The organism is Geomonas paludis (assembly GCF_014193585.1).
GTDB classification, from domain to species: domain Bacteria; phylum Desulfobacterota; class Desulfuromonadia; order Geobacterales; family Geobacteraceae; genus Geomonas; species Geomonas paludis.
On record NZ_BLXY01000011.1, the window covers coordinates 57,672 to 115,342 of the forward strand.

Below are 57,671 nucleotides of genomic sequence, written 5' to 3' on the forward strand. Positions count from 1 at the left end.
CTGGGAAGGTGACCGAGGCCGATTTCGAGGCTTACCTGCAAAAGGCCAAAGGGGAAGCGGCGATCAAGAGGCGCGACCTTAACAACGACGGGCGCCTGGATTACCACGACGACTACATCTTCACCGCCAACTACCTTGCCGCAGGCAAAAAGGTATCTAAATGATCCGTATAGTGGGTCCCCCGCGAAAACGGAGGGTGACCGATTGTGCCGCTCGAAACGTTTGAGGGGCTGAGGCGGGGAAGGGGGATGCGGCATACCCGTTGTTTTGCATTCTTTGACAACAAACGGGAAGCAGACTATACTCATTAGCCAGTTTGCCTCTCTTCTTTAATCTCATGTCATCAGGCAAGGAGTCCGGCCCGTGGATCTAAGCAACCAGTCGTTCAGAAAGATCATCGATGATTTGCGTGATGGTCTTTACATCGTCGACAACGAAAGGAGGATAGTCTTCTGGAACCACGCCGCGGAAAGGATCTCCGGGTACAGTGCTGACGAGGTGCTCGGCAAGCCGTGCGCCGACAACATCCTCTGTCATGTCGACGACGTCGGCCTCAACCTCTGTTGCAGCGAATGCCCCCTCGCCTCGACCATCGACACCGGTACTCCCCACGATGCCCAGGTGTTTCTGCACCACAAGAACGGGCACCGGGTCCCGGTGCTGGTGCGCGTCATCCCGCTCACCGATGAAACCGGCAAGGTGATAGGCGGCGTGGAGATGTTCTCGGACAACAGCGGTCAGGTTCACAACGACGAACGGCTCCTGGAACTGGAAAAACTTGCTTTGCTGGACGGCCTCACCCAGCTGGCCAATCGCCGTTACCTGGACCGCGAACTCGAGTCCCGCCTCGAGGAACTGCATCGCTACGACATCCCCTTCGGCATCCTCTTCATGGACCTGGACGACTTCAAGAAGATCAACGACCGTTACGGGCACGAGACCGGAGACCGCGTGCTGCAGTTCGTTTCCGGCACCTTGAGCGCCAACTCCCGTCCCTTCGACCTCTACGGCCGCTGGGGAGGGGAAGAATTCGTCGGTATCATCCGCAACGTCAACGCTGCGAACCTGAAACACATGGGGCACCGCCTGCGCCGCCTGGTGGAGAAATCGTTCGTGCTGGTGGAAGAGGAAGCGCTGCGCGTCACCATCTCCATCGGCGCGACCATGGCCGTGAAAAACGACACCGTGCAGACGCTCCTGGCGCGCGCCGATGGACTCATGTACCAGAGCAAGGCCGCCGGCAAGAACCGGCTCACCATCGGTTGACCTGCCGGCGTTCCCCGCCGCACTGACCCTACCTGCGCTGGAATCAGAATCCCCCCCGCACGTTCACCCTCTTTTTGCTCCCCTTACGCCTCCCGTCAACAGCCATTGAAAAAAATGATGGTAGACTCATCTGGCTTGCTTTCCTGCACATTAGCTGTCCAACGCCATGAAAAGGAGGAACAAAAAATGGGTGTGAACATCGCCACGAGATGCACTGTCGCCGTTCTTGCCATGTTGGCGGCCACGGCAATCTGGGCCGGCTGCAGTCACCGCGCCGCCGAGGTGCAACCAGCCCAGCAGGTGGCCGAAGCACCGCTGGACCCTGCCGACGCAGCCATTGATCCGGCGCGTTGGGGCAAGCTGTACCCGGTTCACTACCAGCAGTGGAAGCTCACCAGCGAGCCGACCCCGGCCGGCCTCAGCAAGTACAAGCGCGGCTACGACGTCGGCGAGGAAAGGCGTGACAAGCTGGACGAATACCCCTTCCTGGCGCTTTTGTACAACGGCTGGGGCTTCGGTGCGGAATACAACGAGCCGCGCGGGCACTACTACATGGTGCAGGACCAGCTCGAAGTCGATCCCGGCCGGATCAAGGCCGGCGGCGCCTGCCTCACCTGCAAGACTCCCTATGCCCCCAAGCTCGCCAAGGAGATGGGACCGGCCTACTTCTCCACCCCGTACAAGGAGGTGTTGGCGCGTCTGCCCAAGGCGAACCAGACCCTCGGGGTCGCCTGCATCGACTGCCACGACAACAAGGGGATGGCCCTGCGCATCTCGCGCGGCTTTACCCTGGGCAAGGCGCTGAGAGATATCGGCCTGGACCAGGACAAGCTGACCCGTGAGCAGAAGCGCACCTTCGTCTGCGCCCAGTGCCACGTCACCTACATCATCCCGAAGGACAAGGAGATGCATTCCACGGACGTCTTCTTCCCCTGGGGCGGCAGCAGGGAAGGGCACATCACCATCGAGAACATCATCAAGCAGATCAAGAGTTCGCCCGCGCACGGGGAGTGGGTCCAGGCGGTGACCGGGTTCAAAATGGCCTTCATTCGCCATCCCGAGTACGAGTTCTACTCCAATCAAAGCCCCCATTACCTCGCCGGGGTGACCTGTGCCGACTGTCACATGCCGATGATGACCTCCAACAACGAGGAGTTGACCGACCACAGGATCATGAGCCCGCTCAAGGGGAGCATGTCCGCCTGCGCCGCCTGCCACAGCGAGACGCCTGCGCAGTTGCGGCAGAAAGTGATCGACATCCAGGACCGCTTCATCGACCGCTACCTGAAGACCGGCTATGCCGTCGCCGCCGATGCCAAACTCTTCGAGATGGCCAACAAGGCCACGGCCGCCGGCAAGCAGGTCGACAGGGAACTGTACGGTATGGCCAGGGAGCACTACGAACAGGCATTCTACCGGTTGATCTTCCTCGGCGCGGAGAACTCGACCGGCTTCCACAACCCGGCCGAGGCGATGCGCGTTATCGAGGATGCGTCGAGCCACGCCGCCGGTGCCGACATGCACCTGCGCCAGCTGCTGGCCAAGGCGGGTGAGCGGGTGCCGGAAAAGATCGACCTGGAACTGTCCAAGTACACCACCAACCGCGGCGCCAAGAAGCTGCCGTTCAGGAAGGAGCACGAGATCCTGCCACCGACGTTGGTGAAGTAGCCGGTAAGAGGGGACTGGCTCCGCAAGGTGCCTGTCCCCTTAGTCCCAGGGGGACTGGCTCCGCAAGGCGCCTGTCCCCTTTGTGCTTGTGGAAGTCGGTTCAGCAGAAAAGAGCGTTCCCAAGGGGCGGAGGGGGACTGGCTCCGCCAGGTGCCTGTCCCCTTTGTGCTTGTGGACGTCGGTTCAGCAGACAGGAGCGTTCCGCTAAAGGGACAGGCACCTGACGGAGCCCGTCCCTTCTGCTGCGTACTGCCCGCATTAGCATTTACGGTAACTTGACGGTGCTCAAACTGGCGGGTAGACTTGCCCCGTTTAATGATTTCAGCAGCATCGCTTGATTTCATGTGAGGCCCGGGAGTTCCGGGACACGTTTGAGGGAGGGAAATGTGGAATTGAAAGAATGGACGCCGGCTACACTTCTTGAACTATCCGGTTCGTACTGGAGTACCTGCACACTGCACGCCGGGGTAAAGCTGAACCTCTTCACGCCGCTGGCCTCGACCCCGATGACGGCGCCAGAGCTGGCCGAGACGCTGGCCTGCGACGCGCGCGGGCTCGCCATGCTGCTGGACGCCCTCGCCGCACTCGGCCTGCTCAAAAAAGAAACCCGCCTCTACGCCGCCACCCCGTTTTCCGCACAGTTCCTCAGCCGCACCTCACCGGACTACCTCGGGCATATCATCATGCACCATCATCACCTGGTAGCGGGCTGGGGCCGGCTGGACGAAGCGGTCAAATCAGGACAGCCGGTCCGGGAGCGGGTATCCCACGAGGACGTGGAGAGCTCGCGCGAGAGCTTCCTGATGGGGATGTTCAACCTCGCCATGATGATCGCGCCGAAGATCGTCCCCCAGATCGACCTGCAGGGACGCAGGCGTCTGCTCGATCTCGGCGGCGGCCCGGGCACCTACGCCATCCACTTTTGCCGCCACAACCCGCAACTCGATGCCGTCATCTGCGATCTCCCCACCACCAGGAGTTTCGCCGTAGAGACCGTCGCGCGCTTCGAGTTGTCGGATCGGATCGGTTTCGTTGCCGCCGATTTCGAACAGGACGAACTGCCGGAGGGATTCGACGTGGCCTGGCTGTCGCACGTGCTGCACGGTATCGGGCCCGATGCCTGCCTCGCCGTATTGAAAAATACGGTGAAGGCCTTGGAGTCCGGGGGATTGATCCTGATCCAGGAGTTCATACTGGACGACAGGAAGGACTCGCCGGTGTTCCCGGCACTGTTCTCGCTGAACATGCTGCTCGGGACGCCGGAGGGGCAGGCCTACAGCCAGGGGGAACTGTTCCACATGCTGGAGCAGGCCGGGGCGACCGAGGTGCGCCGGCTCCCGATCGAGCTTCCCAACGGCGCCGGTGTCATAGCCGGGCTCGTACCGTGAACCTGCTTGGGACAGGTATCCTGGTGAAGTGAGTGGGCGGCAATCTTCCGCCCCCGGAGGGGGGGGGCGGGGAGGGGGATTTTCCCCTGGAGAGCATCACTTGGTAAAGGAGGCGATATGGAACAGGAGCAGAATAAGACTTCCGTCCGCAGCACCGCTATGGTGCTGCCGCTTTTCGCGGTTGCCTGCGCCGCCTTTGCCTTTTTGCTGCTCTTTTCCTCCGGTCCCGGCGCGAGACTCAACGCCTGGGACTTCAGGACCGGCTTCGCGATGATCAAGTCGGCAGGCTATATCGGGTTGGGGTGCGCCGTCGTGGCGCTTGCCTCAAGCGTGATCTCCGCCAGGAAAAGACACTACCAGGGCATTTTCGTGTCGCTGCTCGCCTTGATCCTCGCCCTGATTTCGTTCAGCATCCCGCTGTACTGGAAGCTCCAGGCGCAAAGCTACCCGCGCATCCACGACATCAGCACCGATCTCAACAATCCGCCCCGTTTCGTGGCCATCAGCAGCTTGCGCCGCTCCGGCGTGAGGTACGGCGGGATCGACATCGCTACCCAGCAGATGAAGGCGTATCCGGAACTGAAGACCATCGTCATGGCAGTGCCTGCCAACGAGGCCTACAAGATGGCGCTACTGACGGCAAGGGACCTGGGGTGGGATATCGTGGCCGAGCGGCCCGCGGAGGGGACTATCGAGGCTACCGATACGACAAGGTGGTTCGGCTTCAAGGACGACATCGTGATCCGCGTCGTCCCGGCGGGCGATCGGTCGCTACTCGACATCCGCTCCGTATCGCGGGTCGGCATCTCCGATGTCGGCACCAACGCCAAGCGCGTGCGCGCCTTCATGGCCAAAATCGCGCCCGGCCACAAGTAGACGGGCGCACGGCTGGCGCCGGTGTCGGGACCTGTGCAGACAGGTTTTCATCCCCGGGGGAGTGCTCCCGGGGATTTTTATTTATCCTCTTTGACCCGGAGCAGTTTGAGGATGTTCTTCGCGCAAAGGTCCAGGTTGTTGTTGACGAAGTCGAGGGTCTCCATCCGGTTGTCGACCGTCACAAAATGCGTCTGGGGAGAGGAGCTTGGCAAAGCCCCCTTGCTGGAGAGCTGCACCTGCAGGACACAGAAATCCGCCGAGTCCAACCTGGCACCGCCACTGCGATCTTTGGAAGCCATCACGTCCTCCTTTACAGCTAATGACGTTGTTCCCGCCACACTACAAGACTGAAAGCATCCACTCGTATACGGAACATTGGAGTAAATCTTAGTATTTAGATGTAACTTGGATCACAGTTCGTGAACTTTGTGTCTGAGGTTTACCGGCTCGACGCGCCGTCATCAATGGGTTGCCGCGCGATACCGGCACATTGCCAGGATCTTTACGCACGCTGGATCAATGAGATAGAGAGGAAAAGGCAGTGAAGGTGTGCCCGACACCATGGGCCGGGCACACCTGTAACGGATAGGGGAGGGGCGACTAGTACTTCTCGAACCGCTCGTCCTGTTCTTCCAGGTCCAGCACCGCCCCCGAGTAGGTGAGTTTGGGGCCGGTGGCCTTGGCCGCAGGCTTCTTGATGGCTGGTTTGGCCGGAGCCCTGCGCACCGGCGCTGCGGCTTTTTGGCCGCTGTTGCCTGCGGTGAGCTGTGAGATAGCGCCTTGAAGCTGTTCAGCCTGGCTGGCAAGTTCCTCCGCGGTGCTGGCCATTTCCTCGGCGGCCGAAGCGTTCTGCTGGATCACCTGGTCGAGTTGCTGGATGGCCTGGTTGATCTGCACCACACCGGCATCCTGCTCCTTGCAGGCCGCGGTGATCTCCTGCACCAGTTCCGACGTCTTCTGGATGTTGGGAAGCATCTGGGCCAGCATCTCACCGGCCCGGTCCGCCACTTCCACGCTCCCCTGGGACAGGTTGGAGATCTCTGCCGCGGCCTTCTGCGAGCGCTCAGCCAGCTTTCTCACTTCGCTTGCCACGACGGCAAACCCTTTGCCATGCTCTCCTGCCCGAGCCGCCTCGATGGCTGCGTTCAAGGCCAGCAGGTTGGTCTGGCGCGCGATCTCCTCGATGATGGAGATCTTGCCGGCAATCTCCCGCATCGCCTGGACCGTCTTGGTCACCGCCTCTCCGCTTTCCTTGGCGTCGGCGGCCGTTTTCAGAGCGATTTTTTCGGTCTGCAGGGCGTTGTCCGCGTTCTGCCGCACGTTGGCCGACATCTGCTCCATGGACGATGACGCCTCTTCTGCTGCCGAAGCCTGCTCCGTCGCCCCCTGGGACAACTCCTCCGCGCCTTGCGACATCTGTTGGCTGCCGGAAGAAACGTTGTTGGCAGCGTTCATAACCTCGCCCACCACGGCACGCACGGAGCGGATGATGAAAAGAGCTACCGCGATCACGATGGCCACCACGACGATGGTAGAGGTGATTGCCAAGACCAGAGAGGATTTCTTGATGGCGATGGCCTCTTTGCTCCCCTTGTCCGAGAGCGCGAGGTTGTATTTCAGGTGTGCGGCAAAGACGTTGTCGGCCTTGGTACAGATGGAGCGGTTGGTGGTGAAGACCTCCCTTGCCTCGCTGTTCTTGTTGGCACGCGACAGGCCGAGCACCTTGTCCACCATGGCGTACAGTTCCGCCGTGGCGGCACGGTCATCCGCCAGGAACTGTCTGTCCTTGTCGTCAGAAAGAAGTGCCTCGTAATCCTTGAGCGCCTTGTCGACATCGGTTCTTGCGTCCTGGATCACCCGGTCCAATTCTGCCATCTTGGACTCGTCGGTGTTGAGGATGTGAATCAGGGTCTCCGTCTGCACGTCGCGCATCGCGATGGAAGCACGGTTGAGCACGGTGATACTCGGGACACTGTTGACGTTCCCGTAGTTAGCCGCGTTGTAGACCCGCTCGGACTGGAACTCGTTGAAGACCGTGAGTCCGACCATAGCGAACACCGAGACAAACAGCAGCAGGAATAACCTTTTCGAAATAGACATGGCTGCAACTCCTTTTGATCTGTACGCCAATTGACGTAGCGGTTTCTTGTCGCCCATGCCTATTCGGTTTTGTAAGACACTTCTTTAGCGTAAAAAAAATGCGCAGTGGCCGGAACTGCAGCGGGGGGGGATATCAGTCAAATAGCCAGCGCTGCACCAGGCGGGTATAGCGCGGCATGACCAGGTAGACCATGAGGAAAACGATCACCCCGGAAACGACCAGGGTGTCGAAGTAGGGGAGGGGTGGCAGGCCCAGAAGTCGCAGCAGCGGTATCACGGCCAGTGGTACGCACGATGCCAGCGGGAAGATCGCCGACCACGTCACCAGGAACTGCTTCCAGCGGACCGGCACCTTCGCCCTTGCCCCCTGCGGTGTGAACCAGAAATCGAGGCCGCTGCGCACGAAGAAGTCGTCGTCACCGGCGAGCAAAGGACGGACCTTTTCGATCAGTTGGCTGCGCACCTCTGAATTCATCCACCCTTGCAGGTGCTCCACGGTATCGAACCGGATGATTACCGTATAGGTCTCCGAAAGGCCGGGAATGGGGCGCACAATATGCCAGTCGAGATGGCCGGGGGTCGCCCTGCACAAGGGTCCAATCTCCTCCAGCCAGTCGTTGTATCCTTCCTGTTGCCCCTCTTTTACACGGTGGGTGATGACGACCGTGGCGCCTTGATCAACTGGATATGACATAACGGCTCCTTTCTTGTCCACACACTAGAGTCTACAGCAATACATGACAAAGAGGATCTCGGATCAGCTGTTCGACAACACGACTTTTGCCATAAATTTAAGCGTGCTGCTGTTTGTCTTGCCACCCACACTCCCGGATACCACCGGACCATGTCGATGTTGATGCCCATGACTTTCCACACGGTTTCAGATACTTAAGCATCCGGCGGATTACGTATACCGACTCCAGGGTTGCTACTGGCACAGCTTCTGCTCTTCAAGGTCAATGCCTGACGGCAGCTTAAGGGCAACGGCGCCCGCTACGCTTTGGAAACGGAGCTTCGGCTTCGGAAGGAGGCGCTATGGGTGAGCAGAATAAGGTATTCATCGGCGACACGACGTTGCGCGACGGCGAACAGACTGCCGGCGTTGTCTTCAACGCCCGCGAGAAGATTGCGATCGCGAGGCACCTGGACGAGATGGGCGTGCACGAACTGGAATGCGGCATCCCGGCCATGGGCGAGGAGGAGCGCGAATCGATCCGGGCCCTGGTCGATCTGGGACTGTCGGCACGCCTCATCACCTGGAACCGTGCCCTGGTGACCGACATCGAAGCGAGCATCGCCTGCGGCATAGAGGCCGTGGATATCTCGCTGAGCGTCTCGGACATCATGATCGAGCACAAGATCAACAAGAGCAGGGATTGGGTGCAGGAACAGCTCAAGCGCGCACTCGGTTTCGCCAAGGGAAAGGGGCTGTACGTCTGCGTCGGGGGCGAGGATGCCAGCCGCGCCGACGGCGACTTCCTGGTAGAGCTGATGCGTACCGCCCGCGATCACGGCGCAGACCGCTTCCGTTTCTGCGACACGCTCGGCATCCTCGACCCGTTTGCAATGCATGAAAAGGTGGCTCGTCTGAACGCGGCGGTGCCCGAGCTTGAGATCGAGGTACACGCGCACAACGATCTCGGCCTTGCCACAGCGAACGCCCTGGCCGGCGTGAGGGGAGGGGCGCGTTACATCAGCACGACGGTGAACGGCTTGGGAGAGCGCGCCGGCAATGCGGCGCTGGAAGAGGTGGTCATGGCTCTCAAGGTCGCCTGCGGCATCGACGTAGGCATCGACACCAGGCGCTTTCGTGCGGTTTCCAGGCTGGTAGGGCGGGCCTCCAACCGCGAGGTGCCGGCCTGGAAGGCAGTAGTGGGGGAGAAGGTGTTCTCGCACGAGTCCGGACTGCACGCGGACGGGGTCTTGAAGGATCCGCGCAACTACGAGTTGTTCCCGCCCGAAGAGGTCGGCCTCACCAGGCACATCGTGGCAGGCAAGCACTCCGGCACCAACGGCATCGTGGAAAGCTACCGCCAGATCGGCATCCCCATCTCCCGCGACGAGGCACAGGAACTGATGGCCCAGGTAAGGAGCACCGCCCAACGCATCAAGGGGCCGCTAGCAGCAAAGGATCTGCTCAAACTGCACCAGGCCCGCACGGTTTCGCTGGCGGCATGAGCCGCCTGGTGCGGTACGGCTGGCCCCCAGCCGGCGTCGATTGGGTGCACAATAGTTAGGCAACTGCCTCTCCACAAAGCCCGGCAAAGTGAAGAATCAAAATTTGGTAAACGATATAACAGTGTAATGTCGGCAGGTTACAAGTTGGCATGGTAGCTGCTTAGAACAGAAATGAAAACTGAATAGGGATACACCGAGGTATTCCAACCAGAGCAGGAAGGCAAGGGCGCCACCGTAGCAATACGGAGCGCCCTTTTTTTATTGGAATCGGCCTCGAAAAACCAAAAGAGCCCCGCGCCGCCTCCGCATCGGAGGAGACCGGACGAGACCGGCGGGTTCGTCAGAGTGGCTGACGAAGTCGGTCGAGCGGTCCCCGGAACGACGGCGGCGGCAGTGGGGCACACAAAAAGGAGAAGGAACATGAGACAGATCGCGATCTACGGCAAAGGCGGCATCGGCAAATCCACCACCACCCAGAACACAGTGGCAGGTCTGGCATCCCTCGGGAAGAAAGTCATGATCGTAGGCTGCGACCCGAAGGCTGACTCCACCCGCCTTATCCTGCACGCCAAAGCCCAGTCCACCGTCATGGACCTGGTCCGCGAGCTGGGCACGGTTGAGGACCTCGAACTGGAAGACGTACTCAAGGTCGGCTACGGCGACGTCAAATGCGTCGAGTCCGGGGGGCCGGAGCCGGGTGTCGGCTGTGCCGGCCGCGGCGTCATCACCGCCATCAACTTCCTCGAGGAGAACGGCGCCTACACCTCGGATCTCGACTTCGTCTTCTACGACGTCCTCGGCGACGTCGTCTGCGGCGGGTTCGCCATGCCGATCCGCGAGAACAAGGCGGAAGAGATCTACATCGTCTGCTCCGGCGAGATGATGGCCATGTACGCCGCCAACAACATCGCCAAGGGCATCCTGAAGTACGCCTCCTCCGGCAAGGTCCGCCTAGGCGGCCTGATCTGCAACTCGCGTAACACCGACCGCGAGGACGAACTGATCGAGGCGCTCGCCGCCAAGCTCGGCACCCAGATGATCCACTTCGTTCCCCGCGACAACCAGGTACAGCGCGCCGAGCTGAGGAGGATGACCGTCATCGAGTACTCCCCGGAGCACAAGCAGGCCGACGAGTACCGCGAACTGGCCCGCAAGATCTCGGAAAACAAGATGCTGGTGGTGCCGACCCCGCTCACCATGGACGAACTCGAGGAACTGCTGATGGAGTTCGGCATCATGGAAGCCGACGACGAGTCGGTCGTCGGGGTGGCAGAGGCGGCATCGAAGTAAGTATCCTTGTCCATCCTCCCTCTCCCTTTGGGAGAGGGGCGGGGTGAGGGCTAGCTCCCGCAGCCATCTCGCTTCTGCCAACGCCCTCACCCGGCCTTCGGCCACCCTCTCCCGGAGGGCGAGGGGAACCGCAGCAAGGGGAGGGGGGATTCTCAAACAACCGCGAGCCCGGGCAACCGGAGCCGGAGGAATATTATGTCCACTGAATTGAAGACCGTAGAAGGAATCACCAAGGAGTCCACCCAGGCCATGATCGACGAGGTCCTGGAGCTCTATCCCGAGAAGGGTAAGAAAAAGCGCGCGGCACACCTCGCGCCCAACGACCAGGCCTCCGGTTCGGCCTGCGTCAAGTCCAACAAGAAGACCGTCCCCGGCGTGATGAGCGCCCGCGGCTGCGCCTATGCAGGCGCCAAAGGCGTGGTGTGGGGTCCGATCCGCGACATGGTGCACGTATCGCACGGCCCGGTCGGCTGCGGCTGGTACTCCTGGGGGACCCGGCGTAACCTCATGAGCGGCATCACCGGCGTCAACAGCTTCCCGATGCAGTTCACCTCGGATTTCCAGGAGAAGGACGTCGTCTACGGCGGCGACAAGAAGCTCGCCACCCTGCTCCAGGAAGCGAAGGACCTCTTCCCGTTGGCCAAGGGGATCTCGGTTCTCTCGGAATGCCCGGTCGGCCTGATCGGCGACGACATCAACCAGGTCGCCAAGGTGGCCGCCAAGGAACTGGACATCCCGGTCATTCCCTGTAACTGCGAGGGCTTCCGCGGGGTATCCCAGTCGCTGGGACACCACATCTCCAACGACACCATCCGCGACTACATCATCGAGACCCGCGAGTTCCCGGAGCCGATCGGCCCCTACGACATCGCGCTGATCGGCGAATACAACATCGGCGGCGACGCCTGGTCCACCAAGCCCCTCCTCGAGGAGTGCGGCTTCAACGTCAAGGCGGTCTGGACCGGCGATGGCGAGATGGACCGCATCGCGGCCACCCACCAGGTGAAGCTGAACGTGATCCACTGCTACCGCTCCATGAACTACATGTGCAAGGTCATGGAGGAGAAATACGGCATCCCCTGGATCGAGCTCAACTTCTTCGGGCCGACCAAGATCAGGGAGAGCCTGAGGAAACTGGCCGAACTCTTCGATGACAACATCAAGGCAAAGGTCGAGGCGGTCATCGCCAAGTACGATCCGCAGATGCAGGCGATCATCGACGAGTACAAGCCGCGCCTGGACGGCAAGAAGGTGATGCTCTACGTGGGCGGCCTGCGCCCCCGTCATACCATCAACGCCTACGAGGACTTGGGCATGACCTGCGTCGGTTCCGGCTACGAGTTCGCCCACACCGACGACTACGACCGTACCGCATCCGAGATGCCCGACGCCACCGTGGTTTACGACGACGCCTCCGAGATCGAGATGGAGCACTTCGCCCACATTCTGAAGCCCGACCTGATCGGCTCCGGTATCAAGGAGAAGTACCTGTTCCAGAAGATGGCCATCCCGTTCCGCCAGATGCACAGCTGGGACTACTCCGGCCCCTACCACGGCTACAAGGGTTTCCCCATCTTCGCCCGCGACATCGACATGGCGGTCAACAGCCCCACGTGGAAGCTGGTCGAGGCGCCGTTTTAAGCACAAAGTCTTTCGGCCTGACAGCTCCCCCTCCCTTGACGGGCCTGCGCGCCGAAGCGCTACGGGCCGCGAAGGCGGGAGGGGGCAGGGGGGTGGGTGAAGCCGCAAACGACTGACGCTGTGACACCTACCCCCACCCCCTAACCCCCTCCCGCAAGGGGCGGGGGGATGAACTTACTATCTGGCGGTGTGACGGATGAGTCTCCCGCCAAAGGAGATATGCAATGGCAAACAATCTTGGACTTACAGTCAAGCCGGTCACCGAGACACCTGAATCTGAAGTAAAGAGGGTGGCGGCCTGGATCAATACCGAGGAGTACAAGGAGAAGAACTTCGCGCGCCAGGCCCTGGTGATCAACCCGGCCCACGCCTGCCAGCCGCTGGGCGCGGAACTCGCCGCACACGGCTTCGAGGGGAGCCTTCCCTTCGTGCACGGCTCCCAGGGGTGCGCCTCCTACTACCGCTCCACTTTGAACCGTCACTTCCGCGAGCCGGCTCCGGCGGTCTCCGACGCCATGACCGAGGACGGCGCGGTGTTCGGCGGGCAGAACAACCTGCACGAGGGGCTCGAGAACAGCTACAAGCTCTACAAGCCCAAGATGATCTCGGTTTTCACCTCCTGCATGCCGGAGATCATCGGCGACGACCTGACCGCGTTCATCAAAAACGCCCGTCTCAAAGGGTTCGTCCCCGAGGATCTTCCCATCCCGTACGCCAACACCCCGAGTTTCAACGGTTCGCACATCCACGGCTACGACGCCATGCTGCTCGCCATCCTGCAGACCCTGACCAACGGCAAGAAGGTGGAAGGGCGCTGCACCGGCAAGCTGAACCTGCTCCCGGGCTTCGACGCCAACACCGGCAACATCAGGGAGTACAAGAGGATCCTGGAGGCATTCGGCATCCCCTACACGGTGCTGGCCGACATCTCCGACGTGTTCGACTCCCCCAACGACGGCACCTACCGTCCGTACCCCGGCGGGACCAAGCTCGAGGATGCTGCTGATTCGGTCAACGGCAAGGTGACCCTGGCGCTGGGCACTTACTCCACCGCCAAGACCTACGGCTGGCTCAAGGACAACTACTCCGGCAAGCATGCCAGCATCCCGATGCCCTTCGGCATCGCCAAGACCGACGCCTTCCTGCTGAAGCTCTCCGAGCTCACCGGCAAGCCGATCCCGGCTGCGCTGAAAGAGGAGCGCGGGCGCGCAGTCGACCTCATGACCGACGCCCACCAGTACATCCACGGCAAGAAGTTCGCAGTCTACGGCGACCCCGACTACCTGCTCGGCCTGGTTTCCTTCCTGCTCGAGGTGGGCGCCAAGCCGACCCACGTGCTCTGCTCCAAGGGGACCAAGAAACTCGAGAAGGAACTGCAGGCGCTGCTCGACTCGTCCCCCTTCGGCAAGGAAGGGAAGGTCTACATCAACAAGGACCTGTGGCACCTGCGCAGCCTGGTGATGACCGAGCCGGTGGACGCCATCATCGGCGACACCCACGGCAAGTTCGCCGCACGTGATGCCAAGGTACCGCTGTTCCGCTTCGGCTTCCCGATCTTCGACAGGGTGAACCTGCACCGCGAGCCGCTGATCGGCTACCAGGGCGTCATGAACATGATGGCCACCATCTGCAACAAGTTCATCGACGTCACCGACGAAACCTGCGATGAGCGTCACTTCGAGATGATGCGTTAAAACCCAAAAACCGTTAGCCACGGAGGACACGGAGAAATTCTGAGAGAGGCAAAAGGCTTTAGGTTTTAGACAAATTCTTTGGTTTTCTCAGAAGTTCTCAGATTTTCTCCGTGGCTAATGGTTTTAGCCCCAGAAAGGAGGCTCCAATGGCGAAGCCGGATTGGTACGACACGACAGATTGCGACACACACGACGCTGGGGCTCCCAAGTTCTGCAAGAAATCCGAACCGGGCGAGGGGACGGAGCGAAGTTGCGCCTATGACGGCGCACGCGTGGTCCTCATGCCCATCACGGACGTTATCCACCTGGTGCACGGCCCCATCGCCTGCGCCGGGAACTCCTGGGACAACCGCGGGGCACGCTCCTCGGACGCCCAGATCTACCGCCGCGGCTTCACGACGGAAATGCTGCAAAACGACGTGATCTTCGGCGGCGAGAAAAAGCTGTACCGCGCCATTCAGGAACTGGCTGCGCGCTACCCGGAGGCGAAAGCCATCTTCGTCTACGCCACCTGCGTAACCTCCATGACCGGCGACGATATCGAGGCCGTCTGCAACGCCGCCAGGGACAAGGTGAGCATCCCGGTCATCCCGGTGAACACACCGGGCTTCATCGGCGACAAGAACATCGGCAACCGTCTGGCGGGGGAGACCCTCTTCAAATACGTGATCGGAACGGCGGAGCCCGAGTACACGACAGACTACGACATCAACCTTATCGGCGAATACAACATTGCCGGCGACCTCTGGGGGATGCTGCCGCTCTTCGATCGGCTCGGTATCCGCGTGCTCTCCTGCATCAGCGGTGACTCGAAATTCGAGGACCTGCGCTACGCGCACCGCGCCAAGCTCAACGTCATCGTCTGCTCTAAGAGCCTGACCAACCTCGCCAAGAAGATGCAGAAGAACTACGGCATCCCGTACCTCGAGGAATCCTTCTACGGCATGACCGACGTCGCCAAGGCGCTGCGGGACATCGCGCGGGAACTGGACGATCGGGTCAACGGACTTGAGAAGCGGGTGATGCAGGACCGCGTGGAGAAGCTCATTGCCGAAAGCGAGGCTGCCTGCCGTGCCGAGCTTGCTCCCTACCGTGCCCGCCTGGAAGGGAAGAGGGCGGTGCTCTTCACCGGCGGCGTGAAGACATGGTCCATGGTGAACGCGCTTGCCGAGCTTGGTGTCGACATTCTCGCCGCCGGGACACAGAATTCGACGCTCGAGGATTTCTACCGCATGAAGGCGCTGATGCACGAGGACGCCTCCATCATCGCCGACACCAGTACTGCGGGCCTGCTCTCGGTCATGTACGACAAGCTCCCCGACCTGATCGTGGCGGGCGGCAAGACCAAGTACCTGGCCTTGAAGACCAGGACCCCGTTCCTGGATATCAACCACGGCCGCTCTCATCCCTATGCCGGGTACGCCGGTATGGTCACTTTCGCCAAGCAGCTCGACTTGACGGTTAACAACCCGATTTGGCCGGCTCTCAATGGCAAAGCCCCCTGGGAGAAGGATGCCGCTGCGCTGGAAGCGGAGCTGGCCGTGACTGCGGGACACGCGGCCGCGTTGGCCGCCATCGAAATGAAAGGATCGCGGGTCAAGGTGCCGACCAAAAACGCGACGGTGAACCCGCAGAAGAACTCACCCGCGCTCGGTGCCACGCTGGCCTATCTCGGCATCGACGGCATGCTGGGCCTCCTGCACGGTGCGCAGGGATGTTCCACCTTTATCAGGCTGCAGCTCTCCAGGCACTTCAAGGAGTCCATCGCACTCAACTCGACCAGCATGAGCGAAGATGCCGCTATCTTCGGCGGCTGGGAGAACGTGAAAGTGGGCCTGAACCGGGTCATGGAGAAGTTCAAGCCGGCCGTCGTCGGCGTCATGACAACCGGCCTTACCGAAACCATGGGCGACGACGTGAGAAGTGCCATCGTGCAGTTCAGAGAGGCGCACCCCGAACACGATGAAATTCCGGTGATTCACGCTTCGACCCCGGATTACTGCGGCTCCATGCAGGAAGGTTATGCCGGCGCAGTCGAAGCCATCGTCATGACCGTGCCCGAAGGGGGTATCCCTATACCTGGACAGGTAAATATCCTGCCCGGTTGCCAGCTAACTCCTGCGGAGATCGAGGAAATAGCCGAGATTTGTCGCACCTTCGAGCTTGATCCAGTCGTTGTTCCCGACATCTCCAATGCCCTGGACGGCCATATCGACGCCACTGTTTCTGCCCTTTCGACGGGAGGGGTCAGCATCGAGCGGATCAAGTCAGCCGGAAGAAGTGTCGCCACGCTGTACTTCGGCGATTCTCTGGCAGACGCCGCCACGATGCTCAAAGACAAGTTCGGCATCCCCAACTACGGCTTCACCTCGATCACCGGCCTGGTCGAGTCCGATCTTTTGATGTCCACACTCTCTGCGGTCTCAGGCCGGCCCGTTCCCGAGAAATTCCGGCGCTGGAGAAGCCGCCTGATGGACGCCATGGTCGATAGCCATTACCAGTTTGGACAGAAGAAGATCGCACTGGCGCTGGAGGCGGACCACCTGAAGGGGATGACCACATTCCTCGCCAGTCTCGGATGCGACATCCAGGTCGCCATCGCCGCAACCAGGACAAGGGGACTGGACCAGTTGCCGGTGGACAATCTGTTCGTGGGAGACCTGGAGGACCTGGAGCAGACTGCGGCGGGCGCCGACCTGCTGGTGGCCAATTCCAACGGGCGCCAGGCCGCCAAAAAACTCGGAATAGGTGCCCATCTACGGACGGGGATGCCGGTGTTCGACCGGCTCGGGGCGCACCACAAGATGTGGGTGGGCTACCAGGGGACGCTTAACCTGATTTTCGAGCTGGCAAACATCTTCCAGGCCAACGCCAAGGAAGCGCAGAAGCTGGCGCACAATTGAGAACCAGATTAAGACAAAGATTAAGAAAGGGGACTGTTTCTACTTTGTCTTAATCTCAGTCTTAATCTGCATTTCTAAGGAGACACGCTATGAAGATCGCTTTTACTACCAGCACGGGCGAAACAATCGATATGCATTTCGGCCAAGCGGAGTCCTTCCACATTTGGGAGGTGGGACCGGAAGAGGCGCATTACGTCCAGACTGTTTCGGTGGGTGAACACGGCAGTGACGAGGAGGACCGCATCGCCGCCCGGGCCAACTTGCTTTCCGACTGCGCCATCGTCTATACCATGCAGATCGGTGGTCCGGCCGCGGCAAAGCTGGTGGCCAAACGCATCCACCCCATGAAGACCAACGTCGAGGTGGGGCTTAAGGAATCGATCGAGAAGATGCAGGAGGTTCTGAGGGGAAACCCGCCCCCTTGGCTGCGTAAGGCAATGAACAAGGACCAAGTGGGATCCTTTCTCGACGAAGATTAGCTCTGTCCCCTCTCCCTCTGGGAGAGGGTGAGGGTGAGGGCGTTGCCACGAGGGATACCCCTCACCCCCGCCCCTCTCCCAGGGGGAGAGGGGAGACCAGCCCAAAGAGTGCAGGTAAAGCTTTAAACATAATCCGTAATCAACCAGGAAAAGGAGAATCACCATGGCTTACATCACCGGTTTGACCAAGAGCAAGAAAGAGTGGACCCCCGAATTCATCGTCGCCATCGACGACGAGACCTGCATCGGCTGTGGCCGCTGTTACAAGGTCTGTGCTCACGACGTCCTGAGCTTTGAAGAACTCGACGAGGACGATTCGGCGAAGATGTTCATGAAGGTCGAAAATGCCGGCAACTGCATCGGTTGCGGGGCCTGCGGCCGGACCTGCTCCAAGAAGTGCTTCAGCTTTGCGCCGGTAGAGGCGTAACAGGCAGAGTAAGACTAAGATTAAGATTAAGAAAAAACCACTGCGGTTCCTCTATCTTAGTCTTAGTCTTAATCTTAGTCTGTCTTTAGGAGGTTTTATGTTATTCGCCGTAGCATCCAAAGATGGCAAAGAAATCAACCAGCACTTCGGGCACGTCGAGCGCTTCCTCATTTACCAAGTGGAGGAAGACGTGGTCACTTTCCTGGAAGAGCGTCCCGTTGAGAAGTACTGCCGGTTCGACCCGGAACATCCGCTGCGCGCCCACACGCTCAAAGACACGGCAGACGCTCTCAAAGGCTGCCGGGCGGTGGTCTGTTCCATGATAGGCGAGGCTCCGAAAATGGAACTTGAGCGCCTCGGCGTTGAACCCTACGTGGTAGAAGGCGAGATCGAACCCGTCCTTAGAGACCTCGCGCGGGTACTGTAAAAACAGGTCTTGCTGTTTGTCCATCAATCTTAATCTTTGTCTTAATCTCATTCTGTCTCTCAGTTGGTGATTCAATGGAGAATTCATTCAACCACTGCAACCTTCCCCCCTGGGTCATCGCTTCCCGTCATTTCAACGACAACCCGCAGCCCTTGGAAATCCAGGGAGTGCGAGCCGTGAACCGCTTCCTATTCGATAAGCTAGACGGTATCGCTTCCCATGAAGAACGCGCCTCCATCTTCAACGACTACATGTCAGTTAAATTCCAGTTGCACCAGTGGCAGCAGGAGACTGCGACGGCGCGCAAGAGCCTTAAAAACAGCTACCTGCGTTTTCTCAGAGGATGGATGATGGACTCCAACTCGGTGGAGGGCGCGGTGCTGAAAGGATGGGTGGAGAGCAGGATGGGGCTGGCTCCGACCTTTCACAACGTGCGCATCGCCGGGATTCACGACGAGAATTACCTGCCGTACGCCGTGGACCGCACCAAAGGGAGCGCACGCACGTCGGCGATCAATTCGCAACTCGACCTTCTTTATGAGTATTGCCAATACGAGCTCGCCAAGAGGTATCCGGATCGCAAGCACCTCACCTTGTACCGGGGCACATTCGATCGGTCGGAATATGATGTCCTTGAGACGATCTCGAAACGGGAAGAGATCGTTAGGCTTAACAACCTCAATTCCTTCACGACGGACGAGGAGCGTGCCTGGGAGTTCGGTTTCATCGTGTGGCAGGTGCAGGTCCCGCTGGCCAAGGTGTTCTTCTACAGCGAGTTGCTACCCAACTCGATACTGAAGGGTGAGGGGGAATGCCTGGTGGTCGGTGGGGAGTACCGCGTTAAGCGACTCATGTGCACGGTTTAGAGTAGTGACAGCCTTGATCAACCCACCAGGATAGCGTCACAGAACTTTTTCACTGCGTCCAGGAACCTTTTCCATTTGTTCTGGAACATTTTCTTAGCGATAGGAGCTTTCCCATTCGTTCTGGAACTTCTCCTTGGCCTTCTGGAACTTTTCCATCGTGTTCTGTAACCTTTCCGTCAGTTATGGATCCATTCCTACGCGTTCTGGAACTTCCCCTTGGCCTTCCGGAACTTTTCCATGGTGTCCTGGAACTTTTCCGTCAGTTCTGGTTCCATTTCATCCCGCTCTGGAGCTTTTCCGTTGTGTCCTGGAACTTTTTCGTCGAGTTCCGGTGCCATTTCATCAGTTCTGGAGCCATTTCATCGTGTTCTGGAACTTTTTCATCGTGTTCTGGAACTTTTTCATCGTGTTCCGGAACTTTTCCATCGTGTTCCGGAACTTTTTCATCGTGTTCCGGACTACCTCTGCAGCAGCGGGGACAGCTGCAACAATTCTGCGGCGAGATTCAAGATCTCGGTAACCACTTCCTTCGCCAGTTTCTTCCGCCATCTGGCCGGAATTCCCTCTTCTCCATAATATGCACCGGCAATGGCGCCCGCTATGGCACCGGTCGTGTCTGCGTCGCCACCTTGATTGACGGTCTCGATAACACACCCCTCGAAAGAGCGCGACCGGAAGAAGCAGTGAAAGACGGTTTGCATGGTGTCCACCACGTAGCCAGTGGCCAGTCCTTTGTACGGATCAAAAGAAAAGGAGGGATGCATGGAGATGAGCTGGTCCACCTCCCGGCGCAGTTGCAGCATGGATCGCCCGGTAAGTGCCAGGTGCAGCAATCGTCCAAGGTATATGGAGGCTGCATCGGAGTAGGGATGGTTGTGGGTAAGATGGGCCTGCTCCAGGGTGAGACGCTCGAGTAAGAGGTTGTCGCCAACGGTGCAGAGGGCGACGGGGAGCGTCCGCATGGCCGCGCCATTTCCGCCGTCCCACTCGTTGGGAGGAGTCTCCACGATCCCACGCAGCATATAATTCCTGATACCGCGCCGGCAGGTGTCACCGACATCGATGGGCTTGGACTTGAGCCACCCGGCAAGGTTTTCGGCTGCCGCCTGCAGGTTCCATCCTCCTTCCTTTACGATGGCCCGCGCAAGGCAAAGAGACATCTCGGTATCGTCGGTCACCTGCCCGGGTCTCAACCTGAGCCAACCGCCTCCCACCATCTCTTTCAGCACCCCGTACTTGTCCTTTATCTCTCCGCGCGTCATGAACTCCACCGGCGCCCCGAGCGCATCACCAACCGCAAGACCGAGGAAAGCTCCCCGAACCCTGCTGAGAAGTTCACTATGTGCAGAAGAAGTAGTCATAGGCATAACTTTGCAATATCCAATCCGTTGTTCCGGTGCTGGCCGATGCGCGTTGTGAATCCTCTTGCTGCGCCTGTTTCCGCTGTGTCAGGCGCGTAAGCCAGAGGAAAGGTTGCTGCCGGGACCTTAGGCAATGCCCAAAAAATAGTCGAGTATAGGTGGCGGGAGGCAGAAAAGTTCTGAAAGAAGCAGAAAGAGTGGCAACGCTCCAGGGCACGCCGCTTAGGTTCGCAGATACCGATCATCGCAAATACGAATCAGTGGTAAGCCATTATCTTTCAATGTTTTGCTGGGCTGATGTCTCCCGGTCGCAGTCAGCGACTGCCCCCCTGACAAACCGTAGACGGCATCCTGCGGTGCCAGTGGCACGCTAAATGCTCTTTAGAGGCAAAGGTACAACGATGTATCTGACAGTGACGGCAACGATGCCCGGCGGATAGAGATATCCGACCGGGCATTTTTCGTTTTCAGGACAGCCTGAAAGGATCAAGGAGGATGACATGGCGACCTCGTGCGAAAAGATGAAGAAGATTCAGGGGCATCCCTGCTTCGGCGGCAACCACCACAAAAATGGCAGGATGCACCTGGCGGTGGCCCCCAAGTGCAACATCAAGTGCGGCTACTGCACCAGGCGCCACGATTGTGCCAATGAATCGCGGCCTGGCGTGACCAGTCGGCTGTTATCCCCTGAGGAGGCGATCGTCAGGGTGCGTGAGGTGATGGCGAGCCCTGTGACCGGCCCCATCATCAAGGTTATCGGCATCGCCGGTCCCGGCGATCCGCTCTTCAACGACGAGACGTTTGAGACCTTCCAGTTGGTGGACCGCGAATTTCCCGACCTGATCAAGTGCATGAGCACCAACGGGCTTTTGCTGCCGGACAAGATGCCGATCCTCAAGGCGCTGGGGCTGCACAGCCTGACCGTCACCCTGAACACCTTGGACCCGGTCATCGGCGGCAAGATCTACTCGTACGTGCACTACCGGGGCACGACGTACAGCGGCAGCGAGGCGGGCGAGATACTGGTGTGCAACCAGTTGGAAGGGATCCGCCAGGCAGCAGAACTTGGGATGACCATTAAGGTCAACACGGTGCTTATCCCCGGAGTCAACGATGCCCAGATACCGCTCATCTCGCAAAAGGTGAAGGAGTTGGGCGCCTTCGTCATGAACATCATGCCGCTCATTCCGCAGGCGGACTTCGCCCACATCGAGCCGCCTTCGGCGGAACGACTGGACGCGTTGCGCCGCGACAACGAAAAGACGATAGGGCAGTTCAAGCATTGCAAGCAGTGCCGGGCAGATGCGGTGGGGCTCATCGGTGAGAACCTGCAACTGGCAGTCGCAAGGGCAGAGTGATCATGCTGAGCCCGTTTCTTACTTCCGACATCGATCCCTTCCTCACCATGGCGTCGACGGAGGGGTGGCTCTGCGGGAAATGGGAGATGGAGTTCCTGCTGCAGACTTTCCCGCAAGGCTGTCTGGTGAAGCGGTCGGGCAGTGAGACGTTGGGTTACATCACCTCGTTACGCCACGACAAAAGCGGCTGGATCGGGAACCTCCTCGTCGCGCCACAGGCGCGAAGGGGCGGCATCGGCACTGAGTTGATGCAGGGTGCCATACACGCATTACTGGATGCAGGAGTGGAAACGGTCTGGCTCACGGCCTCGGCTAAAGGGGTGGAGTTATACAGGAGGCTGGGTTTTACCGCTATCGACAGTATCAACCGCTGGGTGGGGGAGGGGAGTGGAGGCACCGGCTGGTCTCCTTTCTCGCCTTGGGACCCGGAGATGGTGCGTCACGTGGACTGTGCCGGGTGGGGCGACCGCCGCGAAGCCCTTTTGCACGTAACCAGCGGACGCGGGCACGTCATCTGCGACAATTACTCGTTCGTCTGCATTCAGCCCTGGCCACAAGGGACGCAACTGGGCCCGTGGGGTACGCTCCTGGAAGGTCAGGCGGCACCGCTGCTCGATCTTGCCCTTGCGGCGGCGGGCACACCGGTGTTCCTCGATGTCCCCGCCGGCAACGTGGCGGCAGCGGTTTTGCTCAGTCGCAAAGGTTTCTCGATCAAAGGGAGCAACACACTCATGTACCTTGGCGTCAGGCCTAAATACTCGCCACAGAAGGTGTTTGCACTTGCCAGTATGGGCAGTATGGGCTGATCAATCAGGCGCAAGGTAAAACGGTATTGCAGTAAACCTATAAACGGGTAAGTAGAAAAATGATTGTATCCACAAGGAGGGCGCATGTTAGTCGTCGCCTGCATCAAACAGGTTCCTGACACCACTCAGGTACAGATAGATCCGGTAACCAACACTCTCATCAGGGACGGCATACCGTTCATCATCAATCCCTATGACAGCCATGCATTGGAAGAGAGCCTTCGCCTCAAGGACAGTCATGGTTTCAAAGCCGTGGCCCTTTCCATGGGCCCACCCAATGCGGAGGCAACACTCAGGAAAGCGCTGGCGCTCGGCGTCGATCGCAGCATCCTCCTTTCCGACCGCGTCTTCGGCGGCGCCGACACGCTCTCGACCAGTAATGTGATTGCAGCAGCCATTAAAAAACTGGGCGAACAGGAAGAGGTGGGGATCGTTTTCTGCGGCAAGCAGACCATAGACGGCGACACCGCGCAGGTCGGGCCCGGGATTGCAGTGCGCCTTGGGTACTCCCAGTTGACGCTGGTGGACCGGATTGAAAAGATCGACATTGTGAACAGGACCATCGTGGTGCGCCGCAAGTTGGAGGGGCGCTACGAGGTCGTCGAGGCGCGGCTGCCGGCCATGATCACCGTGGTGCGCGAGTTGAACCGCCCGCGCTACCCGACGGTGCCCATGCGGCTTTCCTCGGCCAAGGCGCAGGTGGAGTGCTGGAGCAACGACCAGTTGCAGTTGGACGTGAACAGCGTCGGGCTGAAAGGGTCACCGACCTGGGTGAGCCGCATCTTCTCTCCCGAGCGCAAGGAAGGTGAGATCATCGGTGACGGCATCAGCGACCCGGTGGGGGCCGCAAGCCTGCTGCTGGACCGGCTGGTTGATGGCGACATGCTGGCGGTGTAGACAATCCAAGTTTGTCCGACCAGTCGGACCAGTCGGACAGAATTCAATTAGAACAGGTGCCCCATGACTGAACCACAGAAACAAAAGAAACCTCGCGGCAAAGCGCGGGTCATTGCCGGCAAGTGCATCGCCTGCGGCGCGCGCTGCCAAAGCGTCTGCCCGGTGAACGGCGTTGAGATGAGCGAGCAGGGCGAGCCGACCATCGAGGCGGCAAAGTGCATCGGCTGCGTAAAGTGCGTCAAAGCCTGTCCGGCGGGCGCGCTGGAAATGTTCTACACGGCAGAAGAACTCGCCATCATCGCCAGCTTCGAGAAGCACGGCGGCGAAGAGGTGGACGAGGAAGAGCTTGAGCGCCGCAGCAGGATCGCAGCGTACAAGGGCGTATGGGTCTTCATCGAGCACAACGACGGCGAAGCTGCCAAAGTCTCCTGGGAACTGACCGGAGTAGGGCGAGAGCTCGCCGACCAGCTCGGGGTGCCTCTTTCGGCGGTCATCATCGGTAGCGGTGTCGAGCATCTCGCCGACCTCGCGTTCAGTTACGGCGCCGACCAGGCGTACCTGGTCAACGCCCCGGTGTTCCGCCAGTATCGAACCGAGCCGTTCCTTGAGGCGATGTGCCACCTGATCGATCAGCACAAACCTGAGGTGGTGCTGATGGGGGCAACGGGGATGGGGCGCGATTTGGCAGGAGCGGTCGCAACGCGCGTCAAGACCGGCCTCACCGCCGACTGCACCGGTCTCGGCATCGACGCCAAGGGGAACCTCATGCAGACGCGGCCGGCCTTTGGCGGCAACATCATGGCCACCATCATGTGTGACCGTTTCCGGCCGCAGATGGCGACCGTGCGCCCGCATGTGATGCCAATGCCGTTTCAGAACAAGGGCAGGACCGGCACTGTCATCCACGAGAGTTGCCCGATTTCTGAATCGTCCATCTTCACCCGCGTGCTGGAAGTCATCACCGAAAAGGGCGCCAAGGACAAGGTGGACGTGGCCGGTGCCGAGTTCATCGTCTCTGGCGGCCGCGGCCTCATGGCGAAGGAGAACTTCGCCATGCTGGAGGAACTGGCGGAGGAATTGGGAGGTGTCGTCGGCGGGTCGCGCAGCGCCGTGGACGCGGGCTGGCTGCCGCAGGACCGCCAGGTCGGACAGACGGGGAAAACGGTGCGCCCCAAGATCTACATCGCCTGCGGCATCTCCGGCGCCATTCAGCACCTGGTGGGCATGCAGGACTCCGACGTCATCGTCGCCATCAATCGCGATCCCGAGGCGCCCATCTTCGAAGTCGCCACCTTCGGCATCGTCGGTGACCTGTTCCAGGTAGTGCCGGCGCTGACCGCGCAGGTGAAGGAGATGAAGCAAAGGCCAGCTGCCTGAAAACCTTAAAGCAGTTACGCGAAGGACACTGAGTATCCGCGGAGAACTCGGGGGATTTTTTGGCATTACCTAGCGTTCTTTGCGCATGCTTCGGGTTCTTTGCGTAACTGCTTTCTGCCAAGACTTTATGGAGCATCTAGGAACGCTTCTTTCAGCTCAGCCAGTTTCCCCAAGCATAAGGGGACAGGCACCTGGCGGGGCCAGTCCCCTCCCGGCATCAAAATGGAGCCTTAAATGGAACTGACACTTTTCACCGCTTTGCTTACCGTTTCGCTTGCCACATTTGCCTTCAGCTGTTACCGAAGATTGTCGCTCGTCACTGTAGGCCGGAGCGAGCACCGCTTCGACCGTCCCGTCGATCGCCTGAAAGAAATGCTGGTGTACGCGGTCGGACAGAAGAGGGTGGTAAGCCGCCCCTTCGGCCTGAATCACGGCATCATCTTCTGGGCGTTCCTGGTGCTGGCCCTGGCTAACCTGGAATTCCTCGTTTCTGGCATCGCCCCGGCGCTTTCCTTCGCGCTGCTCCCGGCGCCGCTCCACGGCGCTCTGCTGTTGCTGTTCGACGCCTGTTCCTTGGCGGCTTTTGCCGCTGTCGTTATCGCAGCAGTGCGGCGAACGGCGTGGCCTCCATTCGACGGAGCCCGCACCTTCGAGGCCTATTTCATCCTCTCCATGATCGCCATACTGATGCTGGCTTACTTCGGGCTCAACGGAGTGCGCATCGCCCAAGGCGTGCTCCCTTCGACTTCCGCCACACCGGTGTCGAATCTTGTCGCGGGCCTGCTGCAGGCGACACCCGCAGCAGCGCATCTGGAAACGGCGGGCAACATCTTCTGGTGGATCCACGCCGTGGTGCTGCTGGGGTTCATGAACTTCCTGCCCTACAGTAAGCATATGCACATACTTACCGCCATACCCAACGTATTCCTGCGCAGCATGGGGAAGTGCAACACACAGGAGCGCGAGACCTTTCTGGAAGGAAACAGCTTCGGTGCGGCCACCTTGGAGCAGCTTTCCTGGAAGGACCTGCTCGATTCATTCTCCTGTACCGAATGCGGCCGCTGCCAGCAATCCTGCCCCGCAGCCAGCACCGGGAAGCAGCTCAATCCGCGCCAGGTCATTCATGCCCTCAAGGAAAACCTGCTTAAAAACGGCGGGGTGATGGCAAAGCTCTCCGGGGACCGCGCGGCGGAGCGGCAGATCTCGTTGATCGGCAGCGGGGAAAACGGGAGTACCAGGGACGCCGCCCTGTGGAGTTGCACCTCGTGCGGCGCCTGCATGGAGGTTTGCCCGGTCTTCATCGAGCATCTTCCCAAGATCGTCAAGATGCGTCGGCACATGGTGCAGATGGAAGCCACATTCCCCGTGGAACTGCTGAACCTCTTCGAGAACATGGAGCAGCGCTCCAACCCCTGGGGCATGGCGCCGTCAGAACGGAGCAAGTGGAGTTCGCAGTTGAACCTGCGCCCTTTCGAGGCGGGGGAGACTGAATACCTGCTTTTCGTCGGCTGTTCCGGCGCCTTCGACGCGCGCAACAAGCAGGTTTCGGTGGCGCTGACCCGCGTGCTGGACGCGGCGGGCGTTTCCTACGGAGTGTTGGGCAAGGAGGAGAAGTGTTGCGGCGACAGCGTGCGGCGCCTGGGCAATGAATACCTGTTCGACCAGATGGCCAAGCAGGCCGTGCAGCAGTTCGTGGCCAAGGGGGTTGCCAAGGTGATCACCCAGTGCCCGCACTGCTTCACGACGCTGAAGAACGACTACCGCCAGTACGGCCTGGAACTGGAGGTGATACATCACAGCGAGTTGATCAACGACCTGCTAAAGACCGGGAGACTCAAGACCGACGGCAGCGGCGATGTCGGGCGGGTGGTGTTTCACGACTCCTGTTACCTGGGGCGGCACAACGACGTCTATGATGCTCCTCGCGAGGCGCTCACGATGGCTACCGGGCGGGAGCCGCTGGAGATGGGGCGCAACCGGGGGAACGCTTTCTGTTGCGGGGGCGGGGGAGGGCGCATGTGGCTCGAGGAGCACGAAGGGACGCCGATCAACCGCAACCGTGTGCAGGAGGCGCTCGCGCAGCAACCGGAGATGATCTGCGTCAGTTGCCCCTTCTGCATGACCATGTTCGAGGACGGTATCAAGGAGTTGACCGGCACCAACGCCCAAGTCAGGGACATTGCGGAAGTAGTGGCACTCTCACTCCAGCCGTCGCTTCTTCCTCCATCCAGTTCATAAGCGAGAAGGCCTGCTCCTCGTTCATGTGGAGGGTGGAATAGAGGTATTCAGCCTCGGTTTCCGGGTGCACCAGCTTGCGGATGTCCGCGTATTGAGGTGAGTTGAGTATGCGCACGATGCAGGGGTGGAGCGTGGCGGCGGGGATGCCGTAAACCTGGCTGGTGAAAAGGCTTATCCTGGTCGGCCTGGGGTAGATGCGGGATTCTTCCCGCACCGTGTCGACGATGGTGCTGCAGGCGTCGGAAACGGCCGAGCGAACCAGCAGGCCGGCGTATTTCTCGGTGATGTGGGCGTCGCAATAAAGGTAAAGCTCGCCACTGAAGGCGGAGACGGTCTTGATGTCCCGGTACTGCACCTGGGTCTGCATCTCGTTGAGCAGCGAACAGATCTTCACGGGCTTGATATCCGGGAACAGCGCGAACATGCTGTTCAACGGACTAAGGGCGGTGAGGACCCGGGAATCCCTGCGGATCTTTTCCGCCATGGCATGCTTCACCTCTTCCAGCTTCCCTTTGGCGGCGGCATCTTCGATGCTCATGTATTCCTGGGAATAGAGAAATAACTGTCCGGACGGGGTTATCAGTGTGCGTATGTCACTGGCCAGGGCGCCTGCTGAGATTGCATCCAGCACCCCATGTTGCAGTTCACCCGGCAGTCCTTTGGCGAGTACGGTCAGGATGCGGGAGGAGGTCAGTGCACCATACCTTTTCGAGTTGCGCCTGACATTGTGAATCAGCTTTGCCTTAACCTCTGCGATCTGCTCGGTCATGCCGGTGCGATGGAAAGTCTCTGCGGCAGCTCTTTGGCTGTGGTCTGAGTGGAATCCCTCGTGCATTGTCAGTAGTACCTCGCGGAAAGCATTAGAACATCTTCACCACGTCTATAATAAACGACAAATGCATCCTGTAAACAGTGTCGTTAAATTTTTTTTACTCCGACCGCAGATCCCTGCCCACCAGCGACTCGGGCCGCCTGAGCGAAACATTAAAGAAGCGCACACTTGACATTAATTTAAACTAATATATTCTGGTTCCCGCTGAAGTCTGAAGATTCTGACGAAGGAGGTCAGCGTGGAATATTCAGGGTTTATGCTGGTGTTGGGAGGGGTGCTGCCTTGTCTCGGGCTTGGGCTGTTCTGTTATCTCTTAAAGCTCCTCCTGGGCTTTAAGGGGGACAACCTGGAACAGGAAGAGCCACAGTACGTGCGCGAGATAAACAGGAAGTTGAATCTCAACAACGTCGAGACAGAGCGGGACCTGTCCTGAAGTTGCCAAGACTGTTGCACCGGGCTGCTTCCTCCTGCTAAACTGCCGCGAAATAACTCCGCCCCCACGGGGCTTTGCGGCGGTGCCATGCCTCGTAGCCATCTCTTCCAATTCGTCTTTCTCTTTTTTGTGTCGGCAACCTCTGCCTTCGGCGGAGCTCTCGAGGAGTGCCACGAGTTCGCACTCTACGGCGTGCCCGGGCAAAGCGGCGACCTGCTCTGCCGCAAGGGCTTCCTGCTGAGCCACGACGCGCAAAGGAAGACGCCGCTTTGGGTCGTCGAAAGGATGACCAGGGAGCGGTTGCAGGCCAAGCTGAAACGTACCAATAACTTCCGTCCCGACCTCGACCTTCCCAAGGGGCAGCGCGCCGAACTCTCCGACTACCGCGGATCCGGTTACGACCGCGGCCACATGGCGCCCGCCGCAGACATGGCATGGGACGAACAGGCGATGTCCGAGAGTTTCTACCTCTCCAACATGGTGCCTCAAGCGGGCGCCGGCATGAACCGCGGCATCTGGGCCGAATTGGAAGAGAAGGTGCGCAGGTGGGTGGAACAGCGGGGGGAAGTTTTCATCTACAGCGGGCCGATCTACCCGAAGGGGGCGGTGAAGACCATCGGGCGCAACCAGGTCGCCGTGCCGTCAGCCCTGTATAAAGTCGTTCTCGATCCGGCCCGGCACGAGGCACTGGCGCTGATCATGCCGAACCAGGCGCTGGAGACCGAGGACATGCCGAAGTACCTGGTACCGGTGCGCGAGGTGGAAAGGCAGACCGGCCTCGATTTCTTTTCAACTTTACCCAAGGAAGAACAGGACAGGATCGAAACGTCGACGCCGCCTGCGCTCTGGCAATAAGTTCAACTATTGCTTCAGGCTTTGTCGGATAAACTCTGCCGCATCCGTCTTGAGCTGTGCCAGTGAGTCAGGCTCCAGGTACATCATGTGGCCGGAGCGATACCGCTTCACCGAGATGTTGCGCCGCAGTTCCGTCCCCAGTCCCAGGTGCGCCACGGTGTAGTCGGTGGCGAAGTGGGGGGTGGCCAGGTCAAAGAGGCCCGAGGCGACCATGACCTTCAGGTAGGGGTTCTTTACCATCGCGTCACGCAGGTTCTCGCTGGTGTCGGCGTAGCTGTTCTTGGCCTCCCAGTCCCAGCGGCCGATGCCGCCTCCCAGCACGAAATACTCCAGGTCGGATTGGTAGCCGAGTTCATCCCTGAGGTACGCGTTGACGGCGCTGGTAAAGGGAGGACGGATGTTGGTCACGGTAGCATCGAAAGCGAGGTGTCTGCCCGGTTCCGGGTTCTCCGCATTGAACCTGCTGTCCATCAATCCGACGATGCGCCCCTCGCGGCGCAACAACTCCCTCGCGAAATCCCGGTTATCGACCCTGAGGTTCCTGTTCTCGATCAGCTCGACGCCGAGCCCGGTGAATCCCGCCATTTTCGCCGCTATTGCCTTGCGCTCCGCCGCACCCAGACGATCCCCCTGATTCAGAGCCCAAAGATACTCCGTTGCAGCCCACTGCTCTGCCTGTGCCAGGGTCCGGCCCAGGTCCGCCTGCAATTCGGGTGCGAGTTTACGGTGATACCAGGCGGTCGCCGTGTAGCTGGGAAGGGAAAGCTGGTAGGGGAGGTCGTTGCCGAAATCGAAGCTTATGGTCTGCATATTGAGGACGCTGGAAACCAGGATCAGACCGTTCAGTGCCACGCCGTGCTCCACCAGCTGCTCGGCCAGACCGGCACAGCGGAAGGTGCCGTAGCTCTCGCCGACCAGGAAGACGGGGACGTCCCAGCGCCCGTTGCGGGTGAGAAAGAGCCTGATGAAACGCCCCAGTGAGTCAATATCTGCCTGCACCGCTGTGAACTTCTTGGCGAGGTCGGGCTTGGCGGCGCGGCTGAAACCGGTGCCGACAGGATCGACGAAGACGAGATCGGCTACATCGAGCCAGCTGGAGGCGTTGTCGACCAGGTGAAAGGGGGGCGCCGGCATGCTGCCGTCCGGCATCATCTGCACGCGCCTGGGGCCCAGCGCGCCCAGGTGCAACCAGACCGACGCTGCACCCGGACCGCCGTTGAACACGAACAGCAGGGGGCGTGGTTTGGCGGTTGCAGGCTGCGGGACGCGGTAGGAGACGTAGAAGATCTCCGCCTCGGTGTCTCCCGCATCGTTTTGCACCGGCAGCGTACCGGCGCAGGCCTGGTACGACAGTTCATTGCCGCCGATGACTGCCTTGTGGGTGGTTACCACGGCTCTTGACGGCGCTGTTGGCTTATTATGCGTTTCCTGCTGCTCGGTGTTTTGCGGTTTACTCTCGGCAACAGCGGCCGGCACGTGGACCAAGGCAACAAGCAAAACCGGAACTATCAGTAGTGACCTCAACACGGATCTCCCTCCTTTGCTGCCAGTTCAAATCAAGACACAGACGATACTATCTCATAAAGAAAAACGATTAGCGACTATCTTCCGCCAGTTGTCCATCCCCCTCTCCCTCCGGGAGAGGGCTGGGGTGAGGGCGCTGCAATAGGCAATGATCCCGCTTCGTGGCCCCTCCCTCACCCGCCCTTCGGGCACCCTCTCCCGGAGGGAGAGGGAACTAGCGGAAGTAATCAGGTACAAAAAAGCACCCTGCCAGGAGCAAGGTGCTTTATTGTACTGTAGGCGTAATCGTATCAATAGGCAACGTAGGGGCCGGTGCCCAGGGGTGAGGTTTCGGTTTCGATGCCGAAGGCGACGCTGCGCCCCATGAAGAAGGGGAGTCCCCAGTCGAACCCGAAGCCGGATTGCCCTCCGATGTCGCTGAAAACGCGGTTGGAGCTGTTCACGAGGGTAATGAAGTTGGAGATCTGGAAGCTGACCGTGGACGACGGCGAGCCGGTGGCGCTCACGTTGGTTGCCTGCAAGGTACGGGTCACCGGCGGGCAGTACCAGTCCGTGTTGGGCGAGGCGCATACCGGGAGCACGCTGGGGTCGGCGTTGGGGAAGAACAGGCCGTTGGAACCGGTGTCGGCAAAGCCGTTGATGGCGATCCCGTTGAAGACGGTGGTGAAATCGCCGGCGGCGTCTGTCTTGAGGACCACCGGCTTCGACAAGGTGTTGTTGGTGCTGGTGCCGATTCCCAGGATCACGGATCCGTCGATGGATGGCACCCCGCCGACGGGAACCGGTGGCAGGCTCACGATGAGTCCGTTGTTGTCCACCGGAAGTGCCGCAACCGGGTTCTGCACCTGGTCTGCCAGCGGGACTGAGGTCCCGACGCAGTTGGTCCCGCTGCAACTGTAGTAGACGCCGTTGTTGGCGGTAATGCTACAGCCCGCGCCGCAATCCTCCTTGAACACGCCCACCCCCAGGATGCCGGCGAAGCCGGAGGAGACCGGGGTAGGATCGGCGTTGGAACAGGGGAGGGGGAGCGACCCGAAGCTGGAGTTTATCACCTGGATCGGCACCGAGACGTACGGCTCATTGCCCAGTTTCACCATCGCGGTGCGGATCGGGCCCCAAAGCGAGCTGCCGTCGGCAAACTGGACGCAACCGGTAAGTGAACCGGCACCGCTGGCAACCGGCGGCAGGGTCAGGTTGGGGATCGCCTGCTGAAAGACCCGCAGACCGTAGCTGCCGGTGTCGAGCAGGATGTCATTTACCGTCTGGCAGGCCGAGAGGTCGGGGTTGCAGATGGTGACGCTGACGCAGGCTTTGTTGAGGTAGCTGCCACTTGAACAGAGGGAGCCGTTGACGGTTAACGGCATGACGTTGGCGGCAGGATTCGACGCCGGTGTCGTGGTGACAACCGTGCTTGCCGTCACCGTGCCAAGGGTTGCCGTCACTGTAGTGGTTCCAACCGACAACGCGGTGACCGTCCCCTTGGTCCCTGCCGCATTGCTTATGGTCGCGACCCCTGCAGTGGAGGAGGTCCAGGAAACCTGGTTGGTAATGTCCCGTGTGCTGTTGTCGGAATAGGTGCCTGTGGCGGTGAACCGCCCGGTCGTACCGACGGTGATCGTGGTATTGACAGGGGTTACCGAGATCGAGGTGAGTGCAGGTCCCTTGCTCCCTCCGCCGCCGCATCCCAGCAACCCTACGAGCACCGCTACCATGGTCAAGACTGCCGATAGCTTAACGGATCTCATCGACGCTCACTCCTTCGGGCAGGAGTTCGGGAAGATAGGCCCGCCCTTGCAGGTTTCGCATGTGCCCCCAGGTTTGCACTACCAGCCGTTCCGTCGTCACCTTGGTACCCCGGCGCCCGGGTTCACGCACGGCACTGGCAAGCGCCTTGCGGTAGTCCTGGTGGTAATTGCCCAGCAGGACCTGCAGGTCCGGGTGCACCAGGCCATTCCACGCTACCGCGAAGACGACGCCCGAAGGTGAGACGTACTCCCGGACCGTGGTGGCCGTGATCCCGGATGCGATGGACTGGACACGGTACCTGGGCCGGACCAAAGACTTCTGGAGCACGCCGGAGAACTTCCTGGTGTCCCTGGCGATGGTATCGGCCGGTTCACCCAGAGTCGCTTCCGCAACCCCGCACCGGAAGGAGATGACCAGCGCCAGACAAAGCGAAATAAGCCAAAGTCGTAGCATCATCGTTGTCCCCTGTGCCGCTCGGAAATTGGTCCTTCCCAGAAACAAGGTGACAGTCTACCAACATTTGTAAATTTGTCTTAGCGAACGCTAATTTTTCGAGGTCGCGCAGAAGGAGGGACTTTGGGGCTGAAAAAAGCTTCGCCGCCAGGAAGTCCAAAGGCGGCGAAGCGATTCCAGTTTCAGATGTCTTAAGGGGGCAAGGGGTTACTTCTTTCCTTTCTTCGAGAGCTCGGCGGCAACCTCTTCGCTGATGTCCTTGGACTTCACCTTTTCGTCCGCAAACAGCACACCTTTTTCCTCGACCACCAGCAGGTAACCGTGGGCCTTGGCGTACTCACCGGCAGCCTTCTTGATCACGCCGCCGATTTCGTTGGTGAGCTTGTCCTGCAGTTGGGTTACCTCGAGCTCGCTGTTACGCGCAAGTTTCTGGTACTCCTCGACCTTCTTCTGGAACTCGGCTGCCTTGGCGGCGCGTTCCTTCTGCGTCATGGTGGGGAGTTTCGCCTCGATGGCAGCTTTTTGTTTCTCAAGCTGCTTGGTCTTGGCGTCGAGCTTGCTGCGCAACTGCTCCGACTTCTTCTTGAGCGACTCGCCGGCTGCCTTTCCTTCCGGAGACTCTGCCGCGACCTTGGCCATGTCGATGTACGCGATCTTTACTGCGCTCGCGTCAGCGTCTTTGACCGGTGCAGTCGGGGTAGCCGGGGCAACAGCAGCGGCAGGGGGCGCTGCCAGGGTTGCGGCGGGGGCTGCCTCAGCGGCAAAACCATTGGCGGCGACGAGAGAGGTGAGTGCGGAGCCGATGAGTAGTGCAACGAACCTGTTCATATGAATCGTCCTTTGTTTGAGTAGTGGTGACTGCGACTGGGAGAGCATAAAGCCTTTGTTGGGCTTTGGCAATTAAAAGAAGTGTGCAATGCAGCGCTGCAGTGGCGACAGGCGCATGAAATCAGCCGTCAAACCTTTGCTATAAAGGCTGTTGACTCGTATACGCCTCACTGCTACCATGCCTCCACTCAAGAGGAGTGAACCATGACCGATATGCTACAGAAGCTGCAGTCAGCGACCACGAACGATCCCGCAGTGGCAGAGCTTTTGCGGGAGGCTGTGCAAGAGATCCGCGAACTGCGCAAGCAAAGGGATGCCCTGGAAGAGATCATGATCGTGCTGTCACGCACCGAGCTTCCCTGGGACGAGGATGGCAACCCGACCGAAGCACTGCCGCACTTCAAGGAGCGCTACCTGAACGCGGTGCACGAGGCGGCCGGGCTGCTGGGGCTCGAACTGCGCAGCACCATCACCAGGACAGAACCGAGAACCTGATCCAGCCCTACACGGAATAACGGAGCGTACATGCCTAGCAACATGATGGAATGGGGATTCGTAGTTGTTTTCTTCCTCCTGCCGGGAACCATCGGCGCCTATGTCGCCTACACCAAGGGGCGCAACCCGCTGCTGTGGTTTTTGCTGAACGCCCTCTTTGCTCCCACCGTGATGATCACGCTCTTTCAGCGCCCCCAGCGCCCGGTGCAGGGGCACTACCGGCAATGCCCGAAATGCAGCGAGTTCAGCAAATGGCGCGAGAATTCATGCCGGTTCTGCGGCACCGCGCTTAGCTGACCCGGGCCATGTTCTTCCGAAAGCAGCCTGATTTTGGCCAACTCCTGCGCGAACTGGGGGGCTTCACCCGCCGGGACGTGACCCAGGGGCTCAAGCTCGCCAAATACAAGAAAGCGGCGCAGACGCTGCTGAAGAAAGACCCTGTCTCAGCCCACGTCCTGCTTGGGCTGGTCGCCTGCCTGGAACACGACATCGCCACGATGCACGCCCAGTATCTTCAGGCCATCGAACTCTCCGACTCCTATCTCTCCCTGATGTACTACGCCTTCACCCTGGAAAAATCCTGTCTTTGGAACGATGCGGCCAAGTACGCCCTGCTCGCGCTTGATCGCGCGCCCCAGGAACCGAAACTGCTCAACGCCGCCATCGGTATCGCGCCGTTAACCGGTAGATTCTCGCTGCTCAAAAAACTGCTGTCCCAGTGGCAGGAGGATCACGAAGGGGTGCGGCACCCGCGTCAGGGCGATTACGAGGCGGTGAACGAGGCATTGGCTCGCCAGGGACTGGCGGAGCAGGACCTGAAGACGGTGCTAAGCGCAATAGGAACCGCCTTTTCCGAGACCGACGCCATGCTGCAGCATTACAGCTACGAAGTGGTGCGCGGCAAGGACTCTTCCTTCATCCACTATCGTTTCGTACTCCCGGACAACCTGGTGGCCACCTACTACGAGGACCGGGTGTCCGAAAGGCTCGCCACCATGGCCTGCCATCCCCGCATCTTCGACGCGTTTTCCTTTTCGGTGGAGAACGGTACCTTGTACGAACTCTACGACAGCATGGAACGGGAACTTGCTTTAAGTGCCGACACCATCAGGGTCCCGGACCCCGACAAGATGAAGCTGATCGAGGAACTGATCAGAGACGTGGAGGTTTAGGATGGTAAGCAACGAGTCGCGCATCCGCTTTCACGCCGCCTTCGAACAGGTGCTGGACGAACTGATCGCCGTGGTGGCCAAGGAAAAGGAAAGGAACCCGCAGACCTACAAGGATTCGCCCCAGGCGAAGCTGTTGGCGCGGGTGTATCGCGCCATCAAGGACGAGATCCCGGCTGACCCACAGCATGCCTCCTACTACCAGGGGGAGGCCGAGGGGCACGCCTACCGGCAGTGGCGTCGAGCCAAGCCGACCAAGGAGCACCGGCTCTTTTTCAAGTGGGACAAGGAAACCAACGCCATCATCTACGCCTGGCTCAACAGCGAGGTGAGCCTGGTGAAGTATAGGAGCCACATGGAGGCGTACCGGGCGTTTAGGGGGAAAAGCAAAGGGTGATGGGAATTATGGGAGGGATGGGAAGGATGGGACTTATGGGAAAACTGTAGGGGGCATCGTTTCCAGAGAACTATGGACCGTAGCGTCCCCGCCCCCGGAGGGGGAGGGGACAGGGAGGGGGCTGCAAGTCAGCAGTTGCTTGGTACGTCCCCCCTCCCAACCTCCCCCCTCCGGGGGGAGGAGTTCACTGCCAAAGCCGCGCAATAACCGGCGGGGACCGGCAGGTCTGCGAGACGCCAGCGGTTGACCTCGGTCGGGTCGGCTCCGTGCCCCAGGAGGGCCGCAGGTTCACCCGGGCGCAAGGACACATCGAAGCCGGTGGAGGGTTGGGAAAAACCGCTGCCGGCCGCCTTCATATAGGCTTCCTTCCTGGTCCAGCAACGGTAGAACGCTTCCAACTGCTGCCGCGGGTCCAGCCCGAACAACTCTTCCCGCTCCCGCACAGAAAAATAGCGCTCCGCCATGGGGCGAAACGCCAGGTCCTGCCGTACCTCTTCCAGATCGACGCCTATCTCCGCGCCGTAACACACCGCTACCAGCAACTGACCGCCGGCATGGGAAACGTTGAAGCGCAGCCCTTCGGCCACCTGTCCAGCGGCGAGATACGGCTTGCCGAACTGGCCTTCCGCAAAGACAAGCCGCCCGGGTTCCTCCACGACAAGACCCGCCAGGATTTCCCGCAACAAACCCCGTCCCACCAGGAACTCTTCACGCTTGCCGCTGTCGAGCAGCCTTGCGCCGCGGCGCAGTTCGGCTTCGCTTAAATAGCCGATCAGCCGCGTTTTCTCCTGCTCCGGGCGCTGCAGCGGTTCGAGCCGGTACTGCGCACGTACCGCCTCCAGTCCGGCGACGGGAATCAAGCCCCTGCCTCGAACGACGCCCGCAGCAGCTGCAACCCTTCTTGCGTCGAGATGCGCGGCGTATAGCCGAGATCCCTGCGCGCGGCGGAGATGTCGAACCAGTGGGAGGTGGCGAGCTCCTTCGCAACGAAGCGGGTCATGGGAGGTTCGCCGGGAAGCCTCAGCGTCTTCCAGGCCAGCTCGCAGGCGATGCCGGCGGCATAGGCCACTCCGGCGGGGATGGTGCGGGTAACCGGCGGGACGCCTGCGGCATCGAGGATAGCGTTGACCATGTCCCAAAGGGGAATCGGCTCGCTGTTGGAGATAAAGTACGCCTTCCCCGCCAGCGGGGCGTCGACTGCGAGGCGGTCCGCCGCGTTCAGGTGCGCCTCGGCGGCGTTTTCCACGTAGACGGTATCGACGAGGCAGGTGCGGCTGCCGATGCGCCTCAAGGCCCCGGCGCGCCCCTTGGCGACGATGCGCGGCACCAGGTGGTTGTCGTTAGGTCCCCAGATCAGGTGCGGCCGCAAGGAGACGGTGGAGAGGGTGCGCGAGTTGGCGGCGAGCACGGCCTTTTCGGCTAGCGCCTTGGTGTGCGGGTAGGGGGCATGGAAATGGGCGGGGTAGGAGAGCGACTCGTCGCCACCCTCCACGTCGGAGCCGTCGAATACCACGCTCGGCGAGCCGGTGTAGACCAGGCGCCTGATGCCGAGGATGCGGCAGGCGGCGATCACGTTCTCGGTGCCGACGACGTTGGCCAGGTAATACTCCTGGAAATCGCCCCAGATGCCGGCCTTGGCTGCCACGTGGAAGACGATGTCGCACCCCTTGGCCGCTTCGACGACGGCGTTCAGGTCGGAAAGGTCGCCGCGACGCTGCTCGACACCGAGCGCGGCAAGCTCCGGGTAGTCGCCACGCGAGAAACTGACCACCTCGTCGCCGCGGGCGCGCAGCTGTCTCACGAGGGCCGAGCCGAGAAAACCGCCCCCTCCGGTGACTAGCGCGCGCATTTCAAACTCTCTGCAGCCCAGACCGCCAGCTTTTCACGGAAGATCTTGGCGTTGTGCCGGATGTCCACCGGGAAGGCGGGATGGAACAGGATGGTCTCGATGGACCTGGTGTGAATATGCTCTTCAGCCAGCGTTTTCAGCTCCTTGCGGATCTGCTCCTGGTCGACCTTGACGTCCTTCTCCAACTCGATGCAGATCACCGGCGTGAGTGCCCCCGGCTCGCCGACGCCCACGAGGGCGCTGCGGAACACGGCGGGATGGGTGTTGAAGACGGCCTCGCAGGGGATGGTGTAGAGCGGACCCGCCTCGGTCTCGACGCGATGGGCCTTGCGGCCGCAGAACCAGACACGTCCTTCTTCGTCCATACCGCCGAGGTCGCCCATGCGGTGGAAAAAGGAGCCCGTTGCCGGGTCGATGATCTTGGAGAGGTGGTCGGATTCCGGGCGGTTGTAGTAACCGCGGGTCACCTGCTCTCCCTGCACCACGATCTCGCCGATCTTGCCGGTCGGGACCCGCAGCATGTCATCCCAGCCGTAGATGGGGTTGTCGGTGATCTGGATGATCTCCAGGCGGATGCCTTCGACCGGACGGCCGACGCAGACCCCGCCGCCGGCGTCGGTAATCTTGCGGGTTTCCTCAAGGATCTCGGTGCTGCCGATGGAGCAGACCGGGAGCGCCTCGGTGGCGCCGTAGGGGGTGAAGACCTGCACGCCGGGGTTCAACAGGCTGGTGAAGCGCTCCAACACGGAGGCCGGAACCGGCGCACCGGCCGAGATGGCGCGACGCAGGGTCGGCAGTTTCACGCCGTGCTCGACGCCGTAGCGGCCCACCCGGTTGATGAGCGCAGGGGAACCGAACATCGTGGTCACACCGTACTCGTTGATCGGCCCCACGATCTTTTTGGGATCTACCGAGCCGGGACGGGTGAAGTCCATCTCTGGAATCACCGCGGTCATGCCGAGCGCCGGGGCGAACAGGGCGAAGAGCGGAAAGGTGGGGAGATCGATCTCGCCCGGTTCGATGCCGTACACCTCTTTGAGCGCCTGCACCTGCGCGGAGAAGTTGCCGTGGCTGTAGATGGCGCCCTTGGGGATGCCGGTGCTGCCGCTGGTGAAGAGAATGGCGGCTACATCGTCCTTTTGTGTCGGGGCGGGCGTGAACGGGGCGTCGTCCTGCTGCTCCGCGATGATCTTGGCCAGCGTGGTCCCTTCCCAGAACAGGCGCGGCCCGACGGTAACGCAGGTGCGGATGGTTTCCTTGCCCCAACCGAAGAGCTTGCGGGCGATGTGCGCCTTGGGAATGCCAATGAACGCGTGCGGCTCCGCCTCGGAGAAGCACTGCTTCAGGTTCTTGATGCCCAGCCCCGGGTCGATGAGCACCGGCACCGCGCCAACCTTGAAGAGGGCGAAGGTGAGGGCGAAGAACTCCGGGCTCGGCGTCACCATGAGCACGGTGCGCACGCCGCTGCGTATGCCGTTGGCGATCAGGCCGCGCGCGATCTTGTCGCTCAGACCGTTCAGTTCGGAGAAGGTGAGGCTGCGCTTCCCCTTGGGGAAGATGATCGCCCTGGTGTCCGGCTGGCGCCGGGCCATCTCCGGCAGGTGCGCGGCAATGTTGACGAATTCGGTTTCGGCCATCGGTCAGGCAGTCTCCCGGGTCTCGGTCTGCTGCATAAATTGCACGATCATCGGCACCACTTCCTCTTTCATGTCCTCGAGGATGTAATGCCCGGCGTCGGGGTAGCTCTTCACCTGCGCATTGGGGAAGCGGCGCTGCCACTCGGCCAGGAAGGTGGTGTCGAACACGAAGTCGAGCTCGCCCCAGAAGATGGCCATGGGGAGTTCGCGGAAGCGATCCAGCCCGTTGGCGATCTCGCTCACCAGGTCGTAGCCGCGGTCGCCGGGGGCAAGCGGAATGTCCTGCACGAAGCGCAGCGTGGCGATCCGGTTCTGCCACGAGTCATAGGGGGCGCGGTAGGCCTGCATCAGTTCCGGCGACATCGGGTTTTTCTTGCAGCCGACGATGGAAGCGCCGACGCTGAAGGCATTGAAACCGCGTACCAGCAGGGTGCCCAGCATGGTATCGCGGCAGATCTTCAGCCCCAGCGGGAAGGTCTTCTCCTTGGGGAGATGGAACGCCGCGGTGTTGAGGACCACGATGCGGCCGATCCGTTCCGGGTGGCGGCTCGCGTACCCCATGCCGATCATTCCGCCCCAGTCGTGCACCACCAGGGTGATCTTCCCCTGCAGATCGAGGGAGTCGATCAGGCGCTCCAGGTCGTCGATGCGGCGCGAGAGGGTATAGTCGTAGCGGTCGTCGCCGGGCTTGTCGGAGAAACCGCAGCCGATGTGATCCGGCACGATGCAGCGGTAGTTGTCGCGCAGCGCCAGCACGAGGTTCCGGTAATAGAAGGACCAGGACGGGTTGCCGTGCACCATGACCACCGGCGCGCCGGTCCCTTCGTCCAGGTAGTGGTAGGCGAGGCCGTCGAGGTCGAGGGTGCGGCCGGTGAAGGGGTAGTATTTTTTCACTTCGTCTCTCACCAGTCCACTCCCAGCATGAGGCAGTTAAGGCCGCTTCCGATGCCCAAGAGGGCGACACGGTCGCCGGCGGAAAGGACTTCCCGCTCGTCGGCCAGTGCGGCGGTCAGCGGCAGCGACACGGTTCCCATGTTGCCCAGGAACTCGTAGCTGGTGAAGTCCTTGTGCAGCGAGATGCCGAGCGTTTTGAGGATGGCGCTCTGGTGCGCGCTCCCCACCTGGTGGCAGATGACGCGATCCACGTCGGTCTCCCGCCAGCCCACCTCCGGCAGGAACTCGTCCCAGGTGCGGCGTCCCAGTTCCACGCCGTAGTTCATGACGCTGACCGCATCGGTGCTCATCGACTGTTCGTACCCACCCCTGCCGTCCGGGATCATGCCCCAGAGGCAGAGCCCGTGGTGTTCGGGGGCCGCCTGGGCGATGCCGCCGCGCAGCCTCCTGCGGCCAGACTTGGAGAAGGAGCCGTCGGTGAGGAGCACCGCGACCGCGCCCGAGCCGCCGGTCAGCGTGGCCAGCGAGCTGGCGAAGTTCTCCATGCTGCGGTCTTCCAGCATCTTGGCGATCATGACGTCGTTGATATCGCGTGCGCTCTCGCAGGAGACCACCAGGCCCGCCCGGATCTGCCCCAGTTCGATGCGGTTGGCGACCTCCAGGATGCCGTTCAAGACGCCCAGGCAGGCGTTGGAGAGGTCGTAGATGGCGGCGTTGCCCGAGACGCCCAGGCCGGCGGCGACGCGGCAGGCCGTGGCCGGCTCGAAGCGCTCGCGGCAGACGCCGGTGTAGAGCAGGGCGCCGATCTCGTTGGGGGAGATGCCTGCCGCTGCCAGTGCCTTTTTACCGGCCGCGATGGCGCCCTTGGAGAGCTGGAAGCCGGGCTCCCACCAGCGCCGTTCGCGGATCCCGGTAAGGGCCTGCAGCTGTCCCGGGGTGAAGTGCAGCGTCTTGTAAAGCGGCTCCAGCCGCGCCTCGAGCTCGTCCGAGGTGACCACCACCGGAGCAAGCTCGTAACCGAAAGATTCGATATATACCTTGGAATACTTCATCTAGCACCTTAAGAAACTGAAGCTGAAAAACTTAAAAGCGGAAAGCATGACCACAGAGGACACGGAGGTCCACAAAGGGCACAGAGAAAACATTATGTACAAGCAGCCTCATCACCCCTTCAACCTTGCGAGGGAGTGTGGTCCAGCCGCCTCATCACCCCCTCGCCCTTTGGGAGAGGGTGCCCGAAGGGCGGGTGAGGGCGACGCCACGGAGTGAGAGGGTTGCCAATTGCAGCGCCCTCACCCCAACCCTCTCCCGGAGGGAGAGGGAGCGCGAACCCGAGATAACGTAGAACGTAGAACGTAGAACGTAGAACGTAGAACGGCCGTTAGGTTTAGCCTCTCTCCACCTGCACGGTGAAGTCGTTCATCTGGTAAATCGCACGTCCGTCCACGTACAAGAATCCTGCGGCGGTAAGGACGCGGTTGGCGTCGTCCACGGCTGTGATCCACGCCATTACCGTGACTTCCTTGTTGGTCGGCACGACCTGGCCACGGTAGAGCCAGCGGTGCTTGCGCTCCAGGGCTACGGCGGAAACAGTGTCTCCTTCGTTCCATCCCCAACGCTCGACGGCGGCAAACTTCATCAACTGCAGGAACGATTCGAGCCCCAGCGATCCCGGCGTCACCGGGTCCTGGTAGAAATGCGCCTTGAAGTACCAATCCTCGCCGACAACGGTCTTGGTCCCCCTGATATAGCCGAGGCCTGCCGGGCCGCCATCGGCGACGTACAGGTCGATCCTGTCGATCATCCGAAGCATCTTGTCCGGGAAGGGACGCTGCTCGGGGTAGGGGAGGGAACGCCCGCGGCCGGCTTCCTCGGCGCTCGGAATGTACGGAGCCGCCTCGCGGATACCAACCTGGTTGGCCAGCGCTTCCTTGGCAAAGAAGCCGAACATGGTTTCGCCTTCGTACAGCACGCCATGACGGTCAGCGACGGAGAAGTCGAACTCCTGTATGATCATCCCGCCGCTGGTGGCGGCCTTGGTGAGGGTCGCGGTGGCGGTCAGGGTGCCGCTTTCCGGCGTAACGGGGCGATGCTGAACGGCAGTGCCGCCGAGGTTCCGGAAGGAGATGTCGGTCGGGCTGGTGAGCGCGGAGCCGACGTAGGCCGCCAGCCAGCCGCAGGGCTGCAGCGCGGCTTCCAGGAGCACGGCGAAAGGCATGCGCGGCTGACGGTCGGCGGCGAAATACCACTCGTCCACCGGGATGTCATACTGCGCCTCGGCCATGGCGCCCGGCACCATCTGCCACGGCTCGCCCTTGATGCCGGTAACCCGGTCCATGAACTGGAACGGCGGACCGGGGAGGCGGGCGATCTTCCTCTCGCTGTCGAAGACCTTGTAACGGTCCCCGAACCCTTCGGAAGGATTGCCGTTGCTGTATGCCAGGATCTGCTGCTTGGTGTAGATGGCCGGCTTCTGATCGTAGGCAGGCGCCTGCACTGCGACCGGGGCAAAGTTGTGCGATTGCGCCACGTTAGGCTGCCACAGCTGAAGCAGCGCTTCACGGGTGGTGCCGGTAAGGCGCGCGGACATATTGGTGATTTCGACGATGGGCTTGCCGTCGGCGTACATCAGTGCATCGACGATGGCGTACGGTTCCGGGCGGTAACCCAGTTCGCGCACGGTGACCTCGTAGGTGACCACCTTTGTCGTCTCCAGGACCTGGCCGCGGCAGCAGAGCTGGCTGGCCACGCCGGGGACCGGCTGCCAGGCGGCACCGTCGGCCTCGGCGACCCAGCCCAGGCGCAGCAGGAAGATGCGCAGCGTGTGCATGCAGCACTCGTACATGAGCGTGCCCGGCATGACGCGGTCATCGACGAAGTGACAGGTGATGAACCAGTCGTCGGGATGGATGTCCGCTTCGGCGCGAATGAAACCGAGGCCGCAGCGCCCGCCATCGGGTACCAGTTCCATGACGCGGTGCACCAGTTCCATCCTGCCGCCGGGTATGGTGAGCGGCCGCTGGATGGGCAGACCGGCAAAGAGCGGCCCGAAGCATCCGGCAAGGTCGCCGCGGCGCAGGGCATCCAACTGCCGCGCATCGTAAGAAGCGGGCTGCATGGGGACCAGGTACTGCCAGTCCGCCGGCAGCTTGCCGGTGCGGGGACGCAGGTCGATGGCGCCGCGCACGATCCCCTTGCCGGCATCGAGCTCCTGTTGGGTGAAGAAGCCGGCGCAGCCATTGCGCATGGAGAGGAGCGGCTGCCCATTCACGGTCGCCTCGAAGTGGAAGCGGAACAGGTAGGTCTCGCCCTGCTTGAAGAAGCGCTCTATGCGGATGTCGTAGTTGATGGTCTCGCCCGGCGCGGGAAGCTCGCGGTGGAAGGTCACCACGGCGTCCAGGAGCCGGTACACGGCGAGTCCCTTGGTGATGAAATCGATGCCGAGGTAGCCGGACAGGAACAGGTCGGCTTGGCCCGCCTCGACCGCGATGCAGGTCGGGATGCGGCCGCCGTCCAGATACCAGGCGCCGGGATGCACGTCGTGTTGGGTGACCACGCGGCCGCTGGTCATCGATTTCGGCTCGCCCTCGAGTGCCACGATGCGGTGCACGAGCTGCAGCGGCACGTCCGGGAGCCTAACCCTGGTAGGGTAGCTATCCGCCTCGGCGAACTCGGGACCAAGCATCTTGGCCACCGACCCGATAGCGAACTCCAGGCACATGTCGTAGTCGTACAGCGCCGGCAGCGCGCCAGGGTAGGGCGCAGGCATGGGAGCCGGTGCCTGAGCTGGAGCTACAGACGGTGCTGCAGTATCGATCGCTGCACATGCCCCACGTCCTCCCCTTTGCGAAGGGGAGACAGAGGGGATTTGCCCCTCAACCGGTATCCCTGCAGCCACCATCTGCTCCTGAATGGATATCTGCAGTGCCAGCGCGTCGGCGATGGAGCGGCTCAGGTCGTTGGCCACGCGGAGGTACGCCTCGTGGGCTTGCTGGTGTGCGTCCCGGGCCCGGGCAAAATCGCCCAGCAAAGGATCACCGACCGGCTCGGCGGCAGCCGCCTGAGCGACAGGAGGTGCAACCGCAGCGACCGGTGCAGCCGTAATGGGTGTGGGCTGTGCCGAAGCCAGAGGTGCGTTAACGGTCGTGGTAGTTGCCGCTGTAGCGGGCGTAAAGCCAGCCGCAGTTGGTGCTTTTTCGATCGTACTTACCGGTTTATTTACGACTGGCATTACCGGCGCAGCGGTTGCAGCCGGAGCCAGTTCTCTCTCTGCAGCCAACGACGCGACGTCGGTAGTGGGTGCTAGGGGGACTGCCACCTGCGGAGCCAGTCCCCTCTCCGGTGCGAAGGGGGAGCCCCCCGTGGAGAAGCGAAGCCCTTTCGGCTCGGATGCCACTGCCGATGCCAACACCGGTACATCGGGCACGTTCAAGAAGAGCGGCTCCAGGTCGACCGGTACGCGCTCGGCGCTGAGCTGGGCCATGAGGCGCAGCAGCCCGGAGTTGGCGTCGGTACCCGGCTGGCAGACCGAGCGGGCCACGTGGGGACGGTTGTTGAGGATACGCCCGATCATCCGGCTGCAGGAAGCGCCGGGGCCCATTTCGATGAAGTAGCGGATCCCTTCCTCGTAGGCGGCTTCGATCACCTTCGGGTAGTCGATACCTTCCACGGCCTGGGCCAGTATCGACTCGGCCGCGCTGCGGCGGTTCACCTGGTAGGCACTTCCGGCGGCGCCACTGTAGAAGGTCACGCCGGCGGGCGGGTTGGTGTTGAAAACGTGCAGGTCGCGGTAGGCGTTGGCCACCTGGCGCGCCACCTCGCAATGCACGGTGGTCACACCCTGCAGCGGGAAGAAGCGGCAGTCGAGCATGGCCACCAGGTGCTTTACCCACTTCACGTCGCCGCCGATGACGCACTCGTCCGGCGTGTTGACGATGAGCAGGTAGACGCGGCTGGTCTTTTTGAGGGCGCGCCGCACTTCGCGCGCGGGGGCGTCGACCACGCCGATGCTCCAGTTGATCTCCTTGCCATCCGGCTCGCCCCAAGCCTCGCGGGCAGCGCGGCATTCGCCGGCGAGATCGCGGGTGAACAGTGTGGACGCCTTCATGCGGGTCAGCATCAGGTCGCGTTCGGTCCAGGTGCGGGTGGCAAAGAGCCCGGCGGACTCGCCCAGGCTGTAGCTGATCACGGCGTTGGGCTTGATCCCGAAACGCTGCACCACGTCGGTGACGGCGCAGCCAGTGGCTACCTGCCCGAAGATGACGGCCAGATGATTCTCGTGGACGCTGTCGATGGGCGCGCCGTTCCAGAACTGCTCCGGCTGGAATTGCTCGCGCAGGTACAGGTTTTCCGCGTCCTGGCGGCGATACACCTCGGGCCAGCGGGCGGAGAGTTCCATCCCCATGCCGGCGAAATGGTTGCCGGAACCGGGGTAGACGAAGCCGATCTTGCCGTTTTTGCCGATGGGGTTGGCGTTGAAGAAGAGACGGTCGCGCTGGGACGGGTGCAGCACCGCCTCGGCATAAGCCGCATCGGAGCGCAGGATCCGCTCTCCCTGCTGGCACAGCGATACCAACTCGTCGGCGCTGCGCGCCACCAGCGACACGGCAAACGGTGCGCCGGAGGCGCTGCTTTCCTTGCAGACGCGCCGGGAAAGGAACGACATTTCCGGTGCCGGCCTCTTTTCGGCCGTTTCCCGCAACTGCCGCACACCTTCAGCCAGTTCCTGCCGGTCGGCACCGGTGATGATGAACAGGAACTCGTCCCAGCCCGCCAGCGGGGCCACCCGTTCGACGGTGGCGCGCTCCGGTACGTTGTCGTAGCCCTGCAGCACCACGTGGCTCACGCTGCCGTCCACGCCGAAGACGCTGACACCGGCGTGGCGCGCACCTTCGCTGCGGTTTCTGAGCCAGTAGCGCGATCCGTTGGGCAGGAAGAGGGCGCCGTTACCGGATAGCTGGCTCACCGGGCGCTCACCGGCCCGGGTACCGGGGATGATCTCCTGGTACAGCGCCAGGCAGCCGCGCACCAGCGAGGCGAGGCCGGAAGCTGCGCCGGTGTGGCCGATGTCGGCCTTGACGCTGGCAACGGGGATCCTCCTCGGCTGGGCTACGGGACCCGGCTCATCGAAGAACTCGGTGAGTGCCGCGGCTTCCATCCGGTCCTCGGCTGCGTTGCCGCTGCCGTGGGCCTCGATGAGTCCGATGCTGGCAGGAGCAACCTCTGCCTCACCGTAAGCACGTTCCAGCGCGTGACGGTAGGCGGGGACGCCGGGGAGCATGACTTCGCCGCTGGCGCTCCCCACGCCGCCGATGACGGCGTAGATCCGGTCCCCGTCGCGCTCGGCGTCTTCAAGACGCTTCAGGATCACGGTAGCGGCGCCCTCGCCGACCACGGTGCCGTCGGCAGACTGGTCAAAGGGGGTGGCGCTGCCAAAGCCGGAGTAGGGGCGATTCAGGTGCTGCCCGATGACGGCCCTGAAGTCACCGGCTAGGTCCACGGCGCCCACGATGGCGCGGTCGATCTCGTTGGACTGCAGTTGGCGCACCGCGGTTTCCAGCGCACGCAGGCCGGAGCTTTCCTCGCTGGACATGGTGAAGCTGGGGCCGCCGCAGCGGAACTCGCGCGCCACGCGACTGGCGACCACGCTCCCCAAGGCACCCATGGTGCGGTTGGCGGTGAGTGCCGGGCCTGCCTGGTTACGCAGTTGTTCGATCCACTGCTCCAGGTCCTCAGGCGAAAGCTGCAGGCCGAGCTGACGCGCCCATGCCTGCGCCTTTTCCGCGATGGTCCAACGGAAGGCGAAATTGGTGCTGTTCAGGTCGAGCGCAATGCCGACGAAGACACCGGCGCGCAGGTTGTCGCCGCGCTCCATGCCCGCATCCTTGATGGCGGCTGCCGCCGACTGCAGCATGAGCAGCTGCTGCGGCAGCATCTCCTCCAGCTCTTTGGGCGGGATCCGGAACTGGTCGGTCGGTTGGGCGAACTCGTCCAGATAGAAGCCGGAGAAGGGGGTGTCCTTCAGCTTTTCCGTGGCAAACCAGGCGCTTTGCTCGGCGCCCCACCAGTCCTTGGGTTGGGACGGTTTGGCAGCGGCATCGCCACCCAGGGCACGGGACTGGAACGATTTCAGATCCTGCCACTTGCCGAAGCGGGCGTCGAGCCCGACCACCGCTATGGCCGGGGACTGGCTCCGCCAGGTGCCTGTCCCCCTTGTTTCAGGTTCAGCAGCTACGCCACTGGGCAGCCATTCCTCGACCAGCAGATGCGCGTTGATGCCGCCAAACCCGAACGCAGAGACGGCGGCACGGCGCGGCACGCCGTCGCCACGGCGCTGCCACGGGGTTGCCCCCTGCAGTACCCGGAACGGGCTCTGCTCCAGTTGGAAGCTCTCCGGAGCCTGCTTGAAGTTCGCGGTTGGCGGCAGGGTTTCCTCGGCCATGGCCAGCAGCACCTTGGTCAGCGCGGCGGAACCGGCGGCGGTCAAGAGGTGGCCGATGTTGGACTTCACCGAGCCGATGACGCATCCCTTTCCGGTGGCGTCGCCCCATAGTTCCCTGAGGCTGCCGACTTCGGTGGCATCACCGACCGGGGTGCCGGTGGCGTGACACTCGATCAGGTCCACGTCCTGCGGCGCCCAGCCGGCCTTCTCGTAGGCGGAGCGCATGGCACGCAACTGGCCGTCGGCCATGGGCGCCAAGAGGCTGCCGCCCACGTCGTTGGAGAGGCCGATCCCCTTGATCACACCGTAGATCCTGTCTCCCTGCGCGAGGGCGTCATCCAGCCGCTTCAGCACGAAGATGCCGGCGCCTTCGCCCACGACCAGCCCGTCGCCGGAGGCGTCGAAAGGCGAGCAGATGCCGCGGCGCGACAGGGCGCGCAACTGGGCGAAGCCCATCTGGGTGTAGAGGGGATCGGGACGGGACAGACCGCCGGTGAGCATGGCGTCGGCGCGGCCGGAAAGGAGCTCGTCGCAGGCGAGCTTTATCGCGTAGAGCGAGGAGGCGCAGGCGGCGTCCAGGGTGCTGCAGCCGCCGCCCAAACCGAGTGCGGCAGCCAGAAGCCCGGCGGGAAGGCCGGCGACGTAGCGGTTGAGTGGGTTGGGAATGGGATCACTGCCGGCGTGCCCCAGAAGCTTCTCTTCGAAGGTCCGCCCCAGGAGGGCACGGGAGAGCTCCGCGGATTTCTCGCTGGGAAGTGCCAGGTTGCCGATGATAACGCCGACGCGGGAGCGATCGATCTTGGCGGTGACCGCACTGTCGAAGGCCCTCTTGCCGGCGTGCAGCAGCAGGTGGCAAGCGGGATCCAGCCCGTCGGCAAGCTTCGGGTCGATGTGCAGCCCGGAAAGCGAGGACAGGGGAGGGAGGCTGTCGATGAAGCAGCCACGCTTGGAGTAGACGTGGTCCGGCTTGCCGGCCTCGGGATGAAAGGCGGCGTCAGCCGCGAGGGCCCAGCGTCCGGCCGGGACCTCGCGCGCCGCGCTCTTGGCGTTACGGATGTTTTCCCAGAATGTTGTCAGTTCCGGCGCGTCGGGAAAGATCCCGCCCAGGCCGACGATTGCCACGGAAGGCGACTGCTGCTGCTTCATGCCTATGCCGCCCCCACAACCGTTACGGTCCTAAGCTTGTTGCGCTGGAAGGCCTGTTTCAGGGACGGGTCGATGACGCACTCGTACCCTTCCAGGCGCGCCACCAGTTTGCCGCTGCTGCGGTCGAGGAACTCCATGTCGGCGCTGGCGCCGTGCTGGCTCTCGGAGGTGACGCGGATGACGACCTGCACGCCCTCGCGCGGGAACGACTCCTGGAACTGGCGGTAGCGCCCGGCGAAGCAGGGGAGGGAACCGGCGCCGAAACGCTCGAAGCTCCAGAGGATCATCATCTGGAAGGCGCTGTCGAGGACCAGCGGGTCGGTGAGCCAGGAACTCCTCAGGGGGCGCCTGATCCACTTGGCAGGCGCCGGGGCGCCCTTGACCGAGGCGGCGATTCCCTTGGCGGAGCAGCCGTCAACCTGTTCGATGCCGTGCAGGTCCGGCCCGTGGAACAGGCGCTCGTTGTTGTAGATCACGCCATCGTGCGGGGCGTACGGAGTGCTCGGGATCTCCTTGATGGAGCGGATCCCCTCCGGGTGCTTGGTGGCCAGCACGATCTCGGCACGGGCGTGCAGGATGGTCTTGCCGTTGACGCCCGGGCTGGACAGTTCAACCGGAACCAGCCAGAACGACTCGCGCTTTTCGGCACGGCCCGCCATCACGTTGAGGGTGAACGGGGTGTTGTCCTCGAAGACCACGCCCTTGCAGATGCGCAGGTCGTTGAAACCGTGGAAGCGGAAACCGGGGTTGCCGTGCAGCGCGCCGTGGGCGAGCCACTCGACGATGACCGCCATGGGGAGCACCGCCTTGCCGTCCAGCACGTGGGAGCGCAGGAAGGGGTATTCCGGCACGGTCAAAGTGAGCGAGAAGGCCTCGGACAGGCTCTGCGGTTTGCCCGCTACGGGCGCGGCGGCGCTCACCTGTTCTGGGAGCTGGGCGATGGCGACGATCTCGACTGGTGCGTCGGCAGCGGAGATTTCACGTGCCAGGAACTCGCCACCATCGGTGAGGCCGATGACGCCGATCCCTTCCGCAGCGAACACCTTCTTCAGTGCCGGGGTGACCATGCCGCCGTCCCACGGACCCCAGTTGATGCTGACGCAGCGGCAGCCGGTGCGGCGGCGCGCCTCGGCCTGGGCAGTCTTATTGAGCACCTCGTTGGCGACCGCGTAGTCGACTTGGCCCACGCGGCCGAAACGGCCGGTGGAGGAGGAGAAAAGGGCCACGAACTTGAGGTCGTCGTTCCGGGTTGCGTGCAGCAGGGCGCGCAGACCATGCACCTTGGTGCTGTAGACCTGTTCGAACTGCTCCGGGGTCTTGTCCACGATGAGGCGGTCGGCCAACACGCCGGCGCCGTGTACGACGCCGCGGATCGGGCCGTGGGCGCGACGGACCTCGCCGAGCAGCAGTTCCATCGCGCTCTGGTCGCGGATATCGACCGAGCGGTAGATGGCCTCGGCGCCGGTGGCGGCGATGGAGGTCAGGGTCTCGCGCAGTTCGCGCCCGGCCACCACGGAGCGGTAGCGCTCCTCGATCTCGCGGGGATGCAGCTTACCGGTGGCGTTCTGCATGATGGCGCGCTTGATCTCGGCCTCATCGCTGACGCCGGTCAACCAGGCAGGCTCCTCCTGCGGCTCGGGGCTGCGCCCCAGGAGCACCAGGAAGGGATGGTATTCCTTGGCAAGCGCCAAGGCGGAAACCGCGGTAACCCCGCGTCCGCCGCCGGTGATGACCACGACGTCACCTTTTTCCAGGACCGGATCGGCCGGGGCCGGTGCAGCGGGGAGTACGACGCTCTGCAGGCCGAAGCGGCCTTCCGGAGTCAGCCCGACCTCGACCGGGCCGCGACGCAGCATCTCGATGGCCACGGCGCCTGCGGCGGCTGCGGGATGAGCGAACTCGCCCAGGTCGATGGCCTTGCAGGCCACTTCAGGCCACTCGAAAGCGGCGGTCTTGGTGAGACCGGCCAAGGCGCCGGAAAGAGGATCCTTCAAGGTCTTGCCGGCGCCGAAACCGAAGGCGCCATCCAGGCGGGAAACGGTGACGCAAACCGCGCCCTCGGAGCGCCCGGACTCACCCAGGGCTGCCGCCGCGTTCTTGAGCAGGCGGAAGGCGTTTTCGAGGAAGAGGTCGTCAGTGCCGGCAACCGGCGCGCAGATGACCAGGCCGGAAAGCTTCCCGGCCGGTGCAATCTGCTGTGCCTGGGCCGCGTTGACCTTGCGCACCGAGCAGCCGTGTTCGAGCAGGATGCCGCACAATTCCGCGGCAAATGCGGAACCGTCGTCGGTTACCCAGATCTCGCCGTCGTTGGCGAGGGTGATGGCATCGTCGTCGCTATCGCCGAGCAGTACCGGAGTCATGGAGCTGCGCTCGATGGGATGCGCAGGGCTTTCCACTGGCGCGGCAGCGGCAGGTACTGCTGCTACATTGGCAGGGGCAGCGACCTCGGCAGCAGCCGGAGCTGCCGAAACTGCGGGAGCAGCAGGTTGTGCCGGGCCCGCGAGGAAATTGGCGATGTCACCCAGGGTACGCAGGGTGCCCAGGTGCTCCGGGCCGATCGCCGGGCAGGCAGGGAGGCGCTCCTGCAGGGCGGAAAGGATCTCGACACGCTTGATGGAGTCGATACCGAGGTCGGAATCCATGCCCATGGTCAGTTCCAGCATCTCGGACGGGTAACCGGTCTTGTCGCTGACAACTTCGAGCAGGGCTTGGCAGACGGCGGCATGATCGACTGCAGCGGCTGCAGGGGAAGCAACCGGTGCAGCGGGTGCTGCCGGGGCGGCAACAGCGGCAGCGGCCGGGGCAACGGCAGAACCGGCGCCGAGGAAACCGGCGATGTCACCCAGAGTGCGCAGGGTGCCCAAGTGCTCGGGGCCGATGGTCGGCGAACCGGGGAGACGCTCCTGCAGCGTGGACAGGATCTCCACGCGCTTGATGGAGTCGATGCCCAGGTCGGAGTCCATGCCCATGGTGAGTTCGAGCATTTCGGTCGGGTAACCGGTTTTCTCGCTCACCACATCCAACAGTGTGGCGGTCACATCGGCGGCAGCGATGGTGGACACCGTGGACATGGTGGACGCGGTGGACGCAATGGAAGGTGCGGCGCCTGCGGCGAGATGCCCGGCGATGTCGCCCAGGGTACGCAGGGTGCCGAGGTGCTCCGGACCGATGGCGGGAGAGCCGGGGAGGCGCTCCTGCAGGGTGGACAGGATCTCGACGCGCTTGATGGAGTCGATGCCGAGGTCGGAGTCCATGCCCATTTCAAGCTCGAGCATTTCCACAGGGTAGCCGGTCTTCTCGCTTACTACTGCCAGTAGTGTCGCGGTCACGTCGGCAGATGCAACGGTGGACGCCGTGGACATGGTGGACGCGGTGGACACGGTGGAAGGTGCAACTCCGGCGGCGAGGTGGCCGGCGATGTCGCCCAGGGTGCGCAGGGTGCCCAGGTGCTCGGGGCCGATGGCCGGGGAGCCCGGCAGGCGCTCCTGCAGCGTGGACAGGATCTCGACGCGCTTGATCGAGTCGATGCCGAGGTCGGAGTCCATGCCCATTTCAAGTTCGAGCATTTCCACAGGGTAACCGGTCTTCTCGCTGACCACGGCGAGCAGCGTTTCAGTCACGTTGGAAGGGGGACAGGCACCTGCGGAGCCAGTCCCCGTGCTGGTGACTGCGCTGGCGGCGGCCGGTGCTGCGGCAGCTACAGACGCGGCGCCTGCGGCGAGGTGACCGGCGATGTCGCCCAGGGTGCGCAGGGTACCGAGGTGCTCGGGCCCGATAACGGGGGAACCCGGCAGACGCTCCTGCAAGGTGGAGAGGATCTCTACGCGCTTGATGGAGTCGATACCGAGGTCGGAGTCCATGCCCATGTCGAGCTCAAGCATTTCAATGGGATAGCCGGTTTTCTCGGAGATGACGGCCAGAAGGGTTTCAGTCACGCGGGAAGGGGGACTGGCACCTGCGGAGCCAGTCCCCGCAGCGGCGGGCGCCACGGGCGCGGCAACGACCGGCGCCGGAGTCGCCTTGGCAACAGCCGGAGCAGCCACGGGGGCGGCGGCCGGAGCCGGGGCTGCTGCGACAGGGGCCACGTAGGCAGGGGCCTGCGGGGCGGCGACGGGTGCGGCCTGTGCAACGGCGGTCGGAGCCGCGTAGGTAACCGGAGCGACCGGTGCCCCCATGATCAGCCGCTGTTGCTGCTCGAGGAGCGTCTGGAAGGTTTTGGCTGCGGCTTCCTGCCCTTCGAGGAAGCGGCGATGCAGCAGCGCGGTATCTTCCTGCATCTTCTGCAGAACTGCCATGCCTTCACGCGCCAGGCGCAGGGATTCGTTCAGGTTCGCGTGGGAGGCGGGCTGGGCAATGGTCTGCGGCTGGTGCGCCGGCGCCGCAGGTGCAGCAGCTTGGTAGCTCGCCTGCTGCGGAGTGACGGCGGCAGCCTGCACCGGGGCGGCAGGAGCAGCCACAGGGGCGACCGGTGCCGCGGCGACTACAGCCGGTTTCGGCTGAACGGGCGGTTTTTTCGGCTTTGCTTTCACGTAGTTGGCGCCACAGAGCGGAATGGTCAACGCGGGCTTTTTGCCGGTCGGTGCCGGGGCGGGAGTGTGTCCCTCGTCCCAGAGCGCCAGGTTGACGCCATAGCCGAGCACGGCGAGCTGCGCCAGGGTCCGGGCCAGGTCGGCGACACCGGCGCGCTTGCCGGAGGAAGCGTCCAGAGCAAAGGCGAGGTGGGGGCGGTTACCGAGGATGGCCTGCACGAGGCCGGTCAGGCGGTTGCCCGGGCCGACTTCGACGAAGTTGGTAATGCCTGCCGCGTACATCGCCTCGATCTCGGCCACGAACTCGACCGGCTTGGCGAGCTGGGCAGCCAGTTGCGCCTTGGCGGCAGCTGCATCGGCCGGGTAGATGGCGGCGGTGGTGTTTGCGTAGGCCGGGATCTTCGCCTGCGGCATGTCGATTTTTTCCAGGGCGGCGAGGAACGGCTTGGCGGCGTCGGCGACCAGCGCGCTATGGAAGGCGGCGGCAACCGGCAGTTCCTTGCAGGTGAGACCGAGCCCCTTGAAGACGGTGACGGCGCGCTTGATCTCGGCGCTGGCGCCGGAAAGAACGGCCTGAGTAGGGGCGTTCTTGTTGGCGATGACCAGGTCGAGCTTCTCGGAGGCGACCACTTCGGCGATTTTCTCCAGCGGCGCGGAGACGGCCAACATGCTCCCCTTGTCGCCGGAGCCGGCGCCCATCAGCTTGCCGCGCAGGCGGGACAGTTCGTGCAGCGCGTTCTCGTCGAGCCTGCCGGCGGCGCACAGTGCGGTCAGTTCGCCGTAGCTGTGACCGGCAACAGCATCGGCGTCTACGCCGAAGTCACGCAGCACGCGCAGCGCACCGAGGCTGGTGGCGCCGATGGCGGGCTGAGCGGCCTGGGTGGCGCGCAGTTCCTCCTCCTGCCTGGCGCGGGTCGCGTCATCATAGGCGGAAGGGGGGTAGATCAGGTCGGAAAGCATCTTGCCGTCGGCGCTGACGAATCCTTCGTTGGCGGCAGCAACGGCGTCCAGCACCTGGGGGAAGCTGCAGGCGAGGTCGTTGAGCATGCCGGTGTACTGCGAGCCCTGGCCGGGGAACAGCATGCCGAGCTTGCCGGGTGCGCCGCCGCAGGCGAAGTAGGCGCCGTCGGGAGTCTGCCAGGCGGATTTCGCGTTCTTGTCCAGCATGGCGCGGGCGTTCTTCACCAGCGAGGCGAGGTTGGTCTTGCTGCGCTCCACGACCAGCGCGAGGCGGCAGGGGGCTTTGGCATCAAAGGAAGTGCGGGAGGCCAGGGCCAAGTCGCGCACGACTCCCCAGGCGGCATCGGTGGGGACCGAATCGAGTTTGGCCGCGACTGCGGCGCCGTCGGCACCCGAGAAGGCCAGGATCTGGGTGTTGCCGTCCCAATCCACGCCCTGTTTCTTCGGCTGGTACTCCTCGAGTACGACGTGGAAGTTGGAGCCGCCGAAACCGAAGGCGCTCACCGCGGCGCGGCGCGGCGCATCGGAACGGGGGAACCAGGGACGTTTGCCGGCCGGGAGGTAGAAGGGGGAGCCGTCGCCGACCACGACGCTCTGCGGGGTCTGCACCTTGATAGTCGGCGGGATGACCTTGTGGTGCAGGGCGAGCGCCGCCTTGATCAGGCCCGCGGAACCTGCCGCGGCCTTGGTGTGGCCGATCTGGGACTTCACCGAGCCCAGCGCGCACCACGGGTTCTCGGCCTTGCCGTACACCTCGCGCAGCGCGCTCACTTCGACGGCGTCGCCGACCTTGGTGCCGGTGCCGTGGGCTTCCAGCATGCCGATGGTTTCCGGGGTGACGCCCGCGTTTTTGTACGCGTTCAGCAGCGCCTTCTTCTGGCCGGCGGAGCTGGGGGCGTAGATGGCGTCACCTTTGCCGTCGCTGGAAGAGCCGACGCCGCGGATCACCGCGTAGATCTTGTCCCCGTCGCGCTCTGCGTCCGCGAGACGCTTCAGCACCACGATGCCGAGACCTTCGCCCAGGATGGTGCCGTCGGCGGAAACGTCGAACGGCTTGGCGTTGCCGGTGGGGGAGAGCGCCGGGGTCTTGCTGAAGCACATGTACATGAAGATGTCGTTGAAGGTGTCGATGCCGCCGCTGACGACGATATCCGACTTACCCGACATGAGTTCCATGGAGGCCAGGTGCAGCGCGCTGAAGGAACTGGCGCAGGCGGCGTCGACGACGCAGTTGGTGCCGCCCAGGTCGTACTGTTTGCTGATCCTGCCTGCCACCACGTTGCCCAAAAGACCAGGGAACGAGTTTTCCTGCCACGGCACGTAGGAGTCGGAGATGCGCTCGACGACATCCTTGGCGGTTTCCTCGTCGACACCGGCGTCCTTGAGGGCGGAGCGCCAGACCGGGTGGCCGAGACGCGCCCCCAGCGGGATTACCAGCTCCAGCGTGCCAGTGACGCCCAGGATAACGGAGACGTTGCTCTTGTCGAAGGCACGCTCAGGGCCGTAACCGGCGTCCTTGAGTGCCTGCCCGGCGGCCACCAGCCCCAGCAGCTGGGAAGTGTCGATCGCCTCCAGCACGTTGGGCGGGATGTTGAATTCCATCGGGTTGAAATCGACCGGCGAGAGGAAGCCGCCGCGGCGACCGTAGGTGCGGTCCGGGCTCTTCTGGTCCTCGTCGTAATAGGCATCCACCGGCCAGTGGGTGGAGGGGATTTCCGTGATGGCGTCGACCCCGTCCTTGATGTTGGCCCAGTAGGCGTTTTTATCCGCGGCCTGCGGGAAGAGGCAACCGATGCCGATGATGGCAAGCTGAGTTCCGTTGCTGGAGACGGCAGGTTTCAGATCATCAGTTTTCAACAAAGGTACTCCTTGATTTGAGCGATTTCGAGGGGTTGCGGTGCGATCTCTTCCAGGCGCAGCTCGATGCCCTGGCTGCGCAGGAAGTTGGCGCGGGTCAGGTGCGCCGCACCGTGCAGGATATTGAGCGCGACGGTCACGATCTTGCGCTCGGCGGCTGCCTCCAGGAAGGAGCCGGCGGCCCATTCGTTGAAGGCGCCCATGGCGGGGCCGCACCATACCTGGTAATCCATCTTGCGGTTTTCGACGCCGTCTTTGGCCCAGTGTGCCCCCATGCCGAGGTACCAACGGAAGACCAGCGCCATCTTGTGTTTCGGGTCGCGCTCGCTGCGCTCCACCTGGGACGGGTCGCGCTTGAGGAAGTAGTCCCGGGTGCCGCGCCAGATCTCTTCCAGCGGTGCCAGGAACATGGTCTTTTCCAGCTTTTCCCGCTCGGCGGCGGGAATCTCGTCCATGCTGCCGTAGGCGCGGTACAGGTCGTACAGCTTGGCGGCGCGCATCGGGAACATGGTGCCGCGCTTCAGGACCTGAACGGTGACACCCATCTCGAACATGTCGGCGGCGGGGGCCATGGTGACATCGGCCTGGCGGGTGCCGGCCAGCATGCCGCGCACGGTGTCGGAGGTGCCGGACTCGACGCAGGCCTGGTTTACCGACCCGGTCATGACGTAGGCGGCGCCCATGGCAAAGGCGGCTGCGGCCGAAGCCGGCGTGGAGACGCCTCCGCCGAGGCCGACGCGCAGTTTGCAGTCGTAGCCGTACTGGCGCTCCAGCCGTGCGGCCAGGGAGTTGATGGTCGGGAACAGGGCCATGGCCGGGCGGTTGTCGGTGTGCCCGCCGGAATCGGCCTCGGCGGTGACGTCCTGCGCCAGCGGCACATGGGCGGCCAGTTCGGCCTGTTCGGCGGTGATGGAGCCGTTCTCGACCAGGGCGCGCAGCAGCTTCTCAGGGGCCGGCGCGAAGAACTTGGCCGCCAACTCCTCGCGGGAAACCTTGGCGATGATCCGGTTGGGCGTGACGATGCTGCCGTCGGCGGCGCGCTTGATGCCGTGCAGCCGGTAGCGCACCAGGGGGAGGGTCAGCGCCAGGAACGCCGAGGCCTCGATGATACGCACACCCTTGCGGATATACAGCTCGGCCAGCTCCTTTTCCAGCTCCGGCTCGTGCGGGGAGTGAATCAGGTTGAAGCCGTAGGGGATGTCGCCCAGGGACTGCTTGAGGCGGTCGGCGGTATCCGAGACCGTGGAGATGGGCAGGCCGGCGGCGCCGAAGAAACCCAGCATCCCCGCGCGCCCGAGCTCCTCGGCCATGGCTGCGGAACTGATCCCCTTGGCCATGGAGCCGCCCAGGTACGGGTAGCGGATGCCGATCTCGCGGCAGAATGAG

43 protein-coding genes (2 of these 43 cut by a window edge) are annotated in these 57,671 nt (G+C 62.3%); 25 read left to right on the forward strand and 18 right to left on the reverse strand.

Going from position 1 to position 57,671, the window contains the following annotated elements; genetic code table 11:
- The 5 genes from H7687_RS17935 to H7687_RS17955 all read left to right on the forward strand — a co-directional run.
- Window positions 1-164, forward strand: partial view of a hypothetical protein gene (locus H7687_RS17935; protein WP_183349952.1) — the 3' end only. The gene continues 1,159 nt to the left of window position 1, outside the view; 164 of the gene's 1,323 nt are visible here — the last part of the coding sequence; its start codon lies beyond the left edge, outside the window; the stop codon is at window positions 162-164.
- A gap of 199 nt (window positions 165-363) precedes the next feature.
- On the forward strand, window positions 364-1,266 hold the full coding sequence (locus H7687_RS17940; RefSeq protein ID WP_183349954.1) for a sensor domain-containing diguanylate cyclase: 903 nt from the start codon (window positions 364-366) through the stop codon (window positions 1,264-1,266).
- Between the two features lie 186 nt (window positions 1,267-1,452).
- A complete protein-coding gene (locus H7687_RS17945; protein WP_183349956.1) occupies window positions 1,453-2,934 on the forward strand; it encodes an ammonia-forming cytochrome c nitrite reductase subunit c552 in 1,482 nt (493 codons plus the stop codon).
- 386 nt (window positions 2,935-3,320) lie between these two features.
- Entirely contained in the window at window positions 3,321-4,322 is a 1,002-nt protein-coding gene (locus tag H7687_RS17950; RefSeq protein WP_183349958.1) for a methyltransferase, read from the forward strand.
- A gap of 117 nt (window positions 4,323-4,439) precedes the next feature.
- The gene (locus tag H7687_RS17955) at window positions 4,440-5,198 is read left to right on the forward strand and encodes a DUF1499 domain-containing protein (RefSeq protein ID WP_183349960.1); all 759 of its coding nucleotides are present in this window, start codon (window positions 4,440-4,442) and stop codon (window positions 5,196-5,198) included.
- Window positions 5,199-5,275: 77 nt separating this feature from the next.
- Here the strand turns inward: H7687_RS17955 and H7687_RS17960 are convergent, their stop codons facing one another.
- The 3 genes from H7687_RS17960 to H7687_RS17970 form a co-directional block, all read right to left on the reverse strand.
- A complete protein-coding gene (locus H7687_RS17960) occupies window positions 5,276-5,497 on the reverse strand; it encodes a hypothetical protein (RefSeq protein WP_183349962.1) in 222 nt (73 codons plus the stop codon).
- A 301-nt stretch (window positions 5,498-5,798) separates the two neighbouring features.
- Window positions 5,799-7,355, reverse strand: a complete 1,557-nt coding sequence (locus tag H7687_RS17965) for a HAMP domain-containing methyl-accepting chemotaxis protein (RefSeq protein ID WP_371877584.1) — start codon at window positions 7,353-7,355, stop codon at window positions 5,799-5,801.
- A gap of 76 nt (window positions 7,356-7,431) precedes the next feature.
- Entirely contained in the window at window positions 7,432-7,992 is a 561-nt protein-coding gene (locus tag H7687_RS17970; protein WP_183349966.1) for an antibiotic biosynthesis monooxygenase, read from the reverse strand.
- Between the two features lie 341 nt (window positions 7,993-8,333).
- Between H7687_RS17970 and nifV the strand changes: the two genes are divergently transcribed.
- The 9 genes from nifV (at window position 8,334) to H7687_RS18015 (ending at window position 19,203) form a co-directional block, all read left to right on the forward strand.
- Entirely contained in the window at window positions 8,334-9,476 is a 1,143-nt protein-coding gene (gene nifV, locus H7687_RS17975) for a homocitrate synthase (RefSeq protein ID WP_183349967.1), read from the forward strand.
- Window positions 9,477-9,896: 420 nt separating this feature from the next.
- Window positions 9,897-10,766: a nitrogenase iron protein gene (gene nifH, locus H7687_RS17980; RefSeq protein ID WP_183349969.1), complete on the forward strand. Its 870-nt coding sequence runs from the start codon at window positions 9,897-9,899 to the stop codon at window positions 10,764-10,766.
- Window positions 10,767-10,961: 195 nt separating this feature from the next.
- A complete protein-coding gene (gene nifD / locus H7687_RS17985; protein ID WP_183349971.1) occupies window positions 10,962-12,407 on the forward strand; it encodes a nitrogenase molybdenum-iron protein alpha chain in 1,446 nt (481 codons plus the stop codon).
- Window positions 12,408-12,631: 224 nt separating this feature from the next.
- A complete protein-coding gene (gene nifK / locus H7687_RS17990) occupies window positions 12,632-14,101 on the forward strand; it encodes a nitrogenase molybdenum-iron protein subunit beta (RefSeq protein ID WP_183349973.1) in 1,470 nt (489 codons plus the stop codon).
- A gap of 146 nt (window positions 14,102-14,247) precedes the next feature.
- A complete protein-coding gene (locus H7687_RS17995; RefSeq protein WP_183349975.1) occupies window positions 14,248-17,004 on the forward strand; it encodes a bifunctional nitrogenase iron-molybdenum cofactor biosynthesis protein NifEN in 2,757 nt (918 codons plus the stop codon).
- An 89-nt stretch (window positions 17,005-17,093) separates the two neighbouring features.
- A complete protein-coding gene (gene nifX / locus H7687_RS18000) occupies window positions 17,094-17,483 on the forward strand; it encodes a nitrogen fixation protein NifX (RefSeq protein WP_183349977.1) in 390 nt (129 codons plus the stop codon).
- 163 nt (window positions 17,484-17,646) lie between these two features.
- Window positions 17,647-17,910 carry a ferredoxin III, nif-specific gene (fdxB, locus tag H7687_RS18005; protein WP_183349979.1) on the forward strand — a complete coding sequence of 88 codons (264 nt, stop codon included), beginning with the start codon at window positions 17,647-17,649 and terminating at the stop codon, window positions 17,908-17,910.
- Between the two features lie 97 nt (window positions 17,911-18,007).
- Window positions 18,008-18,337: a NifB/NifX family molybdenum-iron cluster-binding protein gene (locus H7687_RS18010; RefSeq protein WP_183349981.1), complete on the forward strand. Its 330-nt coding sequence runs from the start codon at window positions 18,008-18,010 to the stop codon at window positions 18,335-18,337.
- Window positions 18,338-18,411: 74 nt separating this feature from the next.
- Window positions 18,412-19,203, forward strand: coding sequence for an NAD(+)--dinitrogen-reductase ADP-D-ribosyltransferase (locus tag H7687_RS18015; RefSeq protein WP_183349983.1), 792 nt, complete (start codon window positions 18,412-18,414; stop codon window positions 19,201-19,203).
- A gap of 194 nt (window positions 19,204-19,397) precedes the next feature.
- Here the strand turns inward: H7687_RS18015 and H7687_RS18020 are convergent, their stop codons facing one another.
- Together H7687_RS18020 and draG are read right to left on the reverse strand one after the other, a co-directional pair.
- Complete coding sequence (locus H7687_RS18020; RefSeq protein WP_183349985.1) at window positions 19,398-19,541, reverse strand: hypothetical protein; 144 nt, start codon at window positions 19,539-19,541, stop codon at window positions 19,398-19,400.
- A gap of 120 nt (window positions 19,542-19,661) precedes the next feature.
- Window positions 19,662-20,564, reverse strand: coding sequence for an ADP-ribosyl-[dinitrogen reductase] hydrolase (draG, locus tag H7687_RS18025; RefSeq protein WP_183349987.1), 903 nt, complete (start codon window positions 20,562-20,564; stop codon window positions 19,662-19,664).
- A 500-nt stretch (window positions 20,565-21,064) separates the two neighbouring features.
- Here draG and H7687_RS18030 point away from each other — a divergent pair, with 500 nt between their 5' ends.
- From H7687_RS18030 to H7687_RS18050, 5 genes are all read left to right on the forward strand, one after another.
- On the forward strand, window positions 21,065-21,922 hold the full coding sequence (locus H7687_RS18030; protein ID WP_183349989.1) for a radical SAM protein: 858 nt from the start codon (window positions 21,065-21,067) through the stop codon (window positions 21,920-21,922).
- A 2-nt stretch (window positions 21,923-21,924) separates the two neighbouring features.
- Window positions 21,925-22,728, forward strand: coding sequence for a GNAT family N-acetyltransferase (locus tag H7687_RS18035; protein ID WP_183349991.1), 804 nt, complete (start codon window positions 21,925-21,927; stop codon window positions 22,726-22,728).
- A gap of 84 nt (window positions 22,729-22,812) precedes the next feature.
- Complete coding sequence (locus tag H7687_RS18040) at window positions 22,813-23,625, forward strand: electron transfer flavoprotein subunit beta/FixA family protein (protein ID WP_183349993.1); 813 nt, start codon at window positions 22,813-22,815, stop codon at window positions 23,623-23,625.
- 63 nt (window positions 23,626-23,688) lie between these two features.
- Window positions 23,689-25,002 carry an electron transfer flavoprotein subunit alpha gene (locus H7687_RS18045; RefSeq protein ID WP_183349995.1) on the forward strand — a complete coding sequence of 438 codons (1,314 nt, stop codon included), beginning with the start codon at window positions 23,689-23,691 and terminating at the stop codon, window positions 25,000-25,002.
- Window positions 25,003-25,236: 234 nt separating this feature from the next.
- Window positions 25,237-27,240, forward strand: a complete 2,004-nt coding sequence (locus tag H7687_RS18050; protein WP_183349997.1) for a (Fe-S)-binding protein — start codon at window positions 25,237-25,239, stop codon at window positions 27,238-27,240.
- Here the strand turns inward: H7687_RS18050 and H7687_RS18055 are convergent.
- Window positions 27,173-28,075, reverse strand: a complete 903-nt coding sequence (locus H7687_RS18055) for a YdhW C-terminal domain-containing protein (RefSeq protein WP_503826695.1) — start codon at window positions 28,073-28,075, stop codon at window positions 27,173-27,175. The two genes, H7687_RS18050 and H7687_RS18055, sit on opposite strands and share 68 nt — an antisense overlap.
- 235 nt (window positions 28,076-28,310) lie before the next feature.
- On the opposite strand from H7687_RS18055, the gene H7687_RS18060 reads away from it, so the two are divergent.
- Window positions 28,311-28,505 carry a hypothetical protein gene (locus H7687_RS18060; protein ID WP_183350000.1) on the forward strand — a complete coding sequence of 65 codons (195 nt, stop codon included), beginning with the start codon at window positions 28,311-28,313 and terminating at the stop codon, window positions 28,503-28,505.
- Window positions 28,506-28,592: 87 nt separating this feature from the next.
- Entirely contained in the window at window positions 28,593-29,360 is a 768-nt protein-coding gene (locus tag H7687_RS18065; RefSeq protein WP_183350002.1) for a DNA/RNA non-specific endonuclease, read from the forward strand.
- Window positions 29,361-29,366: 6 nt separating this feature from the next.
- Here H7687_RS18065 and H7687_RS18070 read toward each other — a convergent pair whose 3' ends face one another.
- The 4 genes from H7687_RS18070 to H7687_RS18085 all read right to left on the reverse strand — a co-directional run bounded on the left by H7687_RS18070 (window position 29,367) and on the right by H7687_RS18085 (window position 33,911).
- Window positions 29,367-30,752, reverse strand: a complete 1,386-nt coding sequence (locus tag H7687_RS18070; protein WP_246404983.1) for a S10 family peptidase — start codon at window positions 30,750-30,752, stop codon at window positions 29,367-29,369.
- A gap of 422 nt (window positions 30,753-31,174) precedes the next feature.
- A complete protein-coding gene (locus H7687_RS18075) occupies window positions 31,175-32,629 on the reverse strand; it encodes a DUF3443 family protein (RefSeq protein WP_183350006.1) in 1,455 nt (484 codons plus the stop codon).
- Complete coding sequence (locus H7687_RS18080) at window positions 32,616-33,086, reverse strand: DUF2844 domain-containing protein (protein WP_183350008.1); 471 nt, start codon at window positions 33,084-33,086, stop codon at window positions 32,616-32,618. The genes H7687_RS18075 and H7687_RS18080 overlap by 14 nt, the downstream gene beginning before the upstream one ends.
- A gap of 204 nt (window positions 33,087-33,290) precedes the next feature.
- A complete protein-coding gene (locus H7687_RS18085; protein ID WP_183350010.1) occupies window positions 33,291-33,911 on the reverse strand; it encodes an OmpH/Skp family outer membrane protein in 621 nt (206 codons plus the stop codon).
- A gap of 204 nt (window positions 33,912-34,115) precedes the next feature.
- Here H7687_RS18085 and H7687_RS18090 point away from each other — a divergent pair, with 204 nt between their 5' ends.
- The 4 genes from H7687_RS18090 to H7687_RS18105 are packed head-to-tail and all read left to right on the forward strand — an operon-like array spanning window position 34,116 to window position 35,972.
- Window positions 34,116-34,406, forward strand: a complete 291-nt coding sequence (locus H7687_RS18090; RefSeq protein ID WP_183350012.1) for a hypothetical protein — start codon at window positions 34,116-34,118, stop codon at window positions 34,404-34,406.
- 30 nt (window positions 34,407-34,436) lie between these two features.
- A complete protein-coding gene (locus tag H7687_RS18095) occupies window positions 34,437-34,703 on the forward strand; it encodes a hypothetical protein (RefSeq protein WP_183350014.1) in 267 nt (88 codons plus the stop codon).
- Window positions 34,704-34,711: 8 nt separating this feature from the next.
- On the forward strand, window positions 34,712-35,578 hold the full coding sequence (locus H7687_RS18100; RefSeq protein ID WP_183350016.1) for a hypothetical protein: 867 nt from the start codon (window positions 34,712-34,714) through the stop codon (window positions 35,576-35,578).
- Between the two features lies 1 nt (window position 35,579).
- Window positions 35,580-35,972, forward strand: coding sequence for a type II toxin-antitoxin system YhaV family toxin (locus H7687_RS18105; RefSeq protein ID WP_183350018.1), 393 nt, complete (start codon window positions 35,580-35,582; stop codon window positions 35,970-35,972).
- A gap of 128 nt (window positions 35,973-36,100) precedes the next feature.
- On the opposite strand, the gene H7687_RS18110 is transcribed toward H7687_RS18105, so the two are convergent.
- The 8 genes from H7687_RS18110 to H7687_RS18145 all read right to left on the reverse strand — a co-directional run.
- The gene (locus H7687_RS18110) at window positions 36,101-36,832 is read right to left on the reverse strand and encodes a 4'-phosphopantetheinyl transferase family protein (protein ID WP_183350020.1); all 732 of its coding nucleotides are present in this window, start codon (window positions 36,830-36,832) and stop codon (window positions 36,101-36,103) included.
- Complete coding sequence (locus tag H7687_RS18115; protein WP_183350022.1) at window positions 36,829-37,821, reverse strand: NAD-dependent epimerase/dehydratase family protein; 993 nt, start codon at window positions 37,819-37,821, stop codon at window positions 36,829-36,831. Before H7687_RS18115 ends, H7687_RS18110 begins: the two co-directional genes overlap by 4 nt.
- A complete protein-coding gene (locus H7687_RS18120) occupies window positions 37,809-39,458 on the reverse strand; it encodes a fatty acid CoA ligase family protein (protein WP_183350024.1) in 1,650 nt (549 codons plus the stop codon). Before H7687_RS18120 ends, H7687_RS18115 begins: the two co-directional genes overlap by 13 nt.
- Window positions 39,459-39,461: 3 nt before the next feature.
- Window positions 39,462-40,364: an alpha/beta fold hydrolase gene (locus H7687_RS18125; RefSeq protein WP_183350026.1), complete on the reverse strand. Its 903-nt coding sequence runs from the start codon at window positions 40,362-40,364 to the stop codon at window positions 39,462-39,464.
- Window positions 40,361-41,404 carry a 3-oxoacyl-ACP synthase III gene (locus H7687_RS18130; RefSeq protein ID WP_183350028.1) on the reverse strand — a complete coding sequence of 348 codons (1,044 nt, stop codon included), beginning with the start codon at window positions 41,402-41,404 and terminating at the stop codon, window positions 40,361-40,363. Before H7687_RS18130 ends, H7687_RS18125 begins: the two co-directional genes overlap by 4 nt.
- A 335-nt stretch (window positions 41,405-41,739) precedes the next feature.
- Window positions 41,740-48,939, reverse strand: a complete 7,200-nt coding sequence (locus H7687_RS18135) for a beta-ketoacyl synthase N-terminal-like domain-containing protein (RefSeq protein ID WP_183350030.1) — start codon at window positions 48,937-48,939, stop codon at window positions 41,740-41,742.
- Window positions 48,940-48,941: 2 nt separating this feature from the next.
- Window positions 48,942-56,285, reverse strand: a complete 7,344-nt coding sequence (locus H7687_RS18140; RefSeq protein ID WP_183350032.1) for a type I polyketide synthase — start codon at window positions 56,283-56,285, stop codon at window positions 48,942-48,944.
- Window positions 56,282-57,671, reverse strand: the 3' portion of a protein-coding gene (locus H7687_RS18145; RefSeq protein ID WP_183350034.1) for a PfaD family polyunsaturated fatty acid/polyketide biosynthesis protein. It continues 224 nt past the right edge of the window; the window shows 1,390 of its 1,614 coding nt (coding positions 225-1,614); the start codon falls outside the window, past its right edge; its stop codon occupies window positions 56,282-56,284. Before H7687_RS18145 ends, H7687_RS18140 begins: the two co-directional genes overlap by 4 nt.

Bases quoted from the DNA above. Each gene is read 5' to 3' on its own strand.
- H7687_RS18095 (WP_183350014.1), top strand. From the start codon at position 34,437: ATGCCTAGCAACATGATGGAATGGGGATTCGTAGTTGTTTTCTTCCTC.
- H7687_RS18045 (WP_183349995.1), top strand. From the start codon at position 23,689: ATGACTGAACCACAGAAACAAAAGAAACCTCGCGGCAAAGCGCGGGTC.
- H7687_RS18090 (WP_183350012.1), top strand. From the start codon at position 34,116: ATGACCGATATGCTACAGAAGCTGCAGTCAGCGACCACGAACGATCCC.
- H7687_RS17970 (WP_183349966.1), bottom strand. From the start codon at position 7,992: ATGTCATATCCAGTTGATCAAGGCGCCACGGTCGTCATCACCCACCGT.
- H7687_RS17995 (WP_183349975.1), top strand. From the start codon at position 14,248: ATGGCGAAGCCGGATTGGTACGACACGACAGATTGCGACACACACGAC.
- H7687_RS17960 (WP_183349962.1), bottom strand. From the start codon at position 5,497: ATGGCTTCCAAAGATCGCAGTGGCGGTGCCAGGTTGGACTCGGCGGAT.
- H7687_RS18050 (WP_183349997.1), top strand. From the start codon at position 25,237: ATGGAACTGACACTTTTCACCGCTTTGCTTACCGTTTCGCTTGCCACA.
- nifD (WP_183349971.1), top strand. From the start codon at position 10,962: ATGTCCACTGAATTGAAGACCGTAGAAGGAATCACCAAGGAGTCCACC.
- H7687_RS18085 (WP_183350010.1), bottom strand. From the start codon at position 33,911: ATGAACAGGTTCGTTGCACTACTCATCGGCTCCGCACTCACCTCTCTC.
- nifV (WP_183349967.1), top strand. From the start codon at position 8,334: ATGGGTGAGCAGAATAAGGTATTCATCGGCGACACGACGTTGCGCGAC.
- H7687_RS18115 (WP_183350022.1), bottom strand. From the start codon at position 37,821: ATGCGCGCGCTAGTCACCGGAGGGGGCGGTTTTCTCGGCTCGGCCCTC.
- H7687_RS18105 (WP_183350018.1), top strand. From the start codon at position 35,580: ATGGTAAGCAACGAGTCGCGCATCCGCTTTCACGCCGCCTTCGAACAG.
- H7687_RS18020 (WP_183349985.1), bottom strand. From the start codon at position 19,541: ATGGCACCGGAACTCGACGAAAAAGTTCCAGGACACAACGGAAAAGCT.
- H7687_RS18100 (WP_183350016.1), top strand. From the start codon at position 34,712: ATGTTCTTCCGAAAGCAGCCTGATTTTGGCCAACTCCTGCGCGAACTG.
- H7687_RS18015 (WP_183349983.1), top strand. From the start codon at position 18,412: ATGGAGAATTCATTCAACCACTGCAACCTTCCCCCCTGGGTCATCGCT.
- H7687_RS18130 (WP_183350028.1), bottom strand. From the start codon at position 41,404: ATGAAGTATTCCAAGGTATATATCGAATCTTTCGGTTACGAGCTTGCT.
- H7687_RS18040 (WP_183349993.1), top strand. From the start codon at position 22,813: ATGTTAGTCGTCGCCTGCATCAAACAGGTTCCTGACACCACTCAGGTA.
- H7687_RS17965 (WP_371877584.1), bottom strand. From the start codon at position 7,355: ATGGGCGACAAGAAACCGCTACGTCAATTGGCGTACAGATCAAAAGGA.
- nifH (WP_183349969.1), top strand. From the start codon at position 9,897: ATGAGACAGATCGCGATCTACGGCAAAGGCGGCATCGGCAAATCCACC.
- fdxB (WP_183349979.1), top strand. From the start codon at position 17,647: ATGGCTTACATCACCGGTTTGACCAAGAGCAAGAAAGAGTGGACCCCC.
- H7687_RS18075 (WP_183350006.1), bottom strand. From the start codon at position 32,629: ATGAGATCCGTTAAGCTATCGGCAGTCTTGACCATGGTAGCGGTGCTC.
- H7687_RS18120 (WP_183350024.1), bottom strand. From the start codon at position 39,458: ATGGCCGAAACCGAATTCGTCAACATTGCCGCGCACCTGCCGGAGATG.
- nifX (WP_183349977.1), top strand. From the start codon at position 17,094: ATGAAGATCGCTTTTACTACCAGCACGGGCGAAACAATCGATATGCAT.
- H7687_RS17955 (WP_183349960.1), top strand. From the start codon at position 4,440: ATGGAACAGGAGCAGAATAAGACTTCCGTCCGCAGCACCGCTATGGTG.
- H7687_RS18065 (WP_183350002.1), top strand. From the start codon at position 28,593: ATGCCTCGTAGCCATCTCTTCCAATTCGTCTTTCTCTTTTTTGTGTCG.
- H7687_RS18135 (WP_183350030.1), bottom strand. From the start codon at position 48,939: ATGAAGCAGCAGCAGTCGCCTTCCGTGGCAATCGTCGGCCTGGGCGGG.
- H7687_RS18080 (WP_183350008.1), bottom strand. From the start codon at position 33,086: ATGATGCTACGACTTTGGCTTATTTCGCTTTGTCTGGCGCTGGTCATC.
- H7687_RS18035 (WP_183349991.1), top strand. From the start codon at position 21,925: ATGCTGAGCCCGTTTCTTACTTCCGACATCGATCCCTTCCTCACCATG.
- H7687_RS18010 (WP_183349981.1), top strand. From the start codon at position 18,008: ATGTTATTCGCCGTAGCATCCAAAGATGGCAAAGAAATCAACCAGCAC.
- H7687_RS17945 (WP_183349956.1), top strand. From the start codon at position 1,453: ATGGGTGTGAACATCGCCACGAGATGCACTGTCGCCGTTCTTGCCATG.
- H7687_RS18030 (WP_183349989.1), top strand. From the start codon at position 21,065: ATGGCGACCTCGTGCGAAAAGATGAAGAAGATTCAGGGGCATCCCTGC.
- H7687_RS18055 (WP_503826695.1), bottom strand. From the start codon at position 28,075: ATGCACGAGGGATTCCACTCAGACCACAGCCAAAGAGCTGCCGCAGAG.
- nifK (WP_183349973.1), top strand. From the start codon at position 12,632: ATGGCAAACAATCTTGGACTTACAGTCAAGCCGGTCACCGAGACACCT.
- draG (WP_183349987.1), bottom strand. From the start codon at position 20,564: ATGACTACTTCTTCTGCACATAGTGAACTTCTCAGCAGGGTTCGGGGA.